48 protein-coding genes and 5 pseudogenes (2 of these 53 only partly in view) are annotated in these 57,208 nt (G+C 70.4%); 29 read left to right on the forward strand and 24 right to left on the reverse strand.

The annotated features are described in order from the left end of the window. The 6 genes and pseudogenes from IF11_RS0114955 to IF11_RS0114980 all read left to right on the forward strand — a co-directional run. A protein-coding gene (locus tag IF11_RS0114955) for a cysteine desulfurase-like protein (RefSeq protein WP_030352073.1) crosses the window boundary here: on the forward strand, window positions 1-197 show its 3' portion. Its footprint begins 1,024 nt before the window's first position; 197 of the gene's 1,221 nt are visible here — the last part of the coding sequence; its start codon lies off the left edge, out of view; it ends in the stop codon at window positions 195-197. Between the two features lie 16 nt (window positions 198-213). Next, window positions 214-522, forward strand: a pseudogene (locus IF11_RS38900) (DUF4111 domain-containing protein); the annotation flags it as partial. Between the two features lie 110 nt (window positions 523-632). Further along, the gene (locus IF11_RS0114965) at window positions 633-4,556 is read left to right on the forward strand and encodes a tetratricopeptide repeat protein (RefSeq protein WP_244888234.1); all 3,924 of its coding nucleotides are present in this window, start codon (window positions 633-635) and stop codon (window positions 4,554-4,556) included. Next, a complete protein-coding gene (locus tag IF11_RS0114970; protein WP_030352076.1) occupies window positions 4,553-5,758 on the forward strand; it encodes a hypothetical protein in 1,206 nt (401 codons plus the stop codon). Before IF11_RS0114965 ends, IF11_RS0114970 begins: the two co-directional genes overlap by 4 nt. Continuing rightward, window positions 5,755-7,029, forward strand: coding sequence for an extracellular solute-binding protein (locus tag IF11_RS0114975; protein ID WP_240627678.1), 1,275 nt, complete (start codon window positions 5,755-5,757; stop codon window positions 7,027-7,029). Before IF11_RS0114970 ends, IF11_RS0114975 begins: the two co-directional genes overlap by 4 nt. Before the next feature lie 194 nt (window positions 7,030-7,223). After that, window positions 7,224-7,586 (forward strand): hypothetical protein, encoded by a 363-nt coding sequence (locus IF11_RS0114980; RefSeq protein WP_240627677.1) that lies wholly within the window; start codon window positions 7,224-7,226, stop codon window positions 7,584-7,586. A 59-nt stretch (window positions 7,587-7,645) separates the two neighbouring features. On the opposite strand, the gene IF11_RS0114985 is transcribed toward IF11_RS0114980, so the two are convergent. Further along, window positions 7,646-9,307, reverse strand: coding sequence for an ATP-binding cassette domain-containing protein (locus tag IF11_RS0114985; protein ID WP_030352079.1), 1,662 nt, complete (start codon window positions 9,305-9,307; stop codon window positions 7,646-7,648). A 457-nt stretch (window positions 9,308-9,764) separates the two neighbouring features. Between IF11_RS0114985 and IF11_RS43195 the strand changes: the two genes are divergently transcribed. The 3 genes from IF11_RS43195 to IF11_RS0115000 all read left to right on the forward strand — a co-directional run bounded on the left by IF11_RS43195 (window position 9,765) and on the right by IF11_RS0115000 (window position 11,574). Further along, complete coding sequence (locus IF11_RS43195) at window positions 9,765-10,226, forward strand: Stf0 family sulfotransferase (RefSeq protein ID WP_425315191.1); 462 nt, start codon at window positions 9,765-9,767, stop codon at window positions 10,224-10,226. A 75-nt stretch (window positions 10,227-10,301) separates the two neighbouring features. Next, a complete protein-coding gene (locus tag IF11_RS0114995) occupies window positions 10,302-11,126 on the forward strand; it encodes an LLM class F420-dependent oxidoreductase (RefSeq protein ID WP_030352080.1) in 825 nt (274 codons plus the stop codon). 16 nt (window positions 11,127-11,142) lie between these two features. Beyond that, window positions 11,143-11,574 (forward strand): TIGR03668 family PPOX class F420-dependent oxidoreductase, encoded by a 432-nt coding sequence (locus IF11_RS0115000; RefSeq protein ID WP_030352081.1) that lies wholly within the window; start codon window positions 11,143-11,145, stop codon window positions 11,572-11,574. Window positions 11,575-11,611: 37 nt separating this feature from the next. Here the strand turns inward: IF11_RS0115000 and IF11_RS37760 are convergent, their stop codons facing one another. After that, complete coding sequence (locus IF11_RS37760) at window positions 11,612-12,724, reverse strand: hypothetical protein (RefSeq protein ID WP_030352082.1); 1,113 nt, start codon at window positions 12,722-12,724, stop codon at window positions 11,612-11,614. A 217-nt stretch (window positions 12,725-12,941) separates the two neighbouring features. Between IF11_RS37760 and IF11_RS36630 the strand changes: the two genes are divergently transcribed. Next, window positions 12,942-13,172: a hypothetical protein gene (locus IF11_RS36630; protein ID WP_037727791.1), complete on the forward strand. Its 231-nt coding sequence runs from the start codon at window positions 12,942-12,944 to the stop codon at window positions 13,170-13,172. 88 nt (window positions 13,173-13,260) lie between these two features. Here IF11_RS36630 and IF11_RS0115015 read toward each other — a convergent pair whose 3' ends face one another. Beyond that, complete coding sequence (locus tag IF11_RS0115015) at window positions 13,261-14,151, reverse strand: S1 family peptidase (RefSeq protein ID WP_030352083.1); 891 nt, start codon at window positions 14,149-14,151, stop codon at window positions 13,261-13,263. A gap of 295 nt (window positions 14,152-14,446) precedes the next feature. After that, window positions 14,447-15,634, reverse strand: coding sequence for a lactate 2-monooxygenase (locus tag IF11_RS0115030; RefSeq protein WP_030352084.1), 1,188 nt, complete (start codon window positions 15,632-15,634; stop codon window positions 14,447-14,449). Between the two features lie 400 nt (window positions 15,635-16,034). Here IF11_RS0115030 and IF11_RS0115035 point away from each other — a divergent pair, with 400 nt between their 5' ends. After that, on the forward strand, window positions 16,035-17,906 hold the full coding sequence (locus tag IF11_RS0115035) for a CASTOR/POLLUX-related putative ion channel (protein WP_030352085.1): 1,872 nt from the start codon (window positions 16,035-16,037) through the stop codon (window positions 17,904-17,906). Between the two features lie 177 nt (window positions 17,907-18,083). Here IF11_RS0115035 and IF11_RS0115040 read toward each other — a convergent pair whose 3' ends face one another. Next, window positions 18,084-19,490: an MFS transporter gene (locus IF11_RS0115040; RefSeq protein ID WP_051745931.1), complete on the reverse strand. Its 1,407-nt coding sequence runs from the start codon at window positions 19,488-19,490 to the stop codon at window positions 18,084-18,086. Between the two features lie 147 nt (window positions 19,491-19,637). Between IF11_RS0115040 and IF11_RS0115045 the strand changes: the two genes are divergently transcribed. From IF11_RS0115045 to IF11_RS0115055, 3 genes are read left to right on the forward strand one after another with little or no spacing between them, the layout of a single operon-like run. Continuing rightward, complete coding sequence (locus IF11_RS0115045) at window positions 19,638-20,396, forward strand: IclR family transcriptional regulator (protein ID WP_030352087.1); 759 nt, start codon at window positions 19,638-19,640, stop codon at window positions 20,394-20,396. Next, window positions 20,396-21,601: a CaiB/BaiF CoA transferase family protein gene (locus IF11_RS0115050; protein ID WP_030352088.1), complete on the forward strand. Its 1,206-nt coding sequence runs from the start codon at window positions 20,396-20,398 to the stop codon at window positions 21,599-21,601. Before IF11_RS0115045 ends, IF11_RS0115050 begins: the two co-directional genes overlap by 1 nt. After that, complete coding sequence (locus IF11_RS0115055) at window positions 21,598-22,452, forward strand: citryl-CoA lyase (protein WP_030352089.1); 855 nt, start codon at window positions 21,598-21,600, stop codon at window positions 22,450-22,452. Before IF11_RS0115050 ends, IF11_RS0115055 begins: the two co-directional genes overlap by 4 nt. A gap of 99 nt (window positions 22,453-22,551) precedes the next feature. Here the strand turns inward: IF11_RS0115055 and IF11_RS0115060 are convergent, their stop codons facing one another. The 11 genes and pseudogenes from IF11_RS0115060 to IF11_RS0115110 all read right to left on the reverse strand — a co-directional run. Beyond that, the gene (locus IF11_RS0115060; RefSeq protein WP_030352090.1) at window positions 22,552-23,373 is read right to left on the reverse strand and encodes an HpcH/HpaI aldolase/citrate lyase family protein; all 822 of its coding nucleotides are present in this window, start codon (window positions 23,371-23,373) and stop codon (window positions 22,552-22,554) included. Beyond that, window positions 23,370-24,581 (reverse strand): CaiB/BaiF CoA transferase family protein, encoded by a 1,212-nt coding sequence (locus IF11_RS0115065; RefSeq protein ID WP_030352091.1) that lies wholly within the window; start codon window positions 24,579-24,581, stop codon window positions 23,370-23,372. The genes IF11_RS0115060 and IF11_RS0115065 overlap by 4 nt, the downstream gene beginning before the upstream one ends. 61 nt (window positions 24,582-24,642) lie before the next feature. Next, on the reverse strand, window positions 24,643-26,022 hold the full coding sequence (locus IF11_RS0115070) for an ADP-ribosylglycohydrolase family protein (protein ID WP_030352092.1): 1,380 nt from the start codon (window positions 26,020-26,022) through the stop codon (window positions 24,643-24,645). Next, entirely contained in the window at window positions 26,022-27,194 is a 1,173-nt protein-coding gene (locus tag IF11_RS0115075; protein WP_030352093.1) for an ADP-ribosylglycohydrolase family protein, read from the reverse strand. Before IF11_RS0115075 ends, IF11_RS0115070 begins: the two co-directional genes overlap by 1 nt. Then, window positions 27,191-28,369, reverse strand: coding sequence for an ADP-ribosylglycohydrolase family protein (locus IF11_RS0115080; RefSeq protein ID WP_030352094.1), 1,179 nt, complete (start codon window positions 28,367-28,369; stop codon window positions 27,191-27,193). The genes IF11_RS0115075 and IF11_RS0115080 overlap by 4 nt, the downstream gene beginning before the upstream one ends. Window positions 28,370-28,428: 59 nt before the next feature. After that, the gene (locus tag IF11_RS0115085; RefSeq protein ID WP_030352095.1) at window positions 28,429-29,535 is read right to left on the reverse strand and encodes an ADP-ribosylglycohydrolase family protein; all 1,107 of its coding nucleotides are present in this window, start codon (window positions 29,533-29,535) and stop codon (window positions 28,429-28,431) included. A 37-nt stretch (window positions 29,536-29,572) separates the two neighbouring features. After that, window positions 29,573-30,901: an ABC transporter substrate-binding protein gene (locus IF11_RS0115090; protein ID WP_078490696.1), complete on the reverse strand. Its 1,329-nt coding sequence runs from the start codon at window positions 30,899-30,901 to the stop codon at window positions 29,573-29,575. Continuing rightward, window positions 30,901-31,764 carry a carbohydrate ABC transporter permease gene (locus IF11_RS0115095; RefSeq protein ID WP_030352097.1) on the reverse strand — a complete coding sequence of 288 codons (864 nt, stop codon included), beginning with the start codon at window positions 31,762-31,764 and terminating at the stop codon, window positions 30,901-30,903. The genes IF11_RS0115090 and IF11_RS0115095 overlap by 1 nt, the downstream gene beginning before the upstream one ends. Next, window positions 31,761-32,720 (reverse strand): carbohydrate ABC transporter permease, encoded by a 960-nt coding sequence (locus tag IF11_RS0115100; RefSeq protein ID WP_030352098.1) that lies wholly within the window; start codon window positions 32,718-32,720, stop codon window positions 31,761-31,763. Before IF11_RS0115100 ends, IF11_RS0115095 begins: the two co-directional genes overlap by 4 nt. Window positions 32,721-32,734: 14 nt before the next feature. After that, window positions 32,735-33,781 (reverse strand): LacI family DNA-binding transcriptional regulator, encoded by a 1,047-nt coding sequence (locus IF11_RS0115105; RefSeq protein ID WP_030352099.1) that lies wholly within the window; start codon window positions 33,779-33,781, stop codon window positions 32,735-32,737. A 206-nt stretch (window positions 33,782-33,987) separates the two neighbouring features. Then, window positions 33,988-34,842: pseudogene (locus IF11_RS0115110) on the reverse strand (alpha-amylase family protein); the annotation flags it as partial. A gap of 420 nt (window positions 34,843-35,262) precedes the next feature. On the opposite strand from IF11_RS0115110, the gene IF11_RS0115115 reads away from it, so the two are divergent. Continuing rightward, window positions 35,263-36,474, forward strand: coding sequence for a right-handed parallel beta-helix repeat-containing protein (locus tag IF11_RS0115115; protein ID WP_030352101.1), 1,212 nt, complete (start codon window positions 35,263-35,265; stop codon window positions 36,472-36,474). Between the two features lie 78 nt (window positions 36,475-36,552). On the opposite strand, the gene IF11_RS0115120 is transcribed toward IF11_RS0115115, so the two are convergent. Beyond that, window positions 36,553-36,741 carry a hypothetical protein gene (locus tag IF11_RS0115120; RefSeq protein ID WP_030352102.1) on the reverse strand — a complete coding sequence of 63 codons (189 nt, stop codon included), beginning with the start codon at window positions 36,739-36,741 and terminating at the stop codon, window positions 36,553-36,555. A gap of 164 nt (window positions 36,742-36,905) precedes the next feature. Between IF11_RS0115120 and IF11_RS0115125 the strand changes: the two genes are divergently transcribed. Next, complete coding sequence (locus tag IF11_RS0115125; protein ID WP_030352103.1) at window positions 36,906-37,790, forward strand: bifunctional helix-turn-helix transcriptional regulator/GNAT family N-acetyltransferase; 885 nt, start codon at window positions 36,906-36,908, stop codon at window positions 37,788-37,790. Window positions 37,791-37,883: 93 nt separating this feature from the next. Here IF11_RS0115125 and IF11_RS0115130 read toward each other — a convergent pair whose 3' ends face one another. Further along, window positions 37,884-39,104 (reverse strand): cytochrome P450, encoded by a 1,221-nt coding sequence (locus IF11_RS0115130; RefSeq protein ID WP_030352104.1) that lies wholly within the window; start codon window positions 39,102-39,104, stop codon window positions 37,884-37,886. A 90-nt stretch (window positions 39,105-39,194) separates the two neighbouring features. Then, window positions 39,195-40,652: an MFS transporter gene (locus tag IF11_RS0115135; protein WP_030352105.1), complete on the reverse strand. Its 1,458-nt coding sequence runs from the start codon at window positions 40,650-40,652 to the stop codon at window positions 39,195-39,197. Window positions 40,653-40,827: 175 nt separating this feature from the next. Here IF11_RS0115135 and IF11_RS0115140 point away from each other — a divergent pair, with 175 nt between their 5' ends. Then, on the forward strand, window positions 40,828-41,316 hold the full coding sequence (locus tag IF11_RS0115140; protein ID WP_051745933.1) for a MarR family winged helix-turn-helix transcriptional regulator: 489 nt from the start codon (window positions 40,828-40,830) through the stop codon (window positions 41,314-41,316). 153 nt (window positions 41,317-41,469) lie between these two features. On the opposite strand, the gene IF11_RS0115145 is transcribed toward IF11_RS0115140, so the two are convergent. The 4 genes from IF11_RS0115145 to IF11_RS0115160 are packed head-to-tail and all read right to left on the reverse strand — an operon-like array spanning window position 41,470 to window position 46,376. Next, window positions 41,470-42,618, reverse strand: coding sequence for an XdhC family protein (locus IF11_RS0115145; protein ID WP_030352107.1), 1,149 nt, complete (start codon window positions 42,616-42,618; stop codon window positions 41,470-41,472). After that, window positions 42,611-44,800 (reverse strand): xanthine dehydrogenase family protein molybdopterin-binding subunit, encoded by a 2,190-nt coding sequence (locus IF11_RS0115150; protein ID WP_030352108.1) that lies wholly within the window; start codon window positions 44,798-44,800, stop codon window positions 42,611-42,613. The genes IF11_RS0115145 and IF11_RS0115150 overlap by 8 nt, the downstream gene beginning before the upstream one ends. Continuing rightward, the gene (locus IF11_RS0115155) at window positions 44,797-45,789 is read right to left on the reverse strand and encodes an FAD binding domain-containing protein (protein ID WP_030352109.1); all 993 of its coding nucleotides are present in this window, start codon (window positions 45,787-45,789) and stop codon (window positions 44,797-44,799) included. Before IF11_RS0115155 ends, IF11_RS0115150 begins: the two co-directional genes overlap by 4 nt. Further along, complete coding sequence (locus IF11_RS0115160) at window positions 45,786-46,376, reverse strand: 2Fe-2S iron-sulfur cluster-binding protein (protein WP_030352110.1); 591 nt, start codon at window positions 46,374-46,376, stop codon at window positions 45,786-45,788. Before IF11_RS0115160 ends, IF11_RS0115155 begins: the two co-directional genes overlap by 4 nt. Before the next feature lie 283 nt (window positions 46,377-46,659). Between IF11_RS0115160 and IF11_RS0115165 the strand changes: the two genes are divergently transcribed. Further along, a complete protein-coding gene (locus tag IF11_RS0115165; protein WP_051745935.1) occupies window positions 46,660-47,286 on the forward strand; it encodes a TetR/AcrR family transcriptional regulator in 627 nt (208 codons plus the stop codon). A 73-nt stretch (window positions 47,287-47,359) separates the two neighbouring features. Here the strand turns inward: IF11_RS0115165 and IF11_RS36635 are convergent. Next, a pseudogene (locus IF11_RS36635) lies at window positions 47,360-47,635 on the reverse strand (MmyB family transcriptional regulator); the annotation flags it as partial. Here IF11_RS36635 and IF11_RS36640 point away from each other — a divergent pair. From IF11_RS36640 to IF11_RS0115210, 11 genes and pseudogenes are all read left to right on the forward strand, one after another. Further along, window positions 47,628-47,912 (forward strand): annotated as a pseudogene (locus tag IF11_RS36640) (SDR family NAD(P)-dependent oxidoreductase); the annotation flags it as partial. The pseudogenes IF11_RS36635 and IF11_RS36640 sit on opposite strands and share 8 nt — an antisense overlap. Window positions 47,913-47,977: 65 nt before the next feature. Beyond that, complete coding sequence (locus IF11_RS0115175; RefSeq protein ID WP_240627761.1) at window positions 47,978-48,349, forward strand: hypothetical protein; 372 nt, start codon at window positions 47,978-47,980, stop codon at window positions 48,347-48,349. A 341-nt stretch (window positions 48,350-48,690) separates the two neighbouring features. Continuing rightward, on the forward strand, window positions 48,691-50,145 hold the full coding sequence (dctA, locus tag IF11_RS0115180; protein ID WP_037727795.1) for a C4-dicarboxylate transporter DctA: 1,455 nt from the start codon (window positions 48,691-48,693) through the stop codon (window positions 50,143-50,145). Continuing rightward, on the forward strand, window positions 50,142-50,462 hold the full coding sequence (locus tag IF11_RS40135; RefSeq protein WP_106979179.1) for a glycerate kinase: 321 nt from the start codon (window positions 50,142-50,144) through the stop codon (window positions 50,460-50,462). The genes dctA and IF11_RS40135 overlap by 4 nt, the downstream gene beginning before the upstream one ends. Further along, entirely contained in the window at window positions 50,443-51,348 is a 906-nt protein-coding gene (locus IF11_RS0115185) for a LysR family transcriptional regulator (protein WP_030352114.1), read from the forward strand. Before IF11_RS40135 ends, IF11_RS0115185 begins: the two co-directional genes overlap by 20 nt. A gap of 161 nt (window positions 51,349-51,509) precedes the next feature. Further along, window positions 51,510-52,592 carry a tartrate dehydrogenase gene (locus IF11_RS0115190; protein ID WP_030352115.1) on the forward strand — a complete coding sequence of 361 codons (1,083 nt, stop codon included), beginning with the start codon at window positions 51,510-51,512 and terminating at the stop codon, window positions 52,590-52,592. An 8-nt stretch (window positions 52,593-52,600) separates the two neighbouring features. Beyond that, a pseudogene (locus IF11_RS43200) lies at window positions 52,601-52,758 on the forward strand (DUF2201 family putative metallopeptidase); the annotation flags it as partial. 232 nt (window positions 52,759-52,990) lie between these two features. Next, window positions 52,991-53,977 carry a 3-oxoacyl-ACP synthase III family protein gene (locus tag IF11_RS0115195; protein ID WP_030352116.1) on the forward strand — a complete coding sequence of 329 codons (987 nt, stop codon included), beginning with the start codon at window positions 52,991-52,993 and terminating at the stop codon, window positions 53,975-53,977. Window positions 53,978-54,035: 58 nt separating this feature from the next. After that, window positions 54,036-55,694, forward strand: a complete 1,659-nt coding sequence (locus IF11_RS0115200; protein WP_030352117.1) for a Rossmann-fold NAD(P)-binding domain-containing protein — start codon at window positions 54,036-54,038, stop codon at window positions 55,692-55,694. An 8-nt stretch (window positions 55,695-55,702) separates the two neighbouring features. Continuing rightward, complete coding sequence (locus IF11_RS0115205; RefSeq protein ID WP_078490697.1) at window positions 55,703-56,800, forward strand: Gfo/Idh/MocA family oxidoreductase; 1,098 nt, start codon at window positions 55,703-55,705, stop codon at window positions 56,798-56,800. 12 nt (window positions 56,801-56,812) lie between these two features. After that, window positions 56,813-57,208: the 5' end (the start) of a B12-binding domain-containing radical SAM protein gene (locus IF11_RS0115210; RefSeq protein WP_030352119.1), read on the forward strand. Its footprint extends 912 nt past the window's final position; the window shows 396 of its 1,308 coding nt (coding positions 1-396); it begins with the start codon at window positions 56,813-56,815; its stop codon lies off the right edge, out of view.

The raw sequence follows: 57,208 nt of genomic DNA on the forward strand, positions 1-57,208 counted from the left end.
TCTCCGAGCGGTTGGCCGCCCGCGGGGTGAATGTCTGGGACGGGCACTGCTACGCCTGGGAACTGGCCGGCGCGTTGGGGCTGCGGGACACCGGTGGCGCGGTACGGGCCGGGCTGGTGCACTACAACGACCGCTCGGACGTGTACCGTCTGCTGGCGGCTGTCGCGGAGCTGGCGTGTACGAAGGAACGCCAGTGAGTGGCTGCGCGACGTCGGCGTACCGGAGCTGCTCGGCGAGCTCGAATCCGATACCCGCAACGTTCTCCTGACGCTCGCCAGGGTCTGGATGACCGTCGCGACCGGATCCGTCACCTCCAAGGACGCCGCCGCCGATTGGGCGCTCGCGCGGCTCCCGGCCGAGCACCGCCCGCCGCCGGCACGCGCGCGAGCCATCTGTCTCGGAGACGAGGACGAGCGCTGGGACGACCTTCTGCCGTACGTCGGCGCGCACGCCGACCATGTCGTGGCGGCGATCGAACGCGGCACGACGGGGCCGAATGTCACCCCTCGTGGCTATCGTTGAGGAGTATGAGGGAGACCGGGGGAACTTCCGACTATTTTTCGGCGGACGGCTGTTGGCGGGTGAGGCTGTTCCAGGGGGAAGACCGTGGGGCGGCACCGCTCGGAGCGGGAGTGCTGCTGTCCGGTGGGCTGGTGCTCACCTGCGCCCATGTCGTCCTGTCCAAGGACCGCCCGGGGAGCGCCGGCGGGCCCCGGCCGCTGGAGCGGGTGTACGCGGAATTCCCGGGAGCCCGCTCCGTGGTGCCCGAGCCGCTGCACGCCGAGGTACTGGCCGAATATCTGCGGCCGCCCACCTCGCACTTCAGCGCGGACCTCGCGCTGCTGCGCCTGGCCGGGACGCCGCAGGTGAAGCCCGCGGTGCTCCACCGGCAGATCCCGGCGCGCAACGCGCTGGTGCACACCGTCGGCTATCCGGAGGACCTGCCGGGCGGTGAGCACATCAACGCCCGGCTCATGGGGCGCGGCGGTCCCGGGCACGACCCCGAGTGGGTCCAGCTCGACCCTGAGTCGGCGCCCTACGCGGTGCGGCACGGCTTCAGCGGCAGCGGTGTGGTCCACAGCGGTACGGGCGGGGTCATCGGCATCCTCGTACATCAGCACGGCACGGAGCGCTTCCCCGTCGCCCTGGGCCACGCCTATGTGATCCCGACCGAGACGATCCTGAGGCATCTGCCCACCGACAAGCTGGATCTGCTGGTGTCGGGCCCGCGCGCGGTCTCGCGTACCATCCCGCTCGCCCCCGGTCCGGGGAGCTTGGAGCGTGCCCTCGGGCTGCGCCGGACGATGACCCGTTGGCTCAGCGACGGCGGCCCCGTGACCGGCACGGGCACCACGGGAGCGGGAACGGGAGCGGGATCGGGATCGGGATCGGGATCGGGATCGGGAAGAGCGTCGCGTACGGGCGCGCCGACCCGGACACGACAGCGGCCAGGACCGGCGAACGCGCGCGCGGTGGGCGCGGAGGCAGAGGCGGCGGCCTCCGTCGACATGGCCGCGGGGCCCGACCGGGTGGCGGAGCCCGTGGAGCTGGCCTTCGCCCATGACGGCGACCACGACGCTCTGTTCGCCATCCACTCGACGCTGATCCTCGCCGACCGTGAGCGCAATCCGCGAGCGGTACGCACCGGCGGACCGATGGATCCGCAGGCCGGCTCGATCGACATCGCGCTGGACGCGACGGGCTGGACGGCCGAGCAGCTCGTCGTCCGCACCGCGGCCCGGACCGGTCTGCGCGACCGTACGTCACCGGCCGCCGACACCGCCGTACTGCTGGAGCGGATCGCCGAGGAGTGCCCGCCGCTCTCCGCCGCCTTCCTCTCCATCGACCGGGTGGCGCCGGAGGGGGAGGCGGCCCTGCCTCTGCTCCGCGCGCTGCTGAAGCCCGGCCACAGCAGGCTGCTGCTCGTCTTCCGCGATCCGCACTCCCCGCTGCTGGAGCGCGTCGCCGGTGAACTGCTCGACCCGCGGTGGGCGGAGCGCCGTGCGGCGGCCCTCGCCGCACGGCTGACCGTGCTCGCCGGTCTGGAGAGGAGGCGCCGTCAGCTCCAGGAGACGAGGACGGACCGGCGTACCGCGCGTGCCCCCGAGCCGCTGTCGGGTCAACTGGCGGCGCGCTTGGCGGAGTTACGACAAGGGGACGTACTGCGCAACAGCGCGGTCGTCGCGTACGAACTGTTCCGGCTCACGACCGCTGTCGAGGACGCCGTACAGTCGCTCGATCTGCCGCACACCCCACGGGGATACGTCGTCCTCCCGCCGGGCGACGGACTCACCGATCTGCCGCACGTCACCGTCGGCAATCCCGACGATTTCGTCGAGCCGGAGCCGGAGCCGGAGCCGGAGCCGGAGCCGGAGCCGGAGCACGACCACGAGCCGGAGTACGGCCACGAGTCCGAAGCCCGGCCCCGTCGCCCACGCGTTCCCGTCGCCGCGCCCGGTCCCGGTCTCGTACGCGGGCAGGAGCTGCACCAGCAGTACCGGGTCGTCGGCAGGCTCGGCCAGGGCAGCTACGGGCAGGTGTATCTCGCCCGCGACCAGATGCTCGAAGAGCGGGCCGTGGCGCTCAAGGGGGTGCGCGACCCCGACGATCCGAGCGCCACGAAGACCGCCCTGACGGAGCGTCTGCGGCTCGTCAGTCTCAACCACCCGTCGATCATCAAGGTCTTCAACTACGCCAAGCACCCCGGCCATCCGGCGAACACGGCCAAGTTCATCGTGATGGAGTTCGCCGACGGCGCACCGCTGGAATGGGTCGCCGAACAGATCGCGCAGCGCGTCGCGCCCTTCCACGACTACCGCGTCCACGAGTTCATCGCCGTCTACGGGCTGCGCATCCTGAACGCGTTCACGTATCTGCACGTCGAGAGGGAGTTCGTCTACGGCGACCTCTCCCTCACCAATGTGATCCACTGCGGCGACGGCATCAAGCTGATCGATGTCGCCGGTGTGCGGAAGATCGGTGCCCCCGGGCCCGTGACCTATCCGGCCCCTGAGCTGCGTACTTCCACCAACATGACCGTATCGGCCGATCTGTATGCCGTCGGGGCCGTTCTCCAGGCGCTGCTCGACCGGGTCCCCGAGGACCCTTCCGGTCTCGGAACGACCTCACTGCGACGGGCGTTGAGCCGCGCCACGGCGCCCCTGCCCGAGGAGCGCTTCGCCACCGCGGAGGAGATGTCCGTCCAGCTCCGCGGCGTACTGCGTGAGCTGCGCTCGCTGCGGCTCGGCGAGGAGACCTTCGAACCGTCACCGCTCTTCGCCGCGGCGCCCGCCGCCCTCGACGGCGAGCTCGGCAAGGCGCCGCCCCTCGAACAGTGGCGACACGGCGGCAACGCCAAGCGCCGGCTGACGGCCTGGCCCCCGAGACCCACGGAGGTCGCTCTTGGGCTGCCGGTGCCCAAACCGGACGACGCCGACGAGAACTGGACAGAGTTGCAGCGCACTTCGTACGACGATCCGGCCGGGCTCCTCCAGCTCAGCAGCGCCTGGGACGAGTCTCCCGAACGGGCGCTGCTGCGCTGCCGGCTCCATCTGGAGATCGCCCGCGACCATCCGTCCGAGGCCGTCCGCGAACGGGCCGCCGCCGAGCGCGAGCTGACTCGGGCCCGGGTCGCTGTCGGCGCTCTCGCCGCGTACGACTGGCGGCTGCACTGGCATCAGGGGCTGCTCCATCTCGCCCGCGACCGGGTGGAATCCGCGCTGGAGTGCTTCGATCAGGTCTACGCGGCGATCCCCGGTGAGTACGCGCCCAAACTGGCCCTCGGCTACTGCCACGAGGTGCTCGGCCGTCCGAAGGAGGCCATGGTGCTGTACGGGGCAGTGTGGCACCGCAATCACGCCCTGGGCGGCGCCGCCTTCGGTCTTGCCCGTATCCATCTCGCCGACCGGAAACCGCGGCTCGCCCTCGACTGCCTCGAAGCCGTCCCCGCCGATTCGCGCCATCGCACCGCCGCCCGGACGGCCATGGTGCGCATCCTCGCCGACCCGCCCGCCGACGGCTCCCCGCCGACCGTGGACGCCGCCAGGCAGGCGTGGGTGGCCCTGCACCGGCTGACCCTGAAGGAGGGCCTGACCGACCGGCACGCGCAGGAGCGGCTCCGCGCCGATCTCCAGGAGCTGCTGCTCCGGCTGGTCACGACCGCGCGGGAGCGTGCGCCGAGCCGTACGGTTCAGGACCGCAGGGGGAAGGGCCACGGCGGAAGGGCGTCGGACCTGGCCGAAGCGGAGTCCGGGCCGTTGGCCGTGCTCCACGCGGAGCTGGCGGAGCTGCCGGAGACGATCCCCGCCCCGGTCACGGCCCGGGAACTGCGTGAACAGCTCGCGGCCTGCTACCTGCGGCTCTCCGAGCAAGTGCCGCTCACCGCACGGCCCGAGGACCGCGAGCTGGCCGAGGCGCTGGTCGACAACGCGTACCGCACCCGCCCCTACGCCTTCAGCCACCGCCGCGGCGAACCACACCGAGGCCTGTTCCGCGGCTGGCTCCGTGGCGGGTCCTCCGGCCCGGACAGCGCCACCGCGACCGGGGAGCGGAGATGAGCCGCCGACTCACGCGCCGCCTCCGGGAAAGCTCCGCCCGGGAGGCCGGCGGACGCGTCCCGCGGTGGTTCGCGCGATTCGGGCGCCGTGCGACCTGGGGGGCGCCGGGGCGGGCGCTGTGGCGCTGGTCGTCCGGGCGCACGCCCTCGGGCGACCGGCGGTCCACCGCGCAGTTCCTGCTCGGCCGGATGCTGCTGCTGCCCGCCGTCGCCTTCACGGTGCTCGCCCTCGCGGCCACGGCGTACTTCGACCTCCAGGACCGTACGGAACAACTCCGCGACCGCTACGCCCCCGCCCTCGTCGAACTGACCCATGCCAGGGTCTCGCTGACGCTGGCGCAGCACGAGGCCGAACTCCGGCTCGGCAGGGGCGACCACGGACTACCGGCTCAGATCGCGCTCGTCGGGCTCGGCGAGCGGTACCCCGCCCTGCTGACCGAGGCGTCACAGAGCCTGAACAACGTCGCGCAGACAAAGGCCCTGCGCAAGGCCCAGGAGCAGGAGGTCCGCGTGATCTCGGGGCTGGTCGTCGCTTACGACGGCTGGATCAACTGGGCCAACAGCCACTACGGGAGCGATGTACTGCGCAAGTCCGGCATGGAGTACGCGGCGGGCGTGCTGGGCAAAGACACGGGCCCCATCGATGCCACTGCTCCCGCCCTCCTCGACCGCATCAGGAGCCTGGAAAAGGCGCTGCGTGCCGACGTGGACGACCTCTCGGCATGGTCCGCGCTGCCGGTGGGGGCGGCGTCGGCGGCGCTGCTGGCGGCGCTGGTCTTCACGTTCACCGTCGTGGGCACGCTCAGCTTCGTGCGGGGGCAGCTGCGCATACGGAGCTCGCTGCTGACGGTGTACGCGGTGCCTGTCCTGCTGGTGCTCGTGGTGCTGGCGTTCGGCGCCATCGGCCAGCACGAGGCGCAGCGGTACGTACGGGACACGGCCAAAAGCCTCGGCCGTATCTCGGTGCCGCCCGCGTCTGAGGGCGGGATCAAGAATCAGATCAGGAGCGAGATCAAAGCCGACAACCAGATCGAGGACAAGGAGGAACTGCTCGCCGCGAACCTGCGCGACACGCACCCGGGCGCCTGGACATCGGCCGCCGGTCTGGCCCTCGCCCTCGCCGCGGCGACCACCGTGGCCTGCGGTTTCACACTCTTCCACTACGGCCGGAGGCACCTGGCGATCCACTGGAGGTCCCCGTGAGAACCACGCGCCCCTCGCTCCGCACCGCTCTGGCCTGCTGCCTCCTCGCCGTGGCCGCGCTCGTGTCGTCGGGCTGCTCGACCGAGGAGGACAGGACGCTGGTGGTACTGGGGCCGTGGACCGACGGTGAGGAGAAGCCGTTCGAGGCCACGCTGAAGAAGATCACCGAGCGGACGGGAGACACCTACGTCTACAAGGGCACGCGCTCCCTCCGCGAGACGCTCGTGGCCCAGCTGCGGACGGACACACCGCCCGATGTGGCGATCCTCAACGGCCAGGGCGAGCTGGCCGAGTACGCGCGCGACGGCGACGCGCAGCCGTTGCCGGGGGATGTGGCGGGGGCGGCCATCGGACCGTGGTCACCGAGGATCACACTGCTGGACAAGGACGGCGAGCCGCGCCAGCACGCGTACTGGGTGCCGGTGCGGGTGGACCTCAAGAGCATCGTATGGAGCCGTCTCGATGACACCTCCGAGGCCAAGGACCACACCTGGTGCCTGGGCATGGCGTCGGGCGCCACGTCCGGCTGGCCGGGCACGGACTGGATCGAGGATCTGCTCCTGCAGAAGTACGGCCCTTCCGTGTACGAGGACTGGGCCACCGGCGATCTGAGGTGGGACGACGGGCCGGTGAAGGAGGCGTGGCGGTCCTGGCAGACGCTGCTGAAGGCGGGCGGCGAAGACGTGGGCAAGGACGCCCTCGCCACCCCCTTCGTGGTTCGGGGCCAGGGCCTGCTGGACAGCCGCGAGTGCACTGTGGAGCACCAGGGTTCCTTCATCCGCCGTTACTACGACAATGACGTGATGCCCGACCCCACCTCCGATGTCGTCCCCGATCTGGCGGGCCCTCAGACGGCGTTCGAGGTCTCCGGCGACATGGCGGCCGTCTTCACACCGAGCGACGCGGCCTGGAAGCTCATGAGGCAGCTGACATCCCGGGAGACCCGTGATGACTGGGCCGCCGCGGCGAAACCGGCGGAGCGCCCCTTCTTTCCCGACCGCACCGCGGGCCCGGGAGCCCTGACGAAGGGCACAGAAAGGGTCCTGGATCTGTTCCGGAAGGCGGACGACCTCTGCTTCGACGCCTCCGACGCCATGCCGTCGACTCTCCGAGGGGCCTTTCAGCGGGCCGTACTGGAATTCCTCCAGGACCCGCGAGACGACAAGCTGCTCGACGGACTGCTGCGACAGCTGGAGGCGGAGCGGCAGTTGCAGCGGGAGGCCGGCGCGTTCGCCATAGACCATCTGTGCGGCAGCCTGCCCGACGGCTGAGCCGGCGCACGTCGGACAGAGCGCCGAGGGGTACCCCGGGGGCGCGTCTCGGCGCTGGCGTGTCAGTCCCGGGCGCACGGCGTACGGACGTACGCTGAGCCGGCGGCCCGGCCCGGCCGGATACTCGGGCGTCGCACCATGAGGACGGCGCAGAGGCCCGTGCCCGGTGCCCGGTGCCCGGTGCCCGGTGTCCGGTGCCCGGTGTCCGGTGCCCGGCGCGCGACGGGTCCGCGGCCCTTCTCTCTCGGTCCCGCCTGCTGATCGCGTCCACGGCGAACGCCTCCGCGGTCGTCCCGGTCGCCGCGCTCTTCCTGGGCTTCGGCGCGGGCGCGGGCGTGACACCAGGGCTGTTCCTGGCCGGCTTCTCCGTACCGTCGGCACAGATCGGTCCGACCTTCGCCCTGGTCGAACTGCTGCGGTCCGAAGCCGCGTTCCTGGTGTGCCTCTACGCCCTGGGCGGCGCCCGCCCCGAGCCGCCGGACCTCGAATCCTGGCTGTCCGGCAGCTCGACGGCCTACCACTCACCTGCTCTGCTCGCCGCGATCCGTAAGACCTGAGCAGGCGAGTGGGGGGTCGGCGGGGACTCAGTCGGTTCTATCGGGGCGCCGCGGCGGTGTCAGTCGGCTTCCGGCGCTTCCAGCAGGCCGCGGACCTCTTCCGCGGTGGTTTCCTGGAGCTCTTCCGTGAGGATCAGCCAGCGGGTGATGCCGGCCGATTCGAGGAACGGCAGATCGTGGCTGGCGATCAGCAGCGCGCCCTGGTACGACGCGAGCGCGCTGGTCAGCTGCCGCACACTGGCCGTGTCGAGGTTGTTCGTCGGCTCGTCCAGCATCAGCAACTGCGGGGCCGGCGCGGCGAGCATCATCGCCGCGAGCGTGGCGCGGAAGCGTTCTCCGCCCGAGAGTGTGCCCGCCGGCTGCTCGGCGCGCGCTCCCTTGAACAGGAATCGCGCGAGCTGCGCGCGGATGTGGTTGTCGGCCACCCCGGGAGCCAGCCGGGCCACGTTCGCCGCCACGCTCAGCTCCTCGTCCAGCACATCCAGACGCTGTGGCAGAAACCGCAGCGGTACGAACGTCCTGGCCTCGCCGGACAGCGGAGCCAACTCCCCGGTGAGCGTGCGCAGCACCGTGGTCTTGCCCGCGCCGTTGCGCCCGACCAGCGCGATCCGCTCGGGCCCGTGTACGTGGAGGTTGCCCTCGCGCAACCTGCCGAACCGGGGGCGCAGCTCACGCAGGCTCAGGACCGTGCGTCCCGCGGGCACGGCCGTATGAGGAAGGCTCACACGGATCTCCGCGTCGTGACGGATCGCGTCCGCGGCCTCCTCCCGGCGCTCGCGCGCCTCATGGAGCCGGTCCTCCTGCAGACCGCGCAGCTTGTCCCCCGATTCCTGTGCGGAACGTTTCCGTTCACCCGCCACGATCCTCGGGGCCCGCCGCTGGGCGTCCATCTTCTTGCTGTGCCGCTGGCGCCGGGCCAGTTTGATATGGGTCTCTTCCAGTTCGCGTTTCTGTCGGCGTACGTCCGCCTCGGCGGCCCGCAGCATCCGCCCGGCCGCTTCCTGCTCCGTGGCCAGGGCGTCCTGATAGGCGGACCAGCCGCCTCCGTACCAGCTCACGGATCCGGCGCGCAGTTCGGCGATACGGTCCACGCGTTCGAGCAGTTCGAGGTCGTGGCTGACGACGACGAGCACGCCGGAGCGCCAGGAGTCGACGGCCTCGTAGAGTCTGCGGCGCGCGGACAGGTCGAGGTTGTTGGTCGGCTCGTCCAGCAGCAGGATTTCGGGACGCTCCAGCAGCAAGGCGGCCAGCCGTAGCAGGACCGTCTCCCCGCCGGACATCTGGCCCACGGTGCGGTCCAGTTCGACGTCGCCGAGGCCGAGGGAGCCCAGGGTCGCCAGGGCCCGTTCCTCGACGTCCCAGTCGTCGCCGATCGTCTCGAAGTGTGTGTCGCGGACATCTCCGGCCTCGATGGCGCGCAGCGCACCGCGCCGCTCGGCGATGCCCAGGGCCTCGTCGACGCGCAGTGCCGTGTCGAGGGTGACGTTCTGGGGAAGGTGGGCGAGGCTGCCGCCCGCGCTCACCGACCCCTGGGACGGGCGCAGCAGGCCGGCCAGCAGGCGTAGCAGTGTGGACTTGCCCGTGCCATTGGCGCCGACGAGACCGGTGCGGCCCCGGCCGATGGTGAGGGACAGTCCGTCGAAGACGGTGGTGCCGTCGGGCCACTGGAAGGAGAGGCCGGAGCAGGTCAGGGAGGCGCTGGGGGTGGTGGGTGTCGCCATGTGGATTCTCGCAGTCGAAAGCGCGGTGGACGGGGGGCTTCGTATGCGAGCACCACGCGGCGACCAGACCGGGAAAGAGGAGGGTGCGGTGGTCCGAGAGACGGAGAGAACGGCTCCCTGCACCGAGGTCGCTTCCACGCGGGCGTCACGGGCGGCACAGAAAGCCGCAGCGACGTGACAGACGTACGACAAGAGCCGTACGGCGCGGTGATCGCGAACCTCAGATGCGCAACGTCCACCTCTATCGGAGACAACAGGACCGTGTGAAACCATAACGACCCGTCCGGCGAAAGGCAAAGCCCCGGCGTGACGCCCGGGGGATTCCCCGCACATCCCAGGGCGGTTTCGAGTACCTCGACTACGTACGAGCCGCGCTCGCCGCCGGCCGGACCGACAACGGCGTCTTCCGGGCGAACGCTTCGTATTTCTGGGCCGCGACGATGTGCTGGCGCAGGCGGTGTCATGGCTGCGCGCCGAGCGGACCGGTGCCTGGTACGTCGGCGGAAACGGCGAAATCGGCAACGTCGTCGTAACCGGGCAGCCGGCCTGCTACGACGCCGGCCGGATCGGTCAGCTGATCCGGATGATCGGCGAACACAACGCGGCATGGGAGGAGTGGTTCGCCTCCTTCGGCGTCCAGCCGTACCTGGTGCGCTACGAGGAGCTTGACGCCGACCTGGCCGGTGTTACCCGATCCATCCTCTCCTTCCTTGGGACTCGACCCGTCCGAGGCAGGCGCGATCGTGCCGCAGCACTCGCGCCAGGCAGACGGACTCAACGACCAGTGGGCCGAGCGCTATCGGGCCGAGGCGTCGGCAGGATCTCTCCGGCGGAGTCCCCTGCCTCGCCCCGAGCGGTGATCGCCCGGTCGGCCGTACGGATTGTTGTGCCGGGGCCGATCGGGGTACGTGCCCATTGATCGCGAGTTCGCGGGCCCCGCAGATTCCGCGACCGATCCGCAACCCCCGAGAACCCGGAATCCAAGGGAGCCGCTGTGAAGTTCGGTGTATCGACCTTCATCACCGACCAGGGCATCGCGCCCACCGCGCTGGGGCGCGCCGTCGAGGAGCGAGGATTCGACTCCTTGTTCATCGCCGAGCACACTCATATCCCGGCGGAGCGCCGTACGCCGTACCCCGGCGGCGGCGAGCTGCCGGAGATCTACTACCGCACCCTCGACCCGTTCGTCGCGCTCAGCGCGGCCGCCGCCGTGACCGAGCGGATCCTGCTCGGCACCGGCATCGCACTGGTGATCCAGCGGGACCCGATTATCACGGCCAAGGAGGTGGCGTCCCTGGACCTGATCTCCGGCGGGAGGGCTGTCTTCGGGGTCGGCGTCGGCTGGAACAGGGAGGAGATGGAGAACCACGGCACGGACCCGCGCACCCGGGGCCGGCTCGCGGACGAGCGGCTGCAGGCCATCCGCGAGCTCTGGACGAAGGAAAAGGCCGAGTTCCACGGGGAGTTCGTCGACTTCGATCCCGTCTACTCCTGGCCGAAGCCGGTCCAGCGCCCTTACCCGCCCATCTACGTGGGTGGCGGCGAGGGGGCGTTCGACCGCGTGGCCTCCTTCGGTGACGCCTGGCTGGCCAACAGCATGCCGGCCGAGGAACTGGGGACGCGGATCGACCGGATGCGGAGCGTCGCGGGCCGGGAGGTGCCGGTGACCGTCTACGCGGTGGAGAAGGATCCCGAGATCATCGAGCAGTTCACGCGGATCGATGTGGAGCGGCTGCAGTTCTATCTGCCCACGATGCCGGAGGCCGAGACGCTGGCCTACCTGGACGAGGTGGCCGGCGTAGCGGAACGCTTCCGGTGAGCCGTCGGACGCCGCAGTGCCGGGGATGACGAGCGGCCGGGCCCGGGAACACTTCTCCCGGGCGCGGATCGCCCGCCTCGCGACCATCGACGCCTCCGGCCGCCCGCACCTGGTCCCCGTGGTCTTCGCGCTCACCGGCGACACCGTGGCTTTCGCGGTGGACCACAAGCCGAAGCGCTCCACCCGGCTGAAGCGCCTGGCCAACATCCGCGCCCACCCCGAGGTCTGCCTCCTCGTCGACGGCTACGACGAGGACTGGGACCGCCTGTGGTGGGCACGCGCGGACGGAACGGCCACCGTTCTGCCCACGGCCGAGGACTCGGCGGCGTCCGCACGGTACGTCGGCCTGCTGACGCGGAAGTACCAGCGGCAGTACACCGACCGCCCCCCGGAAGGACCCGTGGTGGAGATCGAGGTGACTCACTGGTCCGGCTGGCACGCCACGTGACCGGGGCCCGCTGCCGGAGGTTCGCCTCGAACTGTGCTCAGGTCTTCGGACGTCCGGCCCGCGTGATGGTCCAGGCCGCGCGCGACTGCACGTACAGCAGGTCATGCTTCTTCGGGATGGCCACTGCCGTGAACGCCCCCTCGCCCTCGACCAAGGCGCGTCCGGGCGTGAGGTCCGGGCGCAGTTCGTGGAGCGAGAACGCGGTCCCGTCGTGCTGGGTGACGCGCAGCGGTGTCCGGCCGCCGAGGTAACGGAAGACGTAGGAGCCTTCGGCGCTGATCTCGTCCTCCAGGACCGGAACGCACTCCACTGGATGGAGCCAGGCCCGCCACGTGCCCCGGGTGTGCGTCTGGAGCTGCACCCGGTCCTGACCGTCGGCCTCCACAGGGACGATCACCCGCGACAGCGGGGAGCCGTGCGTGAGGATTGTCCTGGGCTTTCTGTCGCGGCCGGCCGGACTGGTCAGCTCGACCCAGGACCCGGTCGTCCGGCCGAGGTGGACCACCAGCACCGCGGGTTTCCGGCGGTCGGTCCGTACCAACTGGAGTCCGGTGGGACCCCGGCCCTCCCGGCGTTGCGGTACGTCTGTGTCCTCGGGCCAGGCGTCGTACGGATCGGACCGCCGGGGTGAGGAGATCCGCCGTCCGGAGGGCGTGGGCGGGCGGGGGTCCGGCCGCCGCCCGGTGTCGATGGGGGGCATGCCCTCGGACAGGCGTATCGCATCGGCCGCGCACACCGAGACCGTCCGGACCGTTCCCTCGGGTGGTGCCCACTGGATCTCGCCGGTGGACGGCCCGTGGCGGGGGTCGAAGTAGCACAGGGGACGACGTTCGGGGCGCGCCAGGCCGGCGGCTACCGCGTCCACACACGCGAGCGCGTGTCGCCCCTCGTCGAGGGCGCGCATCACATCGGCCGCGTCCCGGAGGTTCCGGTCGCCGACGAAGTCCCGCTTGGCTTGCTCGTACGCGTCCAAGGCCCGTTCGTAATCGGCGAGGAGCCCTTGGTCGTCGGCATGTTGACGCGGCACGAAGGAGTGTTGGGCGAGCGCCTCCCCGAACGCGGTGATCTCCGCGTCGACTTGAGTGATCTCGTCCTCGCGCCTGCGTCCCCGGAACAGACCGGTGAACGCCCCCACTATCCCGTCGGCCATGAGGGCGATCGTAATCGGGACGGTCAGGACCGGACCAGCTCGCCATTCCCCCCGCAGGTGGGGCGAATGCCGGGGCGTCGAATCCCCCGGATCACAGCGGAAGCGGTCTGTCCTGTTCTGGTGGGCCGAGCGGGTGACATAGTCCCAGATTCTGTCGAAAAGGCGGTATACCAGGGCATGCATCCGATGTTCGCTTCACCCGATGTAGGGAGCTCACATGCGTATTCGTACGGCGCTCGCCGCCACCGCCCTCGCCGCCACCGCTCTGCTGGGCGGCGCCAGTTCGGCGTTTGCGTGGGAAGATCACGAGGTGACCGCTGCGGAGGCCGGCTTCAAGGCGACAGGCGCCTCGGGTCACTTCGAAAACCTGGGCGGCGCCGCGGGGATCACCGAGTCCGAGTTCTCGGCGTTCGAGGTCGAGGACTGGTTCGGCTTCCTGCACTTCTGATACTCGCCCTGTCGTTGCTGCCCCCGCCCTCTGCGCCGAGCGCAGGGGGCGGTCGGCGTTTCGGGCCCTGGCCGGTCAGTGGATCCGGTCAGTAGATGCTGACGCCGTACGCGTTCAGCACCGGGATGATCGGCTGGAAGAACGATGAGCAGCTTCCGCTGCCGCCCGAGAGCACACCGATGGCCTGGGTGCCCGAGTAGAGCGCGCCGCCGCTGTCGCCCGGTTGTGTGCAGATATTGGTGCCGATCAGACCGTAGACGATGTCGCCGCCACCGTAGTTGATCGTGGCGTTGAGTCCGGTGACGACACCGCTGACGACGCCGGAGGCGGCGCCGCGGAAGGTGACGGCCATGCCGACGGTGGCATGGGCCGCACCGGTGATGTCGACGCTTCCGACGGTGCCGGGCGCCGGGACCGCGGGGTTGGTGTAGCGCACGAGCCCGTAGTCGTGGTTGGGGAAGCTGGACCCCGCGGTGGAGCCGATGAGCGTGGTCTGCGTGGAATTGGTGTACCAGGTCGAGCCGCCGTTGGTGCAGTGTCCCGCGGTCACGAAGTAGTAGGTACTGCCGCTCACGACATTGAAGCCGGCCGAGCAGCGTGAGCCCGTGGAGTAGATGGCGTCGCCGCCGGAGAGCTGGGGCGAGAGCCGGCCGGCGGTGCGCTCGATGCGCAGCGCACCGGCGCGGGGGCCCGCGGCCCGCTCGATCGCGGCGGTCTGCGCGGCGGAGACGGTGCTGTCCGCGGTGACGACCACGGTGCCGGCCGCGGGGTCGGCGTACCAGGCGGTGCCCGCCACGCCGGCGTCCAGGACCGCGTCGGCGACGGCGGCGAGCCTGCTCGCGGCGGACGCGTCGGTGACGGTCCCGGCGTTCGCGGCGGGGACGGCGAGCGCCACGGCGGCGGCGAGTCCCGTGGCGACGGCGAGCAGACGGGAATGTCTGGGTGCGAGGGCGCGGCGAAGGGTGTGTGTGATCCTCACTTGGCGTGTCTCCCGGGGGAATCGGGGGCCCTCCGAGGAGTACGGGCCCGTGAGGCGCGGCGTGGGCGGCCGTGCGTTCCGGCCGGATCGTGCGCCCCCGGCCGGCGTTGCTCGGGAGTATCGGGGGCCTCAACTCGCCGCGCAAGAGCGGCTTTTGGCCGTGAACCGAGGGAGCCTGCCGGACACCGGACTTACTCGTCCAGGTGCAGGAGGCGCTCGGCGTTGGTGTGGGCGATTTTGTTGAGCGGGGGCCGGCGCGGGTCGGGCGGGGCGTCGCCGGCGCCCCGCTCGTACGTCACCGTGGAGCCGCCGCCGTAGCCGGGGTCGGGCGGAGTGCCTTGCGCGTGAGGTCGGCGAGGGCGGGGTAGCCGTCGATCGCCATGAGGAGATCCGCCTCGGCGAGCAGGGCGCGCAGCACATGTACGACGCCCTCCGTGCCGCCGATCGCCAGCCCGTAGACGTACGGCCGCCCCACGGCCACCGCGGTCGCGCCCAGCGCCACCGCCTTGACGATGTCGGCGCCCGACCGGACGCCGGAATCGAAGATCACCGGCAGCCCGTCCGCGGCGTCCACCACGGCCGGAAGCATGTCCAGGGCGGGCAGCCCGCCATTGGCCTGCCTGCCGCCGTGGTTGGAGCAGTACATCCCGTCGATGCCCGCGTCCCTGGCGCGCCGCACGTCGTCGGGGTGGCAGATGCCCTTCAGTAGCAGGGGCAGCCGGGTGATCGAGCGCAGCCAGGGCAGGTCGTCCCAGGTCAGCGGGTTGCCGAAGGTCTTCGCCCAGTGGGCGACCGCGGCGGCCGGGTCCTCCTCGGGCGTACGGTCGAGCCGGGAGCGGAAGACCGGGTCGGAGGTGTAGTTCGCCAGGCAGTGGCCGCGCAGCTGCGGGAAGTTGCTGGTGGACAGGTCTCGCGGGCGCCAGCCGGTGAGCCAGGTGTCCAGCGTGACCACGATCCCTCTGAAGCCCGCCGCCTCGGCGCGCCGCACCAGGCTCTCGGCCAGCTTCCGGTCATCCGGCGGGTACAGCTGGAAGAAGCCGGGAACCCCGTCGAACCGCGCCGCCACCTCCTCCATGGGATCGACCGTCAGGGTGGAGGCGATCATCGGCACTCCGGTGCGGGCCGCCGCCCGGGCGACGGCCAGGTCACCGTGGCCGTCCTGGGCACACAGCCCGATCACCCCGATCGGGGCCATCATCAGCGGGGAGGGCAGCCGCAGACCGCAGAGCTCCACCGAGAGGTCGCGCCGTACCGCGCCCACCAGCATCCGGGGAATGATCCCCCACTTGGTGAAGGCGTCGACGTTGGCCCGCTGGGTGTGCTCGTTGCCGGCCCCGGCGGCGACATACGACACGAGGGACGCGGGCAGGGCGGCTCGCGCCCTGGCCTCCAGTTCCTCGTACGACATCGGGAACGGCGGCACGACGCCGCGCAGCCCGCCCTCGTAGATCTCGTTCTGGTAGTCCCCGAACTGCGCGGTCATCCCGACGTTCCTCCTGACACTCAGCGGACGGCCTGCTGGGGGCGTCCGTGCTGTGCCGCATGAGAACGCGGCCTGCCGCGGCTCCTTCACGACGCGGCCGTCGGCTGCGAGGCCGTGAGCGCGGAGGTGCTCTTCGAATATGGAGGACGCCGGTGTCCGCCGCAAAACGGGCTGACCCGCTCGGCCCACCTGGGCCGCCTCCTGCCGAGCCCTCGCCGCCCCCTCGCCGAGCGGGCCGGCGCACCCTCGTCGCCCCGGTGCTTCCGTTACGTCGTCACAGCTCAGGCGCGGAGCCGACTGGTGTCGCGAGGAGGCCGGACGAGATGATCAAGGGGTAACACGCCACCCTCGCAGCCCTGTTGGGCATGTTGGCGGGTTGGGAGCTATGGAGGGATTCGGTATGCACAGAACGCTCAGGGCGCGACTGCGGTATTGGTTCGACGGGACGATGGACCGTGGCACGCCGGCGCTGATCGGCTGGCTGGGGCTGGCCTCGTTAGCGCTGATCACGCTGGTCTCCAGTGTGGTGGTCGTCGCGGCACACAAGGACACGGAAGAGAACGGCGGCTGGCCCGGCGTTATCTGGATGAGCCTGTTGCGCACCCTCGATCCGGGCACGATGGGCGGGGACACCGGGCAGCCGCTGTTCCTGATCCTTATGCTCACGGTGACGATCGGCGGGATCTTCATCGTCAGCGCGCTCATCGGTGTGCTGACGACGGGGCTGGAGACCCGGATCCAGGAACTGCGCAAGGGCAAGTCACGGCTGATCGAGCACGGGCACACCATTGTGCTCGGCTGGTCGGACCAGATCTTCACCGTGATCGCGGAGTTGGTGGAGGCCAATCAGAGCGAGCGCCGCTCCTGCGTGGTGATCCTCGCCGACCGCGACAAGGTCGATATGGACGACGAGATCCGGCGGCGGATCCCGGACACCGGGAAGACGCGGGTGATCTGCCGCTCCGGCAGTCCGCTGCAGCGCGCCGATCTGGAGCTGGTGAGTCCGGACACCGCGAAGGCGATCATGGTGCTGCCGCCTGTCGGGGACGACAGCGATATCGATGTCATCAAGGTGCTGTTGCTCCTGAACAACCGTATGTGGCGGGGGACGCGCCCGAATGTGGTGGCGGCCGTGCAGAACTCCCCGAACCTGGCGGCCGCCCGGCTCGCCGCGGGCGACACCGCGATGGTGATCGACGTCGACGACATCGCCGTACGGCTGATCGTGCAGTCCCATCGGCAGTCCGGTCTGTCCACGGTCTTCAACGAACTGCTCAGCTTCATCGGCAACGAGATCTACCCCTGGGCCGAACCGGGGCTGACCGGTTCCACCTACGGGGAATCCCTGAACGCCTTCGAACTCGGCATACCCATCGGACTGCACCGCGAGGACGGGAAGATACTCGTCAACCCGGCGATGGACACCGTCATCGAGGGCGGAGACCGGCTGTTGATCGTCGCCGAGGACGATCTGCTCATCAAACGGGCGACCGACCTGCCCACGATCCTGCGGTCGGCGATCACGGCGGCCGATGTGCGGTCAGCCGTACCGGACCGCACCTTGGTGATCGGCTGGAACCCCCGCGCCACGAAGATCATTTCGTTGCTCGACCGTCTGGTGAAATCGGGATCCGTGGTGGACATCGCGGCTCCCCGGCAACCCCTGGAGGACATGAACGGGCAACTGGACAATCTGACGGTCGGCTTCAAGCGCTGTGACCCCATCCACCGGCCGTCGCTGGAGGCCCTGGGGCTGGAGAGCTACCGCCACGTCGTGGTGCTGACGGATGACGCGATCGACCCGGGGCGGGCCGACGACCGTACCTTGGTCACCCTTCTGCACCTGCGCGACATCGAGATCCAGCTCGGCGACCCGTACTCGATCGTCACCGAGATGAACGACGACGCCAATCGCGAGGTCGCGCAGGTCACCAAGGCCGACGACTTCATCGTCAGCACGAAAGTGATCAGCCTCCTGCTCACTCAACTCAGCGAGAACCGCAATTTGTACGCGGTGTTCGCCGACCTTTTCGACCCCCAGGGCTCGGAGATCTACCTCAAGCCGGCGCCGGGCTATCTCGTCCCGGGCGCCGAGGCGAACTTCGCCACGGTCATCGAGGCCGCCCGGCAGCGTGGCGAGACGGCGATCGGCTACCGGCTGGCACAACAGAGCGACGAGCCGCCGCTCTACGGTGTTCACCTCAACCCCTCCAAGACCGCGCCACTGACGCTGTCCGAGGGCGACTCGGTCGTGGTGCTCGCCGAGGACTAGACCCTGCCCGGCCGATCTTCGCGGGCCCGCGGCGCGGCGTGACATCAGCCACCGCCCGGCGGGGGACGTAGTGTGAGGCGGCGGCGGTTGCTGCGAGGGTGTTCGGATGCGGCGGCACCCGGTGCGGCGGGGCCGTGGGGGGCCCGCGCCGCGCCGGGGTGGTTGGCCGCCGGCCGGTCAGGTGGCCGGTTCGTGTCGTCGGGCTGTGGTCTCGCCGCTTCCGGATTCGGCCGGTGGCACTACCGGGCGCGTCTCGGGGGCCAGTGCGACGGTGCCGGCGGTGAGTGCGCTCATCAGGGCCATGAAGGCCACGACGCCGACGACGCTGTGGTCGAACCACAGCAGCAGCCCGGTGGCGAGGAGCGGGGCGAGGCCGCCGGTGAGGACGGTGCCGACGTTGTTGGCGACGCCGACCGCGCTGAAGCGGACTTTGGTGTCGAACAGTTCGGCGAAGAACGCGGGTTGTGATCCGAGGATCGCGGCCTGCCCGACGCCCAGGGTGACCAGGAGGGCCAGCCAGGTCGCCCAGGGCTGTCCGCCGTCGATCAGTTCGAAGAACGGCCAGGCGGCCAGGAGCAGTACCAGGGCGCCACCGATGCTCACCGGACGTCGGCCGACCCGGTCGGAGAGCGCTCCGAAGGCGGGGACGGAGAAGAGTTTGACGGCGGCGGCGATCGAGATGCCGGTGAGCAGCGCGGTGGCGGGCTGCCCGCGGTCCTCCACGTAGGCGACGGAGAAGGTGCCGAAGATGTAGTACCCGGCGTTCTCCGCCGCGCCGGCGCAGATGACGATGATCATCTCTCGCGGGTAGCGGGTCCATGCCTCGACGAAACGGCTCTCCCGGAACCGCTGGCGCAGGGGACGCGCGGCCGTGTCCCGCTTGAGGACGCCGGCCTTCTGGAACTCGGCTGTCTCCTCCAGGGACGCGCGTACCCACAGACCGAACAGTGTGAGGAAGGCGCTCGCGAGGAACGGGACCCGCCAGCCCCAGCTGAGAAACGCCTCGTCGGACAGCAGTCCCGTCATGAGCGCGAACGCGCCGGTGGAGAGGAGCGTGCCGGTGCCCGTGCCGATCGCGGGCAGTGAGGACAGGAGTCCGCGCCATTTCGGCGGCGCGTTCTCGAAGAGGATGATCAGTGCTCCGGTCTTCTCGCCGCCGGCCGCGAAGCCCTGCACGAAGCGCAGGGCGGTGAGCGCGATCGGCGCGGCCACGCCGATCTGGGCGTAGGTGGGCAGCAGGCCGATCGCGGCGGTGGCGACGCCCATGAGCAGCAGCGTGGTGACGAGGACCTTCTTGCGGCCCTCGGTGTCGCCCTTCTCGCCGAAGTAGGCGCCGCCGAGCGGGCGCGCGAGGAACCCGATGGCGAAGGTGCCGAACGCCAGGGTGGTGCCGACGAGCGGGTCGGCGTCCGGGAAGTAGAGCTTGTTGAAGACGAGGGCGGCGGCCGTGCCGTAGAGGGCGAAGTCGTACCACTCCACCGTCGTGCCGAAGACGGCCGCGACGGCCACCTTGGGCTGGAAGACCGGCCGTTCGGCCGCTGTGGCGCCGGCCGCGTCCGTCGGTGGGCTGTGCTCGGAACTCATCGGGGACTCCTTTGTCGCCTCCGGTATCACCATGCGGTACCACCAGGCGGAACACTTGTGCCGCTGAATGGTTCGGTGATGTTATGGAGGCGGCAACTCGCTGACAAGAGACCGGCGACGACTATTTCGCGGAGGAAGAGGATTCCTATGCCTGAACCCGATGCCGGCGGTGTCCGCAGCGTCCAGCGCGCCGTGGACCTGCTCGCCCTCTACGACGCGGAACACCCGAGCCGTTCCATACGGGAACTCGTCAGCGCCACGGGGCTCCCGAAGACGACCGTGGTCCGGCTGGTGCACACCTTGGAACAGTGCGGTCTGCTCTGGAGCCGCGGCGACGGACGGACCGTCCCCGGCACCGGGCTGCTGCGCTGGGCGGAACTGGCCCGTAATACCTGGCAGTTGCCGGAAGAGGCGCTGCAGCGGCTGAAAGAACTGAGCGAGGCGAGCGGCGGCGAGACCGTACACCTCTACGTGCGCCAGCAGGGCACCCGCGTGTGCATCGCCCGCCACGAGGGGACGCGGACCCTGCGCCATGTCGTGCACGTGGGCGCCGAGATGCCGCTGTGGTCCGGCGCGTCCAGCCATGTGCTCCTCTCCCGTGCGGAGCGCGCGGACGTCGCCGCCGTCGCGGCCCGCGCGCCGCATCCGGGATGGGACGAGACGCTGTGGGAGCGTGCGCGGCAGGCCGCCGTGCAGGGCTGGTCCGTCAGCCACGGGGAGCGGGAGGCGGGCGTGTCCGGCGCCGCGGCTCCGGTGTTCGACGCGGCGGGCCGGCTGACCGGCGCCGTTGCCCTGGGCGGACCCACCGCCCGTTTCACCGACGAGGCCGTCGCGGGCTTCACGTCCGCCCTGGTGGACACCGCACGGGCCCTGACCGCCCTCGACTGCATCGGAGGTACCGCCTGATGACGACCGCGCTGCTGGACGGCGTCCGCGTCCTCGACCTCACGAACGTCCTCGCCGGGCCCTTCGCCGGCTATCAGCTCGCCCTTCAGGGCGCCGATGTACTCAAAGTGGAAATGCCGGGATCGGGCGATCTGGCACGCCAGTTGGGGGCCGACCGCGCCCTGGGCGACGAGCTGCTCGGGGCGTCCTTCCTGGCACAGAACGCGGGCAAGCGCTCCCTCACCGTGAATCTCAAGGACCCGGACGGGCGCGAGGCACTGCTGCGCGCGGTACGGGAGTCGGACGTCCTGCTGGAGAACTTCCGCCCCGGGGTGATGGAACGGCTGGGGCTGGGCTGGAAGACGCTGCGCGCCGAGAACCCCGCGCTCGTCTACTGCGCCATCTCCGGCTTCGGACAGACCGGGCCGATGCGGGACCGTCCCGCCTACGACCAGATCATCCAGGGGCTGAGCGGCATGATGAGCGTGACGGGCACCGCGGAGGCGACGCCGCTGCGCGCGGGCTTCCCCGTCGCCGACACCCTGGGCGGCATGGCGGCCGCGTACGCCGTCGCCGCCGCCCTCGTCCGGCGCGGCCGTACCGGTGAAGGCGCGTTCGTCGACGTATCGATGCTGGAGTCCGCGCTGACCGCGATGGGCTGGGTGACGTCCAACTACCTGATCACCGGCCGGGAACCGCGGCCGATGGGCAACGAGAACTTCACCGCCGCCCCCTCCGGCACCTTCCGCACCGGCGCGGGGCATCTGAACATCGCCGCCAACCGGCAGCAGCAGTTCACCACGCTGTGCCGCCTGATCGGCCGGGAGGACCTGACCTCCGACCCGCGGTTCTCGCACCCCGCCGACCGCAAGACACACCGCGACGCACTGCGCGCCGAGGTGGAGTCCGCGCTCGCCGCCCGCCCGGCCGCCGAATGGGAGGAGATCCTCTCCGACGCCGGCGTCCCGGCGGCCCGCGTACTGTCGCTGCCCGACGCGCTGGACCTGGACCACCTGGCCGCGCGCGGCTTCGTCCACACGCTCCCCTTCCCCGACGGCCGCGAACGCCCGCTGAAGGTCCTCGGCAGCCCGCTGCGCGTGGACGACGAACCCGCCGTCCCGGCGGGACCGCCGCCCCGGCTCGGCGAGCACACCGACGCGGTCCTGGCGGAACTCGGCTACACCCCGGCGCAGATCGCGGCACTGCGGGAACGGGGTGCGGTGTGAGCGGCCCCGACACCCCGCGCGGCACCGGGCCGGCGACCGCGACCGAGCCGGAGGGGCCCGCGATGATCGAGGAACACCGCGTCACCGACTGGTGGTCGACAGCGGTGAGCCGTATCCGCCCCGGCGAGATCCTGCTGCGCGGCTACCCCGTCGAGCAGCTGATCGGCCGTATCACCTTCGCCGAACAGATCTGGCTGATGCTGCGCGGCGAACTCCCCAGCCCTGTTCAGGGCCGCCTCCTGGAGGCCGCGTTGGTGGCGGCCGTCGACCACGGCCCGCAGGCCCCCTCGATCGCCGCCGCCCGGATGGCGGCGACCTGCGGCGTGGGACTGAACAGCGCGGTGGCCACCGGCGCCGGCCTGCTCGGAGACGTCCACGGCGGAGCCGGGCAGCAGTGCATGGAAGTGCTGGAGCGCGTCATCGGCGGCGAGGACGCCACCGCCGTCGTCGCCGGGTTCCGGGACCGCCGTGCCTACGTCCCCGGCTTCGGACACCGTTTCCACCCCCGCGACCCACGGCGCGATCCGCTTCTCGCGCTGGTCAGGGAGGCCGTCGCGGAGGGCGGGGTACAGGGGCGGGCCCTGGCGGCCGGCCTCGCGCTCGAAGCGGCGCTGGCCGAGGGCCGGACGCGCCCGGTGCCGATGAACATCGACGGCGCCACCGCGATCATCTACGCCGAGCTGGGCTTTCCCGCGGAGCTCGGCCGCGGCCTGTTCGTACTCTCCCGCAGCGTGGGCATCCTCGCGCATGCCTGGGAGGAACAGGAAGGCGGAGCACGCATCAAGGGACCGCTCCCACGGCCGCTGCTCGCGGGGTACCGGGGCACCCCGGCACGCGACCTGGACGAGTAAGTCCGAAGTCCCGTCTGCCCGGGGGCGGACGACGCTACTTCGGACCTACTCGTCCAGGCCCGCGGGACTGACCGCCACCGGCCACCCCCGTCCGCGGGGTCAGCTCCGGCGTTCCGCCAGTGCCAGCACCCGCCGCGCGTCGGCGGCGACGGCCGCGTCCACGAAGCGGCCGTCGGGGAGGGCCAGGGCGCCCGCGTCCGCCGCCGCCGTCCGGGCGATCTCGCGGGCCGCCGCCACCTCCCGCTCCGTCGGCAGGAACGCCTCCTCGATCACCGGGAGTTGCCTCGGGTGGATCGCCGTACGGCCCAGGAAGCCCAGCGCGCGGCCCTCGGCGCAGGAGCGGGCCAGGCCCTCGGTGTCGCGGACGTCCGGGTACACCGACTGTGGCGGGGGCGGCAGTCGCGCCGCCCGCGCCGCGACGACCGCGCGGCCGCGCGGCCAGGCGAGGCCCGCCGCGTCCGTGACACCGAGCTCGGCGCGCAGGTCCGCCTCGCCGAGCGCGATGCCGTGCACACACGGATGGCCCGCGATCGTGTAGGCGTGCTCGATACCGAGGGCCGACTCCAACAGGGCGTACAGGGGCGGCACTTCGACCGCCCAGTCCAGGACGCGGGTGATGTCGGCCGGGCCGGCCACCTTCGGCAGGCGCAGCGCGTCCAGGCCGGGCAGCGGGGTGAGCCGGCGTACCTCCTGCTCGGCGAGGGGCCCGTCGAGCGCGTTGACGCGGACGTGGACCGGCACCTCGTGCTTGTCGGCGAGGAGTTCGGCGGTCGCGTCGAGCGCGTAGCCCTTGCGGTCGGGGGCGACCGCGTCCTCCAGGTCGACCAGCACCACATCGGCCCCGGAGCCGAGGGCCTTGGCGACGACGCCCGGGCGGTCGCCGGGAACGTACAGCCAGGTCAGATACGTATGGTCCGTCACACCGCACCCGCCGTGCGCAGCGTGGTGATCTCCGTGTCCGTCAGGCCGAGCCCGGTGAGGATCTCGTCCGTGTCCGCGCCGTGCGGGCGGCCCGTCCACTTGATGGAGCCGGGGGTCTCGGAGAGCCGGAACAGGACGTTCTGCATCTTCACCGTGCCGAAGTCCGGGTCGGGGAGCTCGGTGATCGAGTCGAGCGCCCGGTACTGCTCGTCGGCCATCACATCGCGGATGTCGTAGATCGGGGCGATGGCCGCCTCCGCCTTCTCGAAGGCCGTCATGACCTCGTCGCGGGTGTGCGCCGCGATCCACGAGCCGACCGCCTCGTCGAGTTCGTCGGCGTGCGCGGCACGGCCGGAGCCCGTGGCGAACCACTCCTCGTCGATGAACTCGGCCCTGCCGACCAGGCGCATCACGCGCTCCGCGATCGACTGCGCGGAGGTCGAGACCGCGACCCACTTGTCGTCGCCGGTGCGGTAGGTGTTGCGCGGCGCGTTGTTCGTGGAGCGGTTGCCGGTGCGCGGCTGTACGTAGCCGAGCTGGTCGTACCAGAGGGGCCCCGGACCGAGGACCGTCAGCATCGGCTCGATGATCGCCATGTCGACGACCTGGCCGCGGCCCGTCTCGTCACGGCCGCGCAGGGCGGCCATCACCGCGTACGAGGTGGAGAGCGCGGCGATCGAGTCGGCGAGGCCGAACGGCGGCAGCGTCGGCGGACCGTCCGGCTGCCCGGTGATCGCCGCGAAGCCGCTCATCGCCTCGGCGAGGGTGCCGAAACCGGGGCGCCCGGAGTACGGGCCGAACTGGCCGAAGCCGGTGATACGCGCCAGGACGAGGCGAGGGTTGGCGGCGGACAGCTCGTCCCAGCCGAGGTTCCACTTCTCCAGGGTGCCGGGGCGGAAGTTCTCGATCAGGACATCGGACTCGGCGACCAGTTTGAGGAGTACCTCCCGGCCGCCGGCGGTGGACAGGTCGAGCGTGATGTTCTTCTTGTTGCGGCCCAGCAGCTTCCACCACAGGCCGATGCCGTCCTTCGACGGGCCGTGGCCACGGGACGGGTCCGGCTTGCGGGGGTGCTCCACCTTGATCACCTCGGCGCCGAAGTCACCGAGCATCGTGGCGCACAGGGGACCGGCGAAGAGCGTCGCCAGATCGAGGACGCGCAGGCCGCTCAGCGGGCCGTCGTGCCGGGGGAGCGGGGTCTCGTTCATCGTGCCTTCCGTACGTAGGCGACCAGGGTCATGGCGGCCGGGCCAAGGGCGGTCGGACGTGTCATCCGCGGGCCTCCAGGGTGAGGCGGGCCAGTTCGTCGAAGCCGATGCCGTCGAAGCCGCCGACCGTGGTGGCGAGTCGGTTCTTCAGCGGGACCGTCCAGCGCTCACCGAGCGCCTCCGGGCCGCCCGCGAGCAGTCCCGCGATCGAACCGGCGGTCGCGCCGTTGGAGTCCGTGTCCCAACCGCCCGACACCGCACGGCAGATGGAGCCCGTGAAGTCGCCGTCGGCGTGGGTGAGCGCGGCGGCGAGCAGGGCGGCGTTCGGCAGCACGTGCACCCAGTGGTGGTCGTGGGCGTAACGGGCGTGCAGAGCGTCGACGACCCGCTCGAAGCCGGCCGGAGTGCCGGTGGGTTCCGCCCGCGCCGTATCGGTGCCGAAGCGGATCGCCCGCGCGTAGCGGGAGTCCGGCGGGATGTGGGCGAGGGCGGTGGCGAGGGTTTCGTGGATCGTGGTGGGGGCGGGGCCGGCCGCGTGCGCGATCGCCGCCGCCACGAACATCTCGCCGTACACGCCGTTCGCCGTGTGGGACAACACCGCGTCCCGGTAGGCGAGTTCGGCGGCCTTCGCCGGGTCGCCCGGACACGCCCAGCCGAAGATGTCCGCCCGGATCTGTGCGCCGATCCACTCGCGGAACGGGTTGCGGTGCGTCGCGGTGTGCGGTGGTTCCAGGCCGTCCAGGAGGTTGCGGTAGGCGATGCGCTCCGCGGTGAACGTACGGCCCGCCGGGAGCTCGTCCAGCCAGAGCTTCGCCACGTCGGCCGTGGTGAAGTCGTGGCCATGGCGCTGGAGCAGCAGCAGGCCCAGGAGCGGGTAGTTGAGGTCGTCGTCCTCCGGCATGCCGTCGATGTTCTCGGCGAGGGAGGTGGGGCGGGAGCGGCGGTTCCAGGGGTACGCCGCCGCGATCCGCGGGTCCAGGTTCCGTGCGGTGAACCAGGTGTTCAGGGGCCAGTTGCCGGTCGAGCGGGCGATGGCGCGGATGCCGTCGAGGGGCAGTTTCTCGACGGGCTTGCCCAGGACGCAGCCGATCGCGCGGCCCAGCCACGCCGCGTGCAGGCGGTCCGTCTCCGCTCGCGGGTCCGGCTCCGGGTGCCGCCCGACCGGCTCGTCCTCTCGTGCCGGACGGGTCTGGAACACGGTCGGCTCCGCTGCCGCGAGCGGGGACGGAAGCTGTGCCAGCTCATCCAGCAACTCCTGGGCGAGCGAGCGGAGTTCGGGCGAAGCAGGTTCAGGCGACGCTCCGGCTCGCTCCGGCGCCAGGTGGCCGCCCGCCGCGATCCAGCGGCGTTCGATCTCCGTCGCGTCCCGGCCGTCCTGGGCCGCCTGACGCAGTTCGTGTCCGATCAGGTCCTCGGGCTGTACCCAGGTCAGACGGAGCATCAGAGCCCCGCGAGCGTCGTGAAGGCGGCCTCGTGGGCGCGGCGCCGCTCCAGGTCGCGGGCGTACACCTCGCGCGTGACCCGGGCGAGGGAGGCCGCGGGGGCGTGCAGATCCAGCCTGCTGGCCCGCGCGATCTCCGCGCTCCATTCCTTGGGCACCGACTCCTCGCCGTACAGGGCACCGACGACCGCGCCGCTCATCGTGGCGATCGAGTCGCAGTCGCGGCCGTAGTTGACCGAGCCGAGCACCGTGTGCCGGAAGTCGCCGCGGCCCACGAGCACCATGCCCAGGGCGACGGGGAGTTCCTCGATGGAGTGCAGCCTGGAGGGCCGGCGGGCGCCGAGAGACGGTTTGCGGTACTCGGGGCCGACCGTGTCGAAGGGAGCCACCGCCTCGCGCAGCGGAGCCAGCGCGTCCTCGAAGTCGTCGTAGTGCGCGGCCACGTCGCACACCGCCTCGATCGCCGACTTCGTGCCGTCCTTCGCGAGCTTCAGGACGTCCTCGACGACGGACTCGGGCGTCGCGCCCGGCGTGAACGCGGACGCCACCGCCGCCGCGAAGACGCCCGCCGCCTCGCGGCCGTACGACGACTGATGCGCGCCCGCGACCTCCAGCGCCTCCTCGTACGCTCGCAGCGGGTTGCCCGCGTTGACCGCGCCGACCGGTGCCATGTACATCGCCGCGCCGCAGTTGACGATGTTGCCGACGCCCGCCTCGCGCGGGTCGACATGTCCGTAGTGGATACGGGCGACGATCCACTTCTCCGCGAGGAAGATGCGCTGGAGCGGCAGCGCCTCGGCCTCCAGCTCGGGGATCCAGCGGGGGTTGGTCATCAGGTCGGGGACGAGGTGGTCGGCGACCGCGTACGCGTCGAGGTGGTCGCGGACCCGCTCGTAGACGCGGATCAGGGCGTGGGTCATCAGGGTGTCGTCGGTGACGTGGCCGTCGCCCTTGTGGTACGGCGCGATGGGCCGAGCGGTCTTCCACTCGTCCTTGTGGAACGGTTCCACGATGCCGCGTACCCGGCCGCCGTGGCGCTCGGCGATGGCCTCGGGGGTCCAGCCCTCGACCGGGCCGCCGAGCGCGTCGCCCACGGCGGCTCCGATGAGGGCGCCGGTGACGCGGTCCTCCAGCGAAGGGATGGGGTTCGTCGGGTTGTTGGGCGTGGTCATGCGGGAATTCCTTCGGAAGAGGGGGAGTTGGTCGGGCTGCTCAGGGTGGCCAGGCGCTCCGCCAGGCCGATCAGATCGGTGCCGGCCAGGCGCGGCAGCGCGCAGCCCGCGAGTGTGCGGCAGGCCTCTCGCCAGCTCTCCGGGAACGCGTCTCCGCCGCCGAGCGCGCCGGTGAGGGCGCCGGCCAGGGCGGGGGCCGAGTCGGCGACGCGGGACAGACAGGCGGCGGTGGGGACCGCTTCGCTGACGGCTCCGGCCGCCGCGGTGGCGACGGCGAGGGCGACGGGGACCGTTTCGGCCGCGGCGATGCCATAGCTGTAGACGTGATCGACGATCTCGTGTTCCAGAACGGGCACGAGGGCGAACGCGTTGCCGGGCAGGCCGGGGTGCGCGGTCACCGCGGTGCGGGCCAGGCCGACGGCGCGTACCGCGTTGCGGTGGATCTCGGTGCCCTCCGGCAGTTGGGCGAGGGCCGCGTCCACGCAGGTGTCGACGGGCGCGCCGCCGAGTGCCGCGGAGACGGCCGCCGCCATGGCGCGGGCGCCGTGCACGCCGTCGCCGTCCTGGGTGTAGCGCGCGTCGAACTCGGCGAGATCGGCGGCGAGTTGGGGTTGGCCGGGGTGCACGACCGCGAGGACCGCGGCGCGTACGCAGGCCGCGTCGTCGAAGTAGTGCGGGTTGTCGTGGCCCGTCGCGGGCGGCCGTAGGCCGGCGGCGAGATTGCCCAGCCCGGCCCGTACGGAGATCCGGGCGCGCAGCGGCATCTCGGCCGACTCGATCTCGTCCGCACGGTCCGCTGCCGCCGCTATCTCGTCCGCGAGGGTGTTCCACGCGAGCGAGAGCGCGGAGCGTACGCGCTGGTCGGCGGGGAGGTCCCCGAGGCCGTCGGCGTAGGCGTCGAGGACGGAGTGCGCGGTGAAGGCCGCCCACTCCGCGTCGTCGGACGGGCCGAGGCGCAGCGGCTCCGGGGGCTGGTTCAGCGCGATCGGGACGGGCAGGGTCGTCGTCGCGTTCTGCTCGGCGAAGGTGTCCAGTTCGCGGGTGAGGCGGCGCGTCCAGTCGGGCAGCCGGGCGGCGCGGTGCCGGCCGGAGGGCCACCCGGCGGCGTCCCCCGCGGCGATGCCGAGGAGCAGGCCCTCGATGCGGTGGGTGGCGTCCGCCGGTGCGGGGAGCATGAGTGTGAGGAGCCTTTCGGTGGTACAGGGCGGTACGGGGGCGATGTCCCGGCGTCTCGTCACGCCGTTGTCCCCGCCCGGTCCGGTGCCGTGGGCGTCAACCGGTCCGCGATGTCGAGGATGTGCCGTCCGGCCATGGCCGGGAGGCAACTGCCGCGTACGGGGCCGATCGTGCCCGCCCAGTCGGCGGGGATCGCCGTCTCGCCGCGCAGGGCGCCGGCGAGGGCGCCCGCCACGGCGGCGGTGGTGTCGGCGTCGCGGCCCATGTTGACGGCGATCAGGACCGACTCGCGGAAGTCGCCCCGGGCCACCGCGAACGCGCCGAACGCCAGGCCCACCGCCTCGGGCGCCAGGTCCGTCCACGGATAGCCCCCGATGACGACGGCCTTGCGCACCGCTCGCTCCCTCGACAACTGTGTGCCGTCGCGGTCGCGGCGGGCCCGGCGCGCCGCCGACACCGCGCGGTGCAGCGAGCGGGCCGTCCACGAGTCGTCCGGTACGACGGACAGCGCGGCCTGGACGACCGCGTCCGGGGTGTGGCTGACCATGGCCGCGGCGACGCCCGCCGCCACCGCCCGGCCGCCGAGGATGCCCTCGCCGTCGTGCGACACCGTGCCGTCGATCGCGACCAGGCGGGCCGCCTCGGCCGGACGCCCGGCCGCGTACACCCCGAAGGGCGCGGCGCGCATCGCGAGGCCGTCGCTCCAGGCGTGCCGGTGCTGAGCGGAGATGGGGGCGGCGAGGCCGCGGCGCAGGTTCTCCAGCGTGCCGCGCTCGCTGAACCCGGCTCCCTTGAACGGCCCTTCGTCGCGGTCGGCGATCCCCTCGTGCCAGGCCGCCTCGACATGGGCCATGGTGAGAGCGGAGCCGTGGTCGGCGAGGAGCAGACCCGAGAAGATCGCGTACTCGGTGTCGTCCGTACCGGCCGGGTCGTCGGAGACGAACCCTTGGATACGGCCCCAGCGCTCGCGGATCTGGGAGGGCTTCATGTTCTCGGCCGGTGCGCCGAGCGCGTCGCCGACGGCGAGGCCGAGCAGGGCGCCGCGGGCGCGATCCCGGAGCGGAGCCGCGGCGGCGGGCCGGGAGAGGGGGACGGTACGGCGCCCGCGGGCATCCGGTGCGCCGTCCGCCGGCGGTGCGGGATCGGGGTCGAGCCTGACACTCATGGTGGGTTCGTGCTCTTTTCTGGGGTCGTGCTCGGGTTCAGCGCTGATAGCGGTCGAGGATGCGGTTGCCGTCGTCCGCCAGGCGTTCGCGCAGTTCCGCGATGCCGAACGCGCCGTTGTAGAACTCCTGGTAGGCGGGGGTGGCGATCTTGTCCTTCCACTCCGCGTAGCCGCGCACCCCGAGCACCGGGGACGGGCGCAGTCCGGCCGCGACGGCGGCGCCGGTCTTCCATCCGTACGTGTCGGTGTTGAGGGACGGGTCCTTCAGGGCCTTGGTGCTGGTGGGCAACAGCCAGTCCCCGCGTGCCAGTTGCAGCTGGTGCTCGGCCTGGGTGAGGAAGGCGATGAAGTCGACCGCCGACCGCTTGTGCCTACTGTCCTGGGAGACCGAGAGGGTCTGCGGGATCGTGCCCTGCGTCGGTTCCCCCTTGCCGGTGGGCATCGGCAGGACCGTCCAGTCGAAGCCCTTGGGGGCCTGCTGCTGTACCTGCTGGCGGAAGGAGAAGTTGAGCGGAAGCATCGCGTAGCGGCCCGCGAAGAAGCCGGGCAGGGTGTCGGAACCCGACATGCCGAGGCCGTTCTTGGGCGCGGTCCGGTCCTCGTTGACCTGTCGGTCGATCAGCTGTGCGACGGACGAGTCGGCGCTGTCGTAGCGGATCTCGTTCTTGCCGTCCGCGTCCTTGTAGAAGATCTGGCCACCGGTGGACAGGGACAGATTGACGGACTGGGCGACCGGCTCCTTCATGGACCAGGCGACGCCGTACTGGTCGGTCGTGCCGTCGTTGTTCCTGTCGCGTGTCAGCTTCTTGCTGACGTCCTCGAACTCGCCCCAGGTCCAGGGATGTTGGGCCGTGGGGATGCGGACGTCGGCCTGCTGGAGAAGTGCCGTGGCGGCGATGAGGACGCGTGGCTCCTGGAGGAAGGGGACGCCGTACGTTCCGTTGCCGTAGGTCGTGGTGTCCCACGAGGCCTGCGGGATGTCCTCGCGCAGCGACTGCGGCAGATAGTCGCTGAGGTCGGCGAGATAGCCGCCGTTCGCGAAGTCGGTGAGGTCGGAGGCGTCGTCGTGGATGATGTCGGGGGCCTCACCGCCCTCGAAGGAGGTGAGGAGCTGGTCGTGGATGTTGTCCCAGCTGCCCTGCACGTACTTCACCTGGACATCGGGGTGAGTCGCGTTCCACTGCTTCACGAGCGCCTTGTTGGCGTCGACGGACTCCTTCTGCCAGGCCAGGCTGAGGAATTCGAGGGTGATCCTGCCGTCGGTGGAGTCCGGCTCGGAGCCGCCGCAGCCGGCGGCCAGGGCCAGCGAGAGGGCGGTGGCGGCGCAGGCGCTCAGCCCCTTCATACGGTTGGAACGGACGCGCATCAGCCCTTCACCGCCCCGCTGAGCATGCCGCCCACGAGCCGGCGCTGGAGCAGCGCGAAGAAGAGCAGGCTGGGGATGGTCGCGAGGACCGAGGCCGCCGCGAGCGGGCCCAGGTCCGCCACGCCCTCGGCGCCGAGGAAGCGGGTGAGGATCACGGACATCGTCTGGTTCTCCGGGGACTTGAGGAGCACGAGGGCGAAGAAGAACTCGTTCCAGGCGGTGACGAAGGAGAACATCAGCGTCGCCACCAGGCCGGGCGCGAGCAGCGGCAGGACCACGCTGACGAGCGTGCGCAGTCGGCCCGCGCCGTCCATCGCCGCGGCCTCCTCCAGTGAGCGTGGCACCGACTTGACGTAGCCCTGGAGCATCCACAGCGAGAAGGGCAGGTTCCAGACGACGTACACGATGATCAGGCCCACGAGGCTGTCGATCACGCGCAGGTTCTTCAGGACCAGGAACAGCGGGATGATCACCAGCACGAACGGGAACATCTGGCTCACCAGGATCCAGACGGTGCCGGCCTGGCTGACCCGCGTTTTGTAACGGACCATCACATACGCGGCCGGGACGGCGATCGACACCGAGATCACCGAGGCGCTGACCGCCACGATCAGGCTGTTGAGCGCCGAGTGGAGCAGTGGCTGCGCCTCGAACGCGGCACGGTAGTTGCCGAGACCGGGGTCGACCGGCAGCCACTTCGGGTTGATCGAGCCCAGCTCCTGGGGCGACTTGAAGGACGTGGACACCAGCCAGAGGAGCGGAAAGGCCAGGAAGACCAGGAAGCCCAGCAGCGCCACGTACTGGCCGGTGCGGCCCGCGATGCGCAGCACACGGACCTTGGGCAGGGCGGACGTCGTGCTCATGCCGCGTCCTCCTTCAGCTTCTTGCGCAGGAACAGGGTGAGGAGGACCGCGATCACGGCGACCATGACGAGGCCCATCGCGGCCGCGTAGCCGAACTGGCCGTACTTGAAGGCCTCTTCGTACGCGAAGAGCATCGGAAGCCGCGTCTGCCCGCCCGGGCCGCCCTGCGTGAGGACGTACACCAGGCCGAAGGAATTGAAGTTCCAGATGAAGTTCAGGGACGTGATCGCGAGGACGACCGGTTTGAGCGCGGGCCAGGTGACCGTGGTGAAGCGGCGCCACAGACCGGCGCCGTCCAACTGGGCGGCCTCACGCAGCTCGTGGGGAACGTTCTGCAGACCGGCCAGGAGCACGACGGTGGTCTGCGGCATGCCGGCCCACACACCGACGGCGATGACCGCGGGCAGCGCGTAGGAGAGGTCGGCGAGCCAGTCGACGTTCTCGTGGAGCAGGCCGAGCTGGCCGAGCGTCTTGTTGAGGACACCCGCGTCGGAGTGGTACACGAGCCGCCACATGATGCCGACGACGACCTCGGGCATCGCCCACGGTACGAGCGCCAGCGTCCGGGCCAGCCAGCGGAAACGCAGGTTCTGGTTGAGCAGCAGCGCGAGGCCCATGGCCAGCACGAACTGCAACGCCGTCACGGACACCGCCCAGATGAGACCGATGCGGAAGGACTCCCAGAACAGCGAGTCGTGGCGCAGGTCGAGGAGGTTGTCGAGCCCGACGAACTGGGTGGCCGCCGTGCGTCCCGCCTGTGCGTCGGTGAACGCGAGCGAGACGCCGTACAGGAGCGGGCCCACGCTGAGCACCAGGATCGGGATCAGCGCGGGCAGGAGCAGGAACCAGGCGTCCCGGTCCAGCCCGAGGGCCTGTCTGCGCTGGGCGGGGGTGCGGGGCGGTGGGGTGCCGCGGCTGCCCGGGACGGCCTTGGCCCGGGAGGCGGTGAGACTCATGGGGACCTCGTCCTCTAGCTGTTGACTGCCGTCGGCGCGGTGGAGGCGCGGACGACGAGGCGGGGAGGGGCGGTGGAGGTACGGGGGGCCAGGGGGTGCGTGCCGTCAGGGGTGCGGAGGCGCTCCAGAAGGAGTTCGGCCGCGTGCCGGCCGCGCTCGGTGGAGCCCAGGTCGACGCTGGTCAGCGGGGGCCAGCCGGCCTGCGCGAGGAGGCTGTCGTCCATCCCCGCGACGGCGACGTCCTCGGGGATGCGCAGGCCCCTGGAGTGCAGGGCGCGTGCGACGCCGAGTGCCAACTGGTCGTTGGCGCAGAACACGGCGTCGGGCCGGGAGGCATCGTCGGCCAGCAGCCGCTCGGCGGCCTCGGCGCCCGAGTCGATGCCGAAGTCGGTGTGCACGACGAGCGCGTCGTCGTATACGAGGCCGCACTCCGCCATGGCGGTGCGGAACCCCTCGTCGCGGTTGCGGCCGGGCACCGTATCGGGAGGGCCGTTGACGAAGGCGATACGGCGCCGGCCGGTCTCATGCAGATGCCGTACGGCCAGGGCGGCGCCCGCGACGGAGTCGGCGCGCACGCTGTCCACGGGCACGTCGTCGGGCAGCGAACCGATGACGACCACCGGTCCGGCCGCGGTGCGCAGCGCCTCGACATGCTCGTCCGTGATCCGGATGGGGCAGATGACGAGACCGTCGCTGGTGCGGTCGCCCAGGCTGCGCAGCACGGCGAGTTCATCGTCGACCACGGCGTCGGTGGAGTGCAGCAGCAGCCGGTAACCGGCCGCCTTGGTGACGGACTGGATGGCGCGGACCATCGCGACGTACACCGGGTTACCGATGTCCGGCATCGCGAACGTCAACTGCCGTGTCCTGCCGTCCTTGAGGGAACGGGCCACCGCGTTGGGTACGTAACCCAGCTCTGCCGCGGCCCGCTCCACCCTCTCGACGGTGTCCCGGCGGGCGCCGAGGCCGTTGAGCACCCGGGACACCGAAGCGATGGACACCTCGGCGCGTTCGGCGATCGACACGATGGTCGGCTGACCGCCGCTCTGTGTCCTCGGCATCGCTGTGGCCCCCCTGTGTCCGCGACTTCCGGGTTTCTGTAAACGTTTCCGGCAGCTGGAAACGTTTACAGATATTGCTGCGCGGTTTCCTGACGGTCAATAGGCGGTAAATGTGACGCATCTCATGGTGAGACTTCGCGGTGACGCCCAAGGCGGACGCGGGCTCCGGCCCGTGTCCGCCCCGCGCAACGCCGGTGCGGGCCCGGCTACTTGAGGTACGGCCCGGCGGCGCCGATCTTCCCCGGCCCGTTGAGTACGTACACCCGCAGGTTCCCCTTGCCCGGCGCCGCCACGGTCAGGGTCCCGTTGGAGACCGTCCGTACGTCACCGGTGACGGCGTCCGTGTACGTGCCGTTGGGGATACCGGTGTACGTGGCGCCGTCGGAGACCGTGACGAGTGCGAAACTGTCCGTCGAGCCGCTGGTGTAGCGGCGCTTGAAGGCCATGGTGCCGGAGATGCCCTCCGTCGAGTACTGGCCCATCTGCAGCGCGGGCACCGCCCGGCGTATCTCGTTGAGCCGTTGCAGATGCTTGACCAGGGGCTGGTCGAGGGTGGTGGCGACCTGCCCGCTCGCCGACTCGACCTTGCTGAAGTCCGATGCCTTCACGGTTCCCGCGAGATGGTCACCGAAGTACGCGCGTCCTGTGCTGGCCAGCGGGCAGGACGGGCCGCAGTCGATCTGCTTGCCCTTCTGGAACTCGATCTCCGATCCGTAGTAGAGGGTGGGGATGCCGCGGAACGTCCACATCAGCGACATGTTCTCCGCCCACGCGTCCGTTCCGCCCGCGTACCGCTGACTGCTCTTGTTCGGCCCGTAGTCGTGGCTGTCGACGTACACGACGTTGTAGGTCGCGTCATTGGTGGAGTCGTCGGAGTCCTTGCGGTTGTGGTACGCGTTGGGGGCGTCACCGAAGTTCATGTGCATGCGCATGTCGATGATGTTCATGCCGGAGAACCGGCTGCGGTCCGGTGCGTGGTACGTGTTTCCGTTCGGGCCGGTCAGGAAGGCGTTGTCCGAGGTGGGCTGGCTTCCGGTGCCGAGCTGTTGCTCGTAGTCGTACTGCTAAAGGGGCTGCGCGCCGTCGCCGTTCCGGAAGGCCGTCGAAGCGGACCGCTCACAGCCGTAAGCAGTGGACGCAAGAGGCGCGGGAAACACGGGGCGCGCCACGATCACGACGGGGCATGCGTCAATTGGGGGTACTGACAGGGACCCCCTGGTCGCCCTCGGTCTGATACCCCTGCTTGCCCTTGCCGCTCACTCCGCTCGGCCCGAACGCGGGGTTTCGGCGACCGACACCAGGAATTCCTCGGTGCCCCGGTGGGGCCTGCCGTTATGCCGTGGGATGCCCTTCGGCGGATTCGGCGAATCCGGGTGCGGCAAGGAACTGCCCGCCGCGATCCACCGGCAACCTGACGGGTCCCGGCGGCAACTTACCCACGACACCCATGGGTTGATCGTCAGCAGGCAGTGGGAGGCCGTATGCGCAGGGCAGCCAGGTTGTGGGGAGCGGTACTGGGGACCGCCATGGCGGCGGCAGGGGTGATCGCCGCGCCGGGCAGCGCCTCGGCGGCCACGCCGACCATCGTTGTGGCGGTGAACGGCGACGACGCGGCGCCCGGTACGGTCACGCGTCCGCTGCGGACCATCCAGGCCGCCGTGGACAAGGCGAAACCCGGTGACGTGATCGCGGTGCGTGGCGGTACGTACGCCCTCGACGACAACATCACCATCGCCATCTCGGGCACCGCGTCCCAGCCGATCTCCCTGGGTGCGTACCCGGGGGAGCGGGTGGTCGTCGACGGTGAACGGCTGCCCGCGAGCCACACCCCCGTCGGTGGCAGCATTCCGCGCGCCGAGCGCGGTGCCATCCACCAGGAGGCCTCGTACTGGCGGATCTCGGACCTGGAGATCGTCAACGGTCCGTACGGCTACTACTGCGACAGCTGCGACAACAACGTCTTCGCGCGGCTCGTCACGCACGACAACTACGAGTCCGGCTTCCAGCTCCAAGGCGCGTCCAGCGGTAACCAGATCCTGGACCTGGACAGTTACGGCAACCGCGACCCGCGCAAGAACGGCGAGAGCGCGGACGGCCTGGCCATCAAGGAGGGAAGCGGCACGGGCAACGTCGTGCGGGGGGCACGCCTCTGGAACAACGTGGACGACGGGTTCGACGCCTGGAAGTTCGCCTCGCCCGTGCTGGTCGAGAACACGATCGCGTACGGCAACGGCTTCAACCGTTGGAACTTCCCCGACTTCGCGGGCGACGGCAACGGCTTCAAACTCGGCGGCGGCAGCCCGGCGCCGGCAGTGGCACACACGCTGCGCAACACGATGGCGTTCCGGAACGCGGCGAAAGGGGTGACCGACAACGGGAATCCCGGCGCGCTCACCTTGACCCGCAACACCACTTTCCGTAATCAGGGCACCGGCTTCGACGCCGACGTCTCCGGCTCGCGGGCCGTGCTGAGCGGCAATCTGTCCCTCTCCGACCAGACACCCGTCGCTCTCGGTACGGGCACCGTCTCCAGCGGCAACTCCTGGGACCTCGGCGGGACATGGAACGATGCGTCCGTCCTGAGTACGGACACGAGCGCCCTCGCAGCCCCGCGCGGCTCCGACGGCTCACTCCCGTCCGCATCGGCCTTCCTCGTCCCACGAAACGGCACGGCCATCGGCGCCCGGCTGTAGCGCCGCCGGGCGGGTGGGCTTTCCAGCGCCATGGCCGGGGTCCGTGCCCCGGCCATGACAGCCGTCCGCGCCCGACGGTCAGGCAGCAGCAGCAGCCGCCGCCGGTCGCGGAGCGACAGAGGCGTGGTTGTCGGCGGGAGTGACCGAGGCGTGGTTGTCGGCGGGGGCGACGGAGGCGTGGTTGTCCGCGACGGCGGTTCCGCTGAATGCGCCGGCGAGTGCGGTGGCCGCCGCGAGGCTGACCGCGGCCTTCTTCCAACTGTTCATATCGAGTAGTCCTTCGGACAGGGCGCCGAGGCGCGGTGATGTGTCTCCTTCCAGGGTTCTCGGTCACGGACCAGGTGTCCTTGGCGCTGAGTGCACACGTCTGGACGATGCGTCTCCACCAAGCTGTCTGCCACACTCGGGCATCCTCTGACTAGAGTCAGAGGATGGATCCGTCACAGATTGACCAGGTGCGGCGGTTCAACCGCACTGTCACCGAACGCGTGGGCGTGCTCCACGACCGCTATCTGGGCCGCGACCGGCCCATCGGCGAGGCCCGGCTGCTCTGGGAGATCGGTGAGCGGGGCCAGGACGTACGGCGGCTGCGCGAGCGCCTCGGGCTCGACTCCGGGTACGTCAGCCGTCTGCTGCGCGCCCTGGAGAGCGACGGCCTGGTGACGGTGGAGCCACAGCCCCGGGACAGACGGGTACGCACCGTCCGGCTCACCGACGCGGGCCGCGCGGAGCGCGCCACGCTCGACGGCCGGAGCGACGAGCTGGCCGGCTCCCTGCTGGAGCCGCTCAACACCACCCAGCGCGCCCGGCTGGTCGCCGCCATGGCCGAGGTCGACCGGTTGCTGACCGCCGCGACGGTCGTACTGGACGTCGTCGACCCGGACCACCCCGACGCCCAGTACTGCCTGCGGTCCTACTTCATGGAGCTGCGACACCGCTTCGAGGACGGCTTCGACCCCGCCCGGAGCCTGCTGCCCAGCGCGGGCGAACTCCGGCCGCCGCACGGCCTGTTCCTGATCGCCCGGACGCACGGCGAACCCATCGGCTGCGCAGGTCTGAAGCTGCCGCCCCGAGCCCCGGCCGAGATCAAACGCATGTGGGTCGCACCCCACGCCCGGGGGCTCGGCCTCGGCCGCCGGTTCCTGGCCGAACTGGAGGCGCGGGCCGCCCAGCACGGCCGTAACGTACTGCGCCTGGACACCAACAAAGCGCTCGGCGCGGCGATCGGGCTGTACCACTCCTTCGGCTTCCAGGAGGTCGCCGCCTTCAACGACGAGCCGTACGCCCACTACTGGTTCGAGAAGCGGATCACCTGATGTCCCGCGTGGCGGGTCCGTGCGAGGGAGAGGTGACGTTCCGCGCAGGTGTGGTGATCCGGCGGCTCAATACGGCCGCGCTGCTTGTGCCGTTCACCACGTCACCGGCAGTTCACGCAGAGGTGTGGTGAGGAGCCCCTCGTGGCGCCTCAAGTCCCGGGCGTCCAGGGCGAGATCGAGTGTGGGCAGCCGGCGCAGCAGGACGCTGAGCACGGCCTGCAATTCGGTACGAGCCAGCGGCTGGCCGAGACAGGAGTGCGGGCCCGCACCGAACGCGAGGTGGGGGTTGGGGGAGCGTCCCAGGTCCATCTCGTCGGCGTTCTCCCAGGCGCTCTCGTCGCGGTTGGCCGCGGCCATGCTGCACACCACCGTGGTGCCGCGCGGCACCACCCCGCCGGAGAGTTCGGTGTCCTCGTGGACGTACCGGAGCATGCCGAAGCCGCTGCCGTTGGGGTCGAACCGGAGCACCTCCTCCACTGCGTGGCGGATCAGTGAAGGGTCGGCGAGCAGCCGTTCCCAGCGCCGCCGGTCGGACAGCAGGTGCGCCGTCATCATCGCGATGAATCCCGCGGTGGTCTCGTGGCCGGCGAGCAGCAGCGCCTGACCGGTGGCCACCAGCCCGGCCTCGGACATCGGTTCGCCCTCGGCGTCGGCACCGTCCAGGAGGAGGCTGAGCAGGTCGTCTCCGGGCGCGGTGCGCTTCTCGTCGATCAGGCCGGACATGTAACCGGCGAAGTCCTGGTAGGCCGCCTCCGTCTCGGCGCGCGTGTACCGCGTCAGGTTCAAGAACGTGTCGGACCAGGACTTGAACGCGTCCCGGTCGCTCTCCGGTACGCCGAGCATGGCGCAGATCACGTACACCGGGAGAGGGAACGCCAGGTGGGTCACCAGGTCCGCGGGCCGGCCGTGTTCCCGCATGTCGTCGATGAGTTGGCCGGTCATGGCCTCCATGCCGGGCCGCAGCGCCGACATCCGCTTCGCCGTGAACCACTTGCCGACCATGCGCCGCCACCGCTCATGGCCTTCGGCGTTGAGCGCCTTCGCCATCGGGCTGCTGAAGATGCCCTCCGAGTCCCCCGCCGAGATACGGGCGGCGTCGGGCGAGGCCAGCCCCTCACGGCTCAGGCGCGGGTCGGACAGTGCCGTCCTCACGTCCTGATACCGCGTCAGCAGGGCGGCCTCGTCGCCGCTCGGCAGCGTCACCCGCGCCACCGGGCACTTCTGCCGTAGCTCCGCCCACTGCTGTGGCGGTTCCAGCGCCGTCGGTGCGGTGATGGGGTAGCTGATCGGCTCCGTGCCCTGGACTCCGGTCACTTGGGGCCTCCTCCGGTCATCGCGGTTGCGGTGCACAGCAGTGAATCCGAGAAAGAGTCGTAATTCAATCGACTGACTTAAACTCGCCCTTCACGCCTCGACGGCGGACTTCTCCGGCTCGGGGGCCGAGGGCGACTTCTCCGGATCGCCGGTGATGTGGCGCACGGCCGGGATGACGGCCGCGATCGCCGCGGAGACCACCGCGATGCCGCAGCCGATCAGCAGACCGGTACGGAAGCCGCTCTCGGATGTGATGCTCCGGCCGCCGATGCTGGTCGTCATCTGGGAGAGGACCAGACCGATCACGGCGGCGCCGATCGAGGTGCCGAGGGAACGCATGAGTGTGTTGAAACTGTTGGCGGCGGCGGTCTCCGAGAGCGGGACGGAGCTCATGATGAGCGCCGGCATCGAGCCATAGGCGAGGCCCACACCGCTGTTGATCACCATGATGGCCAGCATGATTCCCCACGCGGACCCCATCAGCGCGAGTGAGAGTCCGTAGCCCCCGGCGATGACCAGGACCCCGCTGAGCAGGGTGACCTTCGGGCCGCAGGCGTTGGTCAGCTTGCCGCCGAGCGGGGAGACGATCATCATCATCACGCCACCGGGCGCCATCCACAGGCCGGACGCGAGTATCGACTGCCCCAGGCCGTAACCGGTGGCCTCGGGGAACTGCAGCAGCTGCGGCATCACCAGCATGCCGGCGTACATCGCGAAACCGACGAAGACCGAGGCGATGTTGGTGAGCAGCACCCGGGGACGGGCCGTGGTGCGCAGGTCGACCAGCGGGTCGGTCGTACGCAGTTCCCACGCGCCCCAGGTGGCCAGGAGCACGACGGCGGCGGCGAACAGGCCGAGCGTGGTGCCCGAACCCCAGCCCCAGTCGGCTCCCTTGGAGACCGCGAGCAGCAGACAGACCAGGCCGGCACCGAGGCCGAGCGCGCCGGGCGCGTCGAAACGCTGACCCTTGGCGGCGGCCGGCACGTTCGGGATCAGAAACCAGATCAGTACGGCGATCACCGCGGCCAGTACGGCGGATCCCCAGAAGAGCACCCGCCAGTTCGCGTACTGGGCGACCGCCGCGGCGATCGGCAGGCCGAGGCCGCCGCCGATCCCCATGGAGGCGCTCACCAGCGCGATGGACGAGCTGAGCTTCTGCGCCGGAACGACGTCGCGCAGCAGGGCGATGCCCAGCGGCACCATGCCCATCCCCATGCCCTGCAGGCCGCGCCCGATGATCATCGGGACGACGGAGGACGAGAGGGCGCACACCACCGAGCCCGCGATCAGCGGCACCGAGCACGCGAGAAGCATGCGGCGCTTGCCGATCAGGTCGCCCAGGCGGCCGACGACCGGAACGCAGACGGCTGCCACGAGGAGCGTGGTGGTGATCACCCAGGTGGCGTTCGAAGGTGTGGTGTGCAGAATCTGCGGCAGCTCCGCGATGAGCGGTGTGACCAGCGTCTGCATGATCGCCGCCGTGGTACCGGCGAGCGCGAGCGTGGCGACCACGCCACCCGCGCGGGATGCGTGCTGTGGGGCGTCCATCAGGGGACTCCTATGACTGTGCAACTGACTGTGCGACCGGAAAGAGCTTGTGCATCATACATATGATGTGCAACAACCACTTTACGTGCAGGATTCATGCGCGTGAGGATGGAGTGCGGGCCGTCCGAACGCGGTGCGACAATGACCGGCGAGAGAGGCAGGAGGCGACATACGCATGGTCGGGGCCACGCATGAGGTCGAGTACGAGCAGATGCTGCTCAGCCGCCACACGTTCTTGAACCAGAGAGGCGGACGACGCAAAGACGCCGTACTGGACCGCAGCGCCTATATCCTGCTCAGCCGCATCCGTATGCAGGGGCCGATGTCGATCGGTGAACTCAGCGACGCCTTCGGGCTCGACGCCTCCACCCTGAACCGGCAGACGGCCGCGACGGTACGCGCCGGACTCGCGGAGCGCATCCCGGATCCCGACGGTGGCATGGCCCGCAAGTTCCGCATCACGGCGGAGGGCGCACGCGTACTCGACGAGGAACGGGAAGGCATCGTCCGCTCCCTGGACCGGGTCATGGCTGACTGGCCGGAAGAGGACATCGCCGCCTTCGCCGCCTATCTGAAGCGCTTCAACACCGACATCGAACGCCTCGGCGGCAGGCCCTGGCCCCGCGTCCAGACCCGGTCCGGGCCGAGCGGACCACGGGGCTGACGAGGCGTCAAGCTCTTTTCCGGCGGCCGGCGCTGGTACTTCCAGCCCTGAACGGCACCACAGAAGGCGGGCCCGCACGATTGTGCGGGCCCGCCCCCTGAGAGTGTCCGACGAGTCACAGCCGAGCCCGCACGGCCCCGCAGTCGGGCCGCGTCACGCCGCCGCTCGGGAGCGGGCCTCGTCCGGCTCCCTCGCGTCCACGTCATGGTGAATGGGCGTCCCCGAACCGGTCAGTGGAACCCCTGTCCCGCCCCGGCGCGCCGCGACGATCTCCGCCGCGATGGACAGCGCGGTCTCCTCGGGGGTACGGGCCCCGAGGTCGAGGCCGATAGGGGACCGCAGCCGGGCCAACTCGCGTTCGGTGACGCCGACTTCACGCAGCCGCCGGTTGCGGTCCTCGTGGGTGCGGCGCGAGCCCATCGCGCCGACGAACGCGACCGGCAGCCGCAAGGCCGTCTCCAGCAGAGGAACGTCGAACTTGGCGTCATGGGTGAGCACGCACAGGACGGTCCGTTCGTCGGTCGCGGTGCGCCGGAGGTAGCGGTGCGGCCAGTCGACCACGAGATCGTCGGCCTCGGGGAAGCGGACGCGGGTGGCGAAGACCGGCCGGGCGTCGCACACGGTCACGTGATAGCCGAGGAACTTGCCCGCCCGTACGAGCGCCGTCGCGAAGTCCACGGCGCCGAAGACGATCATCCGGGGCGGCGGCACCCTCGACTCCACGAACAGTGTCACCCCGCCCGGGCAGCGCGATCCGTCCTCCGCGAGCTCGACGGTGCCGGTGCGGCCGGAGTCCAGCATCGCGCGGGCCTCCTCCGCCGCCGTCCGGTCCAGTTCCGGAGGTCCGGCGAGGCTGCCCTCGTACGATCCGTCGGGGTGGACGAGCAGCGCTCTGCCGAGGAGTCCGTCCGGGCCCCGGGCCACCCGGGCGAGTGCCGCTGTCTCTCCCCGGTCCGCGGCCGACACCCCTGCTCGGAACACCGGCGCGTCCGCGCGTACCGGCGTGACCAGGACCTCGATGACACCGCCGCAGGTGAGCCCCACCGCGAAGGCGTCCTCGTCGCTGTATCCGAACCGTTCGCGCACCGTCCGGCCGTCCTGGAGCGCCTGGACGCACAGGTCGTACACCGCCCCTTCCACGCAGCCGCCGGAGACGGAACCGATGGCGGTGCCCTGACGGTCGACGGCCAGGGCGGCGCCGGGACCGCGCGGCGCGCTGCCGCCGACGGCGACGACAGTGGCGACGGCGAAGTCCCGGCCCTCCTCGAACCAGCGGTTCAACTGCTCGGCGATATCAAGCACTCGGGGCTCCCTCCGTCGCTCGGCGCCGTGCCTCGTCCGCCGCCCGCAGGACCCGGTCCGGACGGATCGGCAGGTCCCGGTGACGTACACCGGTCGCGTGCCACACCGCGTTGGCGATGGCTGCGGCGACGCCCACGACACCGATCTCGCCGATGCCCTTGATCGCGATCGGGTCGTCCGGGACGGGGTCGTCCACCCAGTCCGCCTCGATGAGCGGCACATCGGCGTGCGCGGCGAAGTGATAGCCGGCGAGGTCGGCGCCGACATGACTGCCCGATTCCTGGTCCCTGATCGCCTCTTCGTGGAGGGCCATGGAGAGCCCCCAGGTCATACCGCCGATGAGCTGGCTGCGGGCCGTGAGCGGGTTGACGATGGTGCCCGCGGCGTAGATGCCGAGCAGCCGTCGTACGCGTACCTCACCGGTGGTGACATCCACCGCGACCTCGGCGAACTGCGCCCCGAAGGAGTGCCGTTCCTTCTTCGCCAGGGCGCCGATGGCCTCGGTGGTGTTCGACCGGGCGGTGATCCCCTCCGGGGGAATGCCGCCTCCCAGGGCGAGCTTTTCCCGTAGTTCGTCCGCCGCGATTGTCACCGCCCAGGCCCAGGAGCGCGTGCCCATCGAGCCGCCGGCGAACATCGCCGGGCCGAGATCGCTGTCCGCGAGGCGTACACGGATACGGTCCGGGCCCACCTTCAGCGCGTCCGCGGCGACCAGGACCATCGCGGTCCGCGCGCCGGTCCCGATGTCCGCCGCGTTGATCCGTACGGTGAAGCTTCCGTCCTGCTCCGCGGTCACGGCCGCCGTGGACGGGCCGGCTCCCGAAGGGTAGGTGGCCGCCGCCGTTCCGGTCCCGAGCAGCCAGCGCCCCTCACGGCGCAGACCGGGACGCGGGTCCCGCTCCGCCCAGCCGAACCTGCGGGCGCCCTCCTCGAAGCAGGCGAGCACATTGCGGCTGCTGAACGGCAGCCCGGACACGGGGCCGGTCTCGGGTTCGTTGCGTGCGCGCAGCGCGATCGGGTCCATGCCGCACTTCTCGGCCAGTTCGTCCAGGGCGGATTCGAGCGCGAAGGATCCCGGTGCCTCGCCCGGTGCGCGCATCCAGGCCGGGGTCGGCACATCGAGCCGTACGAGCCGGTGAAAGGTGCGGTGCGCGTCGGCGTCGTACATCACGCGCCCCAGCACGGCGCTCGACTCGACGAATTCGTGCACGGTCGACGTAAGGCTCAGTGCCTGGTGGTCGAACGCGCGCAGCCGGCCGTCGGCGTCGGCGCCGAGCCTCATCCGCTGCGCCGTAGGACTGCGGAAACCGACGAGGGAGAACATCTGACGGCGAGTCAGTACGACGCGGACGGGGCGGTGGAGGATGGTCGTGGCCATCACCGCGGCCACTTGGTGCGGGCTGAGCCCCTTCGATCCGAAGCCGCCGCCGACGTGTTCGGACCGTACCCGTACGGAGGCCGGATCGAGGGAGAAGAGCATCGCGAGTTCGGTCGCCACCCACGTGCTGCCCTGGTTGGAGTCGATGACGTCGAGCCGGCCGCCGTCCCAGCGAGCCGTCGCCGCGTGCGGCTCCATCGGGTTGTGGTGCTCCTCCGGAGTGGTGTACTCCTCGTCCACGACGACGGCGGACGCGTCGAGTTGGGCCTCTACGTCCCCCTTCTCCGTCTCGGCCTGGACCATCGGGTTGCTCTCCGGTGTGTACGCGTCGGAGCGCCCGGCGAAGAACGCGACGTCGTGCGGCTCCTCGTCGTACCGCACCACCAGCGCCTCGGCGGCCTCCCTGGCCTGCTCGGATGTCTCGGCCACGACCAGCGCCACCGGCCATCCCACGAAGGGGACCCGGTCGTGCTGGAAGATCCCGAGGACCGGGTTCGGCCGTCCCACCATGCCCACATAGTCGGTGTCGACGCGCGGCGCGTTCCCGTGGTGCAGCACGGTGAGGACGCCGGGCATGGCCAGGACGGGGGAGTCCTCGACGGAGCGGATACGGCCACGGGCCACGGTCGACAACACCAGCCAGCCGTGGGCGAGTTCGGCGAAGGGTATCTCTCCGGCGTAGCGGGCAGCCCCGGTGACCTTGTCGCGGCCCTCCACGCGGGTGTGGGCGGAGCCGATGGCTCCTGTCACGGCGGAGATTCCGGTCGTGGTGGCCGGCGTCGTGGGTGTCGTCGGCGGTGTCATCGGATCGCCTCCTCGGTGAGTTCGGTCAGCACGGCCACGACGAGGTTGCGCGTCAGCGTCACCTTGTATCCGTTCTCGGGAAGCGCCTCGGCGGCCTCCAGTTCGGCATCTGCGGCGGCGGCGTACGCCTCCGCGGATGCCGGGCCGCCGATGAGCACCCGCTCGGCCGCACGGGCCCGCCAGGGCCGGGACGCGACCGCCCCGAACGCGAGGCGCACGTCGCGTACGACACCGTCCTGGACGTCGAGCGCGGCGGCGATCGACCCGATCGCGAACGCGTACGAGGCGCGCTCGCGTACCTTCCGGTACCGCGAGTGGGCGGCGACCGGGGCCGGCGGCAGCGTGACGCCGGTGATCAGCGCGCCGGGCGGAAGGGAGGTCTCGATGTGCGGGGTGTCGCCCACGGGACGATAGAACTCGGCGATCGGCAACTCGCCCGGTCCGTCCGCCGTTTCGTACGAGATGACGGCGTCGAAGGCGGCGAGTGCTACCGCCATGTCCGAGGGATGAGTGGCGACGCAGTGCTCGGAGGCGCCGAGGATCGCGTGGTTGTGGTGCTCACCCGTGAGGGCGGGGCAACCGCTGCCGGGGGCACGCTTGTTGCACGGTTTGCTGAGATCCGTGAAGTAGCCGCAACGGGTCCGCTGGAGCAGATTCCCGCCGACCGTGGCCATGTTGCGCAGCTGTCCCGAGGCGCCGGCCAGGACGGCCTGCGCCAACGCCGGGTAGTGGCGCCGTACTTCGGGGTGGGCCGCGAGATCGCTGTTGGTGACGGTCGCGCCGATGCGCAGCCCGCCGTCGTGCGTGAACTCGACTCCGTCGAGCGGAAGTTCGCGTACGTCTATGAGCAGCGCGGGCCTTTCCACGCCGGCCTTCATCAGATCGATGAGGTTGGTGCCGCCGCCGAGGAAGCGGGCCTCGGGGGCGGCGCCGAGCAGGGCGACCGCTCCGGGGACATCGAAGGCGCGTTCGTAGCCGAACTCCCTCATGCCGCCGCCTCCTTGACCTCGGCCTCGGCGCTGGCCCCGGCATCGGCCTCGGCCGCCTCCGCCACCCGCGCGACCGCCTGCACGATCGAGACATAGGCGCCGCAGCGGCACAGATTGCCGCTCATCCGCTCGCGGATCTCCTCGGCGGTGAGCGCGGGCACTCCCGCTTCGGGCCGGACATCGTCGGTCACGGCGCTCGGCCAGCCCGCCGCGTGTTCCTCGATCACCGCGAGGGCCGAACAGATCTGCCCCGGTGTGCAGTAACCGCACTGATAGCCGTCGAGGTCGAGAAAGGCCTGCTGCACCGGATGCAGCCGCTCACCGTCGGCCACGCCTTCGATGGTGGTGATGGCACGCCCCTCGGCCGCGACCGCGAGCTGAAGGCAGGAGACCGCCCGGCGACCGTCGAGCAGCACCGTACAGGCGCCGCATTGGCCCTGGTCACAGCCCTTTTTGGTACCGGTCAGATCGAGATGCTCGCGCAGGGCGTCGAGCAGGGTGGTGCGATGATCGACGGGCAGCGTGTACTTCTCGCCATTGATGTTCAGGGTGATGGCGCTGGATGTCGATGAGGGGGCTGGGGCCATGATCAGCCTTCTTTCGCATTGCTGATGCGCGTCGAACGAGACGGTCCCGGCGGACAGTCCGGGCAGGAGGGGGCAGGTGGGGGTACCGGGTCGGCCGCACTGGCCGGATGTGCCGCTATGGTGGACCTAAGCGGACAACTGTCCGTTACTCATCGAACCTAACGGACAGCTGTCCGGTTAGCAAGGCGGGCTCGGCCGTTATTCCGGACGGCTTGTATTCCGTGATCCGCAAGGCTTGGCTGCGATTCGGGAAGGAGCACGAGTGCAGCAGGAAGAAGGACGAATGGAGCACGAGACGACTCTGCGCTCGGACGCACAACGGAATCGCGAACGCATTCTGGACGTCGCGCTGGCCGAGCTGACGCGAGCCGCGGACACCCCGCTGAGCGCGATCGCCAAGAAGGCGGGCGTCGGGCAGGGGACGTTCTACCGTAACTTTCCCAACCGCGAGGCCCTCATCCTGGAGGTCTACCGCTACGAGATGCAGCAGCTCGCCGACTCCGCTGCTCAGCTGCTCCGGACCCGCGCACCCGAGCGGGCCCTGAGGGAGTGGATGGACCGCCTGGCCCGGTTCGCCATGGCCAAGGCCGGCCTGGCCGGCGCGCTCCGCAACGCCACCAGCAAGCACGGCAGCCTGTCCCAGCTGGGACACGGCCCGGTGACCACGGCGGTCACGCTACTGCTCCACGCGAACGAGGAGGCCGGCACGATCCGCCCGGGGCTGACCCCCGACGACTTCGTGCTCGCCATCGCCGGGCTCTGGCAGCTCGACCCGCACAGCGAGTGGCAGCCGCGTGCGACGCGACTGCTGGACCTCGTGATGGACGGGCTGCGGGCGGGGGCGACCGGAGCGGGCGGGCCCGAGACGGTCGAGTCCGGGACGGGCGGGGCGTCGCCCGTCCCGGAGTAGCGCCGGTGTGGCCCTCGCCGCCGCTCGAAGCGGGAGAACGCGAAGGCGATGCGCGGTCGGCGCGCGTCGGACCTCACGCCGAGTCGTCCACATGGTGAAAGCCCCCTTCGAGCTCGCGGGTCACGTCCATGCGCTGCGTGCCGACGACCGACAGCAGCCGCAGCGCCTCCTCGGACGGTGAGCCGGGGGCGGCGGTGTAGATCACGACCCGCTGGTCCCGGTCGGTGATGTCGAGGACGTCGCAGTTGACGGTGACCGGACCGACCACGGGATGCCGGAACGTCTTGCACAGGTTGGGCTCGGCGGACACGTCGTGGGAGACCCACAGCCGGGTGAACTCCTCACTGCCGCGGGCGGTCAACAGCCTCACCGAGTCGGCTGCCATCGCCTACGGCCCGGAAGGCATCCGCGTCAACGCGATCGCCCCCGGCAGCACGCTCACCGAGATGATCCGTACCTGGGAAGCGGATTCCCCCGGTCTCGTCGAGCGGCTCACGGCGCACACGCCGCTGCGCCGCGCGGCCGACCCCGACGAAATCGCCCAGGCCGCCGCCTGGCTCCTCAGCGACCGCTCCTCCTACGTGACCGGCACGGTCCTCCGGGTCGACGGCGGCGCGCGGGCCTGAGCCGGGGATGCCGCCGCGGCGGCCGCGTCGGAACCATGCACCGCGCCGTCGCGTCTGTTGCGATCATGAGCGAAAGAACCACGCGAGGCACCACGGGTATGAACCCGACGCCCCGGGGCGTCGCCGGATGCTTCCTCGCCGGCCTCGGCGCGACGACCGCGGCGCTCGTGTGGGCACCGCGGGCCGCCTTCAGCATCGACGGTGGATTCGAGGGCCATGCCCGCGATCTGAGCGTGCTCTTTGTCGATCTGCCGCTCATCGTGCTCGGCGGCGCTCTGGTTCCGGCCTTCGCCTGGGCGCTGACCACGAAGTGGGTGCACCGTCCCTGGGTGGCGGCACTCGCAGCCATGGCGGCGCTCGCGCTCGGGGTATGGGGGCTCACCGAGTGGTGGACCCCCCGCCAGGAGCCGGACCCCGGTTACGGTCCCGGGATCTGACGGGGCCGTGGGGGCCGCCGTTCCTGGAAGCGGGCCCCCGGCGCACTCGGCCGATCCGCTCACGTCGGTGGACACGCCGGGGTTTTCTGCCCGGAAATGGCGGGGTGCTCGCCGAGCTGCGATCGATAGGCGGGGCCTATACGGGGCATCGATTATTGGTCGTGGACCCCGCGTCGTGTGACCCGGTTCACTGTGGCTGCCCACATGCATGGCGCTGAACGGGCTCGGCGTCATGTGGGTTCGGCCTTCCCCTGCCGGGCGCGCTGCACGCGGTTGCCGTCGCGCGGCAGGTTCGGGGAGTGTGCCAGGCCGGACCCTCTTCTCGCCTGGAGGAGGTTGCAATGACGCATACCCCAACACCTGCCACAGCACCTGCCGCAGCGGGTGGCGGTACGCCGTCGAAGCCGTGGTGGCGGCAGTTGTATGTGCAGGTGCTCGTGGCGATCGTCATCGGGATCTTCCTGGGCTGGCGATGGCCGGATCTCGCCTCCTCGATGGAGCCGATCGGCACCACCTTCATCGCCGCGATGAAGATGCTGATCGGGCCCATCGTGTTCCTGACCATCATCGGCGGGGTCGCCGGCGTCGCGGATCTGAAGAAGGTCGGCCTGACGGGGATCAAGGCCCTGACCTACTTCCAACTGGGCACCATCGTCGCGCTTCTGACGGGCCTGGTAGCCATCAACGTCTTCCGTCTCGGCGACGGTGTGCACGCCGATCCGTCCGCGATCGCCACATCGGGCCCGGCCGACGCGTATATCGAGAGCGGTGAGCATCAGCGCTGGTGGGAGTTTCTGACGAACCTCGTGCCGCACAGCTTCTTCGGCGCGTTCGTCGAGGGGGACATCCTGCAAGTCATCTTCCTCGCCGTGATCTTCGGGATCGCGCTCAAGAGTGTGGGCAAGGTCGGTGAGCCGATCATCGCGAGCGTGAACCGCCTGACCGAGGTGGTGTTCAAGGTGCTGGCCTTCGTCATGAAGGCCGCACCGCTGGGCGCGTTCGGCGCGATGTCCTACGCGATCGGTACGTTCGGACTCTCCACCCTGACCAGTCTCGGTTCGCTGATCCTGCTGTTCTACGTCACGTCGATCCTGTTCGTCGTCGTGGGGCTGGGAGCGGTTCTGGCGGCCTTCGTGAAGCTGAACATCTTCCAGTTGTTCCGCTACTTCAAGGAAGAGTTCTTCCTGATCCTGGGCACGTCGACGGCCGAACCGGCGCTGCCGGGCCTGATGCGCAAGCTGCAGTTCATGGGCGTGGAGAAGTCCACGGTCGGTCTCGTCGTACCGACCGGCTACAGCTTCAACCTCGACGGCGCGGCCATCTACCTGTCCCTGGCCACGCTTTACATAGCCCAGGCCACGGACACCGCGTTGTCGATCGGGCAGCAGCTGGGGCTGCTCGCGGTGATGCTGCTGACGTCGAAGGGGGCCGCGGGCGTGGCCGGCGGCGGCTTCATCGCGCTGACGGCAACGCTGTCGACGGTGGGCCACGTTCCGGCTGCCGGGATCATGCTGATCTTCGGCATCGACAAGTTCATGTCGGAGTGCCGGGCCCTGGTCAACTTCTACGGCAACGCGGTCGCCACACTCTTCGTGGCCAAGTGGGAGAACAATCTCGACGTGGAGCGTGCCCGCGCGGTGCTCGGCAGGCACGACATACCCGGTCCGGCTCACGGCGAGGACGGGCACGCAGGCGGCGATCCCGACGGCTCAAGCGCGCAGGGGGAGATACGCGGCGGCGGGCCGGTCACCGGCGCCGCGGCTCCGGACGCGCGCCAGGAGGTGGCGCCACGATGACGTCGGTCGAGCCCGTCACGGCCGCCCTGGGCATGAGGGAAAACACCGTCCCGATCGAAGCCGCGCAGATCTGCGGCCTCGGCGTCCTGCCCCACGGACGCAAAGCGCCGCTGACCACGACCAGTTACGGGCTGGGCGAGGCTGTACGGCATGCGGACACGCCATCGCGAGCAAGTGGATCACCGGTCCCCCGCCACCACCGCAGCCCGGCTGCGGCACGGCGCACCTGCCCCCGGGTAGCCGCTGTCGGATCGATAGGCTGTGCCTGTCGATCGTGGATCCGCCGGCGGAGGTGCCATGGACGCCAGGCAACTTGAATACTTCCTCGCCATCGTCGAGCACGGCGGCTTCAGCAAGGCCGCCGCGGCGCTGCACGTAGCGCAGCCGTCGTTGTCCCAGGCGATGGCCAATCTTGAGGCGGACCTCGGGGTCGCGCTCTTTCACCGGGTGGGCCGCGGGGTCGTCCTCAGCGAGGCGGGTACGGAACTGCTCGGCCCCAGCCGCCGGGTCCTGCGCGACATGGCGGCCGTACGGGACACGGCCGCCTCCCTGTCCGGACTGCGCCGCGGCACCGTGGAGGTGGCGTCCATGCCCTCCCCGGGCATCGAACCGCTGAGCACCCTCATCCACCGTTTCAGCGAGCTGCACCCGGGGGTGACCGTGAGCACACAGGCCGCGTTCACCCCCGAAGAGGTCGTCTCCCTGGTCCGCGGTGGTGCCTGCGAACTCGGCCTGCTCGGCTCGGCCGAACCCGTCACCGCCCCCGGTGTGGATGTTCTGCCGGTCGAGGAGCAGCCGTTCGTCGTGGTCGCCGCTCCCGGCGGAACGATCCGGGATGACGTCGCGATCCGTTCCGGCGACCTGGCGGGCCACAAACTCATCGCCTCCCGGCCCGGCAGTCTCATGCGCGACATCGTCGACGACATCACGGCCGGAGGCACCGGCACCGAGATCGTCACCGTCGTCGACCACCGCACCTCCATTCTTCCCCTCGTCCTGACCGGGGTCGGCGTCGCCGTGCTGCCGTCGTCGTGGACACGGCTGGCCAGACGCTGCGGAGCCGTCGTCGCACCGATAGAGAACGCCGCCTTTCTGCATGTCGCCATGGTCAGTCTGCCCGCCCACCTGACCCCCGCCGCACGCTCGTTCCTGGAGCTGACCCACTCCCTCGCCCGCCGGCGAACGCGGATCTTCACCCCCTGAGACACCCGCTCCGGCGACGCGTCGAACCACAACACCCCTGTGGCCCAACCCATCGGCCGCGCCTATGGGTCGCATCGGAACCACGTCTTGGACGGGCTTTCACCCCCCTTGTTGACTCGTGAACGAGGAAGAACCCGCCCGAATTCACCCAGGAGGCACCCGTGACCAAGCCCCGCACCTTCCGTATCGCCGCCATCCCCGCCGACGGTGTGGGAACCGAGGTGGTGGCCGCCGGCCGTGCCGTCCTGGACGCCTTGGCCGAGAACTCCGACGGAGCCTTCGCCTTCGACTGGGAGGAGTTCCCCTGGGGCTGCGACTACTACGGGAAGACCGGCAAGATGATCGACGACGACGGCCTCGAACGGCTCAAGGAGTTCGACGCGATCTACTTCGGCGCGGTCGGCTGGCCCACCGTCCCCGACCACATCAGCCTGTGGGGACTGCGCCTGAAGATCTGCCAGAACTTCGACCAGTGGGCCAACATCCGCCCCGTGCACTTCCTGCCCGGCGTCCAGAGCCCCCTGCGCAAGGCCGACCACACCGAACTCGACTGGGTTGTCGTACGCGAGAACAGCGAGGGCGAGTACGCGGGGCTCGGCGGCCGTAACCTCTCCGGCCGCGGCCCCGGAGGCGAAGTCGCCATCCAGTCGGCCCTGTTCACCGAAGTAGGGTGCGAGCGCGTCATGCGCTTCGCGTTCGACCTCGCCCGCACCCGCGACCGGCGCAAGGTCTCCAGCGTCACCAAGAGCAATGCCCAGCAGTACGGCATGGTTCTCTGGGACGAGGTGTTCAAGCGCGTCGCCCAGGACTACCCGGACGTGGAGACCGAGAGCGTTCTCGTCGACGCCATGTCGGCGAAGTTCGTCCTGAGGCCCGAGGACCTTTCCGTCGTCGTCGCCTCCAACCTCAACGCCGACATCCTCTCCGACCTCGGAAGCGCGCTCGCCGGCAGCCTGGGCCTCGCCGCCAGCGCCAACCTCAACCCCGAGCGCCGCTACCCCAGCATGTTCGAGCCGGTCCACGGTTCCGCGCCCGACATCGCCGGACAGGGCCTCGCCAACCCCATCGGAGCCGTCGGCAGCGCGGCCCTGATGCTGGAGCACTTCGGCCTGCCCGAGCAGGCCGCCCGGCTGAACAGGGCGATCGAGGCGACGACCGCCGCCGGCGTCCTCACCCGCGACGTCGGAGGCACCGCCACCACCGAAGACGTCACCAAGGCCCTCATCGGCCACCTGACCAACTAGGCCCTGTCCGGCCGTCGAGGCGCTCGGCCGGGTGCCCGCCGCCGTTCTGCCGAGCCTGCGGCGCGGGCCACCCAGGGTCTCCGCGGTCATCGAAACCTCCGCCTCTGTCAGTGACACCGAACTGGGCGGCACGCTCCTTGAGGTCGTCGCGATTTCCCGTGCCGTGAGCCCCTGTCTCCTCGCGCCCTCCTCGCATGGGACGTGTGGGGGTCACGAGCCCTGTAGGGGCTCATAGGGGTTGTAGGGGATGAAGTTCATCCTCCGGTTTTCGTAGGATGGCTTTGCCCGAGGGAACACAGAAAGGTGGCGCACCGGAAGTCGCGAACCACGAAGGGGCGGCCGATTTTCCGACTTCGCCTGCGCATATCTACCAGCGTTGAGGGCCAGGGAGGTCTTGTATGCCGGTCGGTGTCTTAGGGGTTGGATTTCATGTTCCAGAAGTGATCATCGACAACGCGTGTATCAGCGAATGGGCGGACGCCCCGGAAGACTGGGTGGCCCGGCGTACCGGTATTTACGAGAGGCGTTACGCGCCCGCCGGGGTGGCGACCTCCGATCTCGCCCACGAGGCGGTCACCGACCTGCTCAGCAGAACTCCCGGGATCGAGCGGGACATCGGCCTGGTGATCGTCGCCACCGCCACTCCGGATCAGCCGCAGCCCGCGACGGCCGTGGCCCTGCAGAGCCTGCTGGGTCTCGAAGCGGCGGCTTCTTTTGACATCAACGCGGTGTGCTCCGGGTTCGTCCACGGGCTCACGATCGCCTCCGCGCTGCTCTCTTCGTCCTCCGCCTTCGGTACGTACGCCCTTGTCGTGGGCTCCGACATGTTCTCCTCCGTCATGGACCGCACCGACCGGAGAACGGTCAGCCTCTTCGGTGACGGCGCCGGTGCCGCGCTGCTCGGACCGGTGCCGGAGGGTTACGGAATCGGCGCGTCGCGCATGGTGGCGCACGGGAGTCTGCGATCACTGGTGGAGGTGCCGGCCGGTGGTACCAGAAAGCCGTTGACCCCTGAGGCGCGTGCCGCGGGGGAGCATCTGTTCAAAATGGACGGAAGGCCCGTCGCGGAGTACGCCCTGCGGGCGCTTCCCGAGGTCATCGGCGCGACTCTGGCGGACGACGGGCTGTCGATCGAGGACATCGACCGGTTTATTTTCCATCAGGCCAATGTGCGGTTGCTGGAAAACATCACGTCCCAACTGAAACTGGACCCGGACCGGGTCCCGATGACGGCCCCGCAGTATGGCAACACGGGGGCGGCTTCCATTCCCATCACGATGCGGGATGCGCAATTACGCAGACCATTCCGACGCGGTGAGCGCATTCTCCTCGCGGCAGTGGGAGGTGGGATGACGGCGGCGGCAACTGTATTGACCTGGTTCTAGTTCTGTCTCCCCCCGGATAGTCATTTGCGATTGAACGCGCCTGAGAAGAGGTTGGAAAGTGACAGTCTTCGAAACCGAGTCGGTAGATGACGCGCTCAATGGCCGGGTGGCCGCCGAGCCCCCCGAGGGCCTGTACGAGGTACTGGACGGCCGGATGACCTGCGACGAACTCCACGATGTCATCAGGTCGGTGCTCCATGACGACGGCCGGCCCACGACGGAACATACGCTGGAGGTCCTCCAGCCCGGGAATTACCGGGTGCGTCTCGGCGACAGCTGCCTGGAGATCCGCAGTCGGCCGCTGCCCGATGTCGCTCCCGACACCCTTGACCACATCCTGCCGGCGGCGGGCAGCCGCCGGGTGCTGCTCACCACCTCCGGCCCGCTGCCCGACGACATACGCGCCTTGTTCGTCTCCCTGTTGGAGAAGCTGACACTCCGGGGACAGTGCTACAGCGAGGCGGAGATCGACTCCATCGTCCGGGCCATGCCGCTGGTCGACCGGTACGCCACGAAGGAACCCGCCCTCGCCGACTGGGCGTTGATCTTCCGCGACCACTACGTGGAGAACAGCGTGGGCTTCCTGCTCGGCATGGAGCGGGCCGGTCTCGACCCCAACTGGGTCTTCGCGCTCTCCAAGGGGGACCGCACCCTGCACCGCAGCCGGGTCCACGCCTGGTTTCTGAACCACGGCTATCTGAGCGACGTACTGGACAACTCGGTCATCAATGACACGGCCGACACGGCCGCCCAGGCGTACGCGCTCGGTGTCAACGAGCGCGTCAACGCCTTCATCCGGCAGGCCCACGCCGCCGGCCGCAAGGTGCTGGTGATCGACGACGGCGGGTTACTGGCGCAGGGGTACGGAGCGGACGGAGTGCTCACCGAGTACATCGACGCCGCTCTCGAACTGACCGTGAGCGGACTGAAACGTATCGCCAACGCCCCGGGCGAACTGTCCATCCCGGTACTCAACATGGCCCGTTCGCGCCTGAAGACGATGCTCGGCTACAACGAGATCGCGGACTCCTGTGTCCGGCGCCTTCGCGCCATCCTCCCCGGCGAGAAGTTCATCGGCCGGCATGTGCTGATCCTCGGCTTCGGCACGCTGGGAGCGCGCGTGGCGTACGCGCTGCGGTCCCTCGGCTGCCGGGTGAGCGTGGTGGACACCGACATCCTCGCGCTCATCACGGCCGCGGAACACGGTTTCGAGACCTATCAGACCGCCGCCGAGGCGCTGCGCGGCCACTCCCCGTTCCTGGTCATCGGCGGCACCGGAGAGCTCGCCATCACCGCCGAGGACCTGCCGCTGCTGCCCGACGGTGTCTATCTCGCCGGGTTCGCCACCAAGGACTTCAGCATCCTGAGCGAGGGATTCGAGGGGGTCGAGTCGACGGTCGTGCCGTACGTCGGAGTACGCCACGTCCTGCCCTCGGGAGCCGCGGCAACGGTGCTGGGCGACGGCCGCTCGCTCAATCTCTTCGAGTACGAGGGGATCGCCAACCGCGGCTACGACGCCTACCGGGCGGGAACGCTGATCGCCGCCAAGACCCTGTGCCGGGACATCGGTTCGCTCGACCCCGGACTCCATCTGGAGCCGGTGGACCGGGCCATCGACGAGGCCGAGCTGTTCCACGCGTACTACAGCGAGTACCTCTCGGGGAAACAGCACCGGACGGCCGCGCCGGAACACCTCCTGACCGCCACCGCCCTGTGACAGCGCGCATGTCCAGGACACATGTGTGCGTGGTCGGTTACGGGGTCGCGGGCCGGCTGCACGAGCGGTTGCTGAGCGCCCTCGGGTTCCTCGTCAGTGTCGTGGACCCCCTGGCCGAGGCGCCTGACACCGGCGCCCCCCGGTACGACCGCGTGGCGGACGTGCCGCGCGACGTACCGGTCGACGTGTGGTCGGTGTGCTCGCCCACCGCGACGCACCTGGAGACCGTGGCGCAGGTGCTCGCCCGGGACCCGGCGGCGCGGCTGCTGGTGGAGAAGCCGGTCTGCCGCCCCGGCGAGGGCGCCGGACTCACCGCGCTGCTGGCCGGGTACGAGCGGGCCCGCCTGGTGGTGATGAACCAGTACCGGCATGCCGAGGCCGCCGCCGTACTGCGCAGTCTGAAGAAGGAGTTCGCGCCCGGGTACCCGGTGAGCGGCGTCCGGGTCGGATTCGGCAAGGACCGCAGGGAGGACATCGCGGCGGGCCGGTTCGTGGACCACGACTACGGGATCTTCGGCTACGAGTGGCTGCATATGCTCGCCCTGGTCAGCGGCGTACTGCCGACCGGGGTGTACGACCGGTATCTGCTCACCGACCCGGCCGAGCACGACGTACGTGTGGCGGTCGACCCGGAACTGACCAGCACTGCCGCTCATGAGACCACCACGATCGACGACCTCACCATCGAGCTGTACTCCACCATCGTCGGGCCCGACGCCCATCCGCTCGTGCCCGCGCCGAAATGGATGGGGCCGTCCCCCGAAGGCGCGGAGAGCAGACAGCGGCTGGTCGAGATCACCGCCGGGCCGGTGCGGTTCACCGTGAAGCTGGATCCCGTCACGCTGCTCAACGGCACCCCGCTGGCGCGCAATACGCACTGGCTGGCCGTCGAGGGCCCCGACCACCGGAGCGAATGGTTCTTCCACGACTCCCCGATGGACAACGCGCTGCGGTGGTCAATGGACGTTCTGCTCACCGGACCCGCCCGCCCCGAGGTCGACCTGCGGCCCATTCACCGCATCAGCCGTCTGGCCGAGGTGGCCCGGTCCCGCGAAGGACTGCCGCCCACGGCACAACCGCACGCCACCCCCTCCGCCCGTCTGTGAGGTCATCCGCTCATGAGCCGAATCTGCTTGGTGGTCCCCAGTAACAAGTTCGACCAGTACTTCATCCAGATCCCCCTGGACATCCTCATGGCCGCCGGTCAACTGCGCGCCGAAGGCCATGAGGTCAGCGTCTGGGACCAGCGCCTGCAGGACGAGCCCCCCGTCGGCGAGGATCCCGACATCCTGCTGATCTCCTCCGCCATCGCCGACCGGGCCCAGTGCTACCCGCTGGACCTGGGCCCGATCAGGGCCGCCACGGACGTCGCGAAGGCCCGCTTCCCGAGCGCCCGCACCATTGCCATCGGGCCGCACGGCACCCACCTTCCCGAGGCGACCAGGCTCGACCTCGGGGTCCAGCATGTCGCCCTCGGCGAGGCGGACTCGGCGGCCGTCCAGGCCGTCCGCAGC

It is taken from the genome of Streptomyces scopuliridis RB72, assembly GCF_000718095.1.
Classification (GTDB): Bacteria; Actinomycetota; Actinomycetes; order Streptomycetales; family Streptomycetaceae; genus Streptomyces; species Streptomyces scopuliridis.

Coding starts and splice junctions, on each gene's coding strand:
- IF11_RS0115115 (WP_030352101.1), top strand. CDS start 35,263: ATGCGCAGGGCAGCCAGGTTGTGGGGAGCGGTACTGGGGACCGCCATG.
- IF11_RS0115155 (WP_030352109.1), bottom strand. CDS start 45,789: ATGAGGGAGTTCGGCTACGAACGCGCCTTCGATGTCCCCGGAGCGGTC.
- IF11_RS0115075 (WP_030352093.1), bottom strand. CDS start 27,194: ATGACCACGCCCAACAACCCGACGAACCCCATCCCTTCGCTGGAGGAC.
- IF11_RS0115125 (WP_030352103.1), top strand. CDS start 36,906: ATGGATCCGTCACAGATTGACCAGGTGCGGCGGTTCAACCGCACTGTC.
- IF11_RS0115175 (WP_240627761.1), top strand. CDS start 47,978: ATGAGCGAAAGAACCACGCGAGGCACCACGGGTATGAACCCGACGCCC.
- IF11_RS0115035 (WP_030352085.1), top strand. CDS start 16,035: ATGCACAGAACGCTCAGGGCGCGACTGCGGTATTGGTTCGACGGGACG.
- IF11_RS0115195 (WP_030352116.1), top strand. CDS start 52,991: ATGCCGGTCGGTGTCTTAGGGGTTGGATTTCATGTTCCAGAAGTGATC.
- IF11_RS0115095 (WP_030352097.1), bottom strand. CDS start 31,764: ATGAGCACGACGTCCGCCCTGCCCAAGGTCCGTGTGCTGCGCATCGCG.
- IF11_RS0115160 (WP_030352110.1), bottom strand. CDS start 46,376: ATGGCCCCAGCCCCCTCATCGACATCCAGCGCCATCACCCTGAACATC.
- IF11_RS0114985 (WP_030352079.1), bottom strand. CDS start 9,307: ATGGCGACACCCACCACCCCCAGCGCCTCCCTGACCTGCTCCGGCCTC.
- IF11_RS0115140 (WP_051745933.1), top strand. CDS start 40,828: ATGGTCGGGGCCACGCATGAGGTCGAGTACGAGCAGATGCTGCTCAGC.
- IF11_RS0115090 (WP_078490696.1), bottom strand. CDS start 30,901: ATGCGCGTCCGTTCCAACCGTATGAAGGGGCTGAGCGCCTGCGCCGCC.
- IF11_RS0114970 (WP_030352076.1), top strand. CDS start 4,553: ATGAGCCGCCGACTCACGCGCCGCCTCCGGGAAAGCTCCGCCCGGGAG.
- IF11_RS0115135 (WP_030352105.1), bottom strand. CDS start 40,652: ATGGACGCCCCACAGCACGCATCCCGCGCGGGTGGCGTGGTCGCCACG.
- dctA (WP_037727795.1), top strand. CDS start 48,691: ATGACGCATACCCCAACACCTGCCACAGCACCTGCCGCAGCGGGTGGC.
- IF11_RS37760 (WP_030352082.1), bottom strand. CDS start 12,724: ATGGCCGACGGGATAGTGGGGGCGTTCACCGGTCTGTTCCGGGGACGC.
- IF11_RS36630 (WP_037727791.1), top strand. CDS start 12,942: ATGCGTATTCGTACGGCGCTCGCCGCCACCGCCCTCGCCGCCACCGCT.
- IF11_RS0115150 (WP_030352108.1), bottom strand. CDS start 44,800: ATGACACCGCCGACGACACCCACGACGCCGGCCACCACGACCGGAATC.
- IF11_RS0115100 (WP_030352098.1), bottom strand. CDS start 32,720: ATGAGTCTCACCGCCTCCCGGGCCAAGGCCGTCCCGGGCAGCCGCGGC.
- IF11_RS0115165 (WP_051745935.1), top strand. CDS start 46,660: ATGGAGCACGAGACGACTCTGCGCTCGGACGCACAACGGAATCGCGAA.
- IF11_RS0115065 (WP_030352091.1), bottom strand. CDS start 24,581: ATGAACGAGACCCCGCTCCCCCGGCACGACGGCCCGCTGAGCGGCCTG.
- IF11_RS0115085 (WP_030352095.1), bottom strand. CDS start 29,535: ATGAGTGTCAGGCTCGACCCCGATCCCGCACCGCCGGCGGACGGCGCA.
- IF11_RS0115050 (WP_030352088.1), top strand. CDS start 20,396: ATGACGACCGCGCTGCTGGACGGCGTCCGCGTCCTCGACCTCACGAAC.
- IF11_RS0115070 (WP_030352092.1), bottom strand. CDS start 26,022: ATGCTCCGTCTGACCTGGGTACAGCCCGAGGACCTGATCGGACACGAA.
- IF11_RS0115185 (WP_030352114.1), top strand. CDS start 50,443: ATGGACGCCAGGCAACTTGAATACTTCCTCGCCATCGTCGAGCACGGC.
- IF11_RS0115040 (WP_051745931.1), bottom strand. CDS start 19,490: ATGAGTTCCGAGCACAGCCCACCGACGGACGCGGCCGGCGCCACAGCG.
- IF11_RS0115080 (WP_030352094.1), bottom strand. CDS start 28,369: ATGCTCCCCGCACCGGCGGACGCCACCCACCGCATCGAGGGCCTGCTC.
- IF11_RS0115205 (WP_078490697.1), top strand. CDS start 55,703: ATGTCCAGGACACATGTGTGCGTGGTCGGTTACGGGGTCGCGGGCCGG.
- IF11_RS0115105 (WP_030352099.1), bottom strand. CDS start 33,781: ATGCCGAGGACACAGAGCGGCGGTCAGCCGACCATCGTGTCGATCGCC.
- IF11_RS40135 (WP_106979179.1), top strand. CDS start 50,142: ATGACGTCGGTCGAGCCCGTCACGGCCGCCCTGGGCATGAGGGAAAAC.
- IF11_RS0115120 (WP_030352102.1), bottom strand. CDS start 36,741: ATGAACAGTTGGAAGAAGGCCGCGGTCAGCCTCGCGGCGGCCACCGCA.
- IF11_RS0115030 (WP_030352084.1), bottom strand. CDS start 15,634: ATGACCGCGCAGTTCGGGGACTACCAGAACGAGATCTACGAGGGCGGG.
- IF11_RS0115045 (WP_030352087.1), top strand. CDS start 19,638: ATGCCTGAACCCGATGCCGGCGGTGTCCGCAGCGTCCAGCGCGCCGTG.